Annotated in this window: 52 protein-coding genes, 1 other RNA gene and 1 riboswitch (2 of these 54 cut by a window edge); of the genes, 26 read left to right on the top strand and 27 right to left on the bottom strand. The window is 69.0% G+C overall.

Annotation, left to right across the window (positions count from 1 at the left end; translation table 11 throughout):
• Nucleotides 1–319 carry the 3' portion of a sulfate adenylyltransferase subunit 1 gene (locus HWX55_RS16645; RefSeq protein ID WP_175976524.1) on the top strand. 998 nt of this gene lie to the left of the window's left edge, so 319 of the gene's 1,317 nt are visible here — the last part of the coding sequence; the start codon falls outside the window, past its left edge; it ends in the stop codon at nt 317–319.
• A gap of 60 nt (nt 320–379) precedes the next feature.
• Nucleotides 380–1,129: a uroporphyrinogen-III C-methyltransferase gene (gene cobA, locus HWX55_RS16640; RefSeq protein ID WP_175976523.1), complete on the top strand. Its 750-nt coding sequence runs from the start codon at nt 380–382 to the stop codon at nt 1,127–1,129.
• Between the two features lie 84 nt (nt 1,130–1,213).
• Here cobA and HWX55_RS16635 read toward each other — a convergent pair whose 3' ends face one another.
• The 3 genes from HWX55_RS16635 to lptF are packed head-to-tail and all read right to left on the bottom strand — an operon-like array spanning nt 1,214 to nt 3,868.
• The gene (locus HWX55_RS16635) at nt 1,214–1,594 is read right to left on the bottom strand and encodes a CbiX/SirB N-terminal domain-containing protein (RefSeq protein ID WP_175976522.1); all 381 of its coding nucleotides are present in this window, start codon (nt 1,592–1,594) and stop codon (nt 1,214–1,216) included.
• 27 nt (nt 1,595–1,621) lie between these two features.
• The gene (lptG, locus tag HWX55_RS16630) at nt 1,622–2,770 is read right to left on the bottom strand and encodes an LPS export ABC transporter permease LptG (RefSeq protein WP_124651354.1); all 1,149 of its coding nucleotides are present in this window, start codon (nt 2,768–2,770) and stop codon (nt 1,622–1,624) included.
• Nucleotides 2,771–2,773: 3 nt separating this feature from the next.
• Nucleotides 2,774–3,868 (bottom strand): LPS export ABC transporter permease LptF, encoded by a 1,095-nt coding sequence (gene lptF, locus HWX55_RS16625; protein WP_050012072.1) that lies wholly within the window; start codon nt 3,866–3,868, stop codon nt 2,774–2,776.
• A 122-nt stretch (nt 3,869–3,990) separates the two neighbouring features.
• Between lptF and HWX55_RS16620 the strand changes: the two genes are divergently transcribed.
• Genes HWX55_RS16620 through HWX55_RS16610 form a run of 3 tightly spaced genes read left to right on the top strand, consistent with a single transcriptional unit; the run spans nt 3,991 to nt 6,734 of the window.
• Nucleotides 3,991–5,502, top strand: a complete 1,512-nt coding sequence (locus HWX55_RS16620) for a leucyl aminopeptidase (RefSeq protein ID WP_050012071.1) — start codon at nt 3,991–3,993, stop codon at nt 5,500–5,502.
• A gap of 34 nt (nt 5,503–5,536) precedes the next feature.
• The gene (locus HWX55_RS16615) at nt 5,537–5,953 is read left to right on the top strand and encodes a DNA polymerase III subunit chi (RefSeq protein WP_175976521.1); all 417 of its coding nucleotides are present in this window, start codon (nt 5,537–5,539) and stop codon (nt 5,951–5,953) included.
• 25 nt (nt 5,954–5,978) lie between these two features.
• A complete protein-coding gene (locus HWX55_RS16610) occupies nt 5,979–6,734 on the top strand; it encodes a DUF2486 family protein (RefSeq protein WP_175976520.1) in 756 nt (251 codons plus the stop codon).
• 145 nt (nt 6,735–6,879) lie between these two features.
• Here HWX55_RS16610 and HWX55_RS16605 read toward each other — a convergent pair whose 3' ends face one another.
• Both HWX55_RS16605 and ilvD read right to left on the bottom strand, forming a co-directional pair.
• Nucleotides 6,880–7,206 (bottom strand): c-type cytochrome, encoded by a 327-nt coding sequence (locus tag HWX55_RS16605; protein WP_175976519.1) that lies wholly within the window; start codon nt 7,204–7,206, stop codon nt 6,880–6,882.
• Nucleotides 7,207–7,331: 125 nt separating this feature from the next.
• On the bottom strand, nt 7,332–9,005 hold the full coding sequence (ilvD, locus tag HWX55_RS16600) for a dihydroxy-acid dehydratase (RefSeq protein WP_175976518.1): 1,674 nt from the start codon (nt 9,003–9,005) through the stop codon (nt 7,332–7,334).
• Between the two features lie 136 nt (nt 9,006–9,141).
• Here ilvD and HWX55_RS16595 point away from each other — a divergent pair, with 136 nt between their 5' ends.
• A complete protein-coding gene (locus HWX55_RS16595; RefSeq protein ID WP_175976517.1) occupies nt 9,142–10,107 on the top strand; it encodes a LysR substrate-binding domain-containing protein in 966 nt (321 codons plus the stop codon).
• Between the two features lie 89 nt (nt 10,108–10,196).
• Nucleotides 10,197–11,093, top strand: a complete 897-nt coding sequence (lgt, locus tag HWX55_RS16590; RefSeq protein ID WP_175976516.1) for a prolipoprotein diacylglyceryl transferase — start codon at nt 10,197–10,199, stop codon at nt 11,091–11,093.
• Between the two features lie 136 nt (nt 11,094–11,229).
• Here the strand turns inward: lgt and HWX55_RS16585 are convergent, their stop codons facing one another.
• The 5 genes from HWX55_RS16585 to HWX55_RS16565 all read right to left on the bottom strand — a co-directional run bounded on the left by HWX55_RS16585 (nt 11,230) and on the right by HWX55_RS16565 (nt 13,607).
• The gene (locus tag HWX55_RS16585; protein WP_050012064.1) at nt 11,230–11,970 is read right to left on the bottom strand and encodes an SIMPL domain-containing protein; all 741 of its coding nucleotides are present in this window, start codon (nt 11,968–11,970) and stop codon (nt 11,230–11,232) included.
• Nucleotides 11,971–12,151: 181 nt separating this feature from the next.
• The gene (locus HWX55_RS16580) at nt 12,152–12,613 is read right to left on the bottom strand and encodes an EVE domain-containing protein (protein ID WP_006478090.1); all 462 of its coding nucleotides are present in this window, start codon (nt 12,611–12,613) and stop codon (nt 12,152–12,154) included.
• Between the two features lie 69 nt (nt 12,614–12,682).
• Nucleotides 12,683–12,864: non-coding RNA, 6S RNA (gene ssrS, locus HWX55_RS16575), on the bottom strand.
• A gap of 81 nt (nt 12,865–12,945) precedes the next feature.
• Nucleotides 12,946–13,260: a cell division protein ZapA gene (locus tag HWX55_RS16570; RefSeq protein WP_006478091.1), complete on the bottom strand. Its 315-nt coding sequence runs from the start codon at nt 13,258–13,260 to the stop codon at nt 12,946–12,948.
• Nucleotides 13,257–13,607 (bottom strand): ATPase, encoded by a 351-nt coding sequence (locus HWX55_RS16565; RefSeq protein ID WP_006478092.1) that lies wholly within the window; start codon nt 13,605–13,607, stop codon nt 13,257–13,259. Before HWX55_RS16565 ends, HWX55_RS16570 begins: the two co-directional genes overlap by 4 nt.
• Before the next feature lie 155 nt (nt 13,608–13,762).
• A riboswitch (cobalamin riboswitch) is annotated at nt 13,763–14,012 on the top strand.
• A gap of 158 nt (nt 14,013–14,170) precedes the next feature.
• Here HWX55_RS16565 and HWX55_RS16560 point away from each other — a divergent pair.
• The 5 genes from HWX55_RS16560 (at nt 14,171) to cobC (ending at nt 18,436) form a co-directional block, all read left to right on the top strand.
• On the top strand, nt 14,171–15,169 hold the full coding sequence (locus HWX55_RS16560) for an iron ABC transporter permease (protein ID WP_244140590.1): 999 nt from the start codon (nt 14,171–14,173) through the stop codon (nt 15,167–15,169).
• The gene (locus HWX55_RS16555; RefSeq protein ID WP_175976515.1) at nt 15,166–15,984 is read left to right on the top strand and encodes an ABC transporter ATP-binding protein; all 819 of its coding nucleotides are present in this window, start codon (nt 15,166–15,168) and stop codon (nt 15,982–15,984) included. Before HWX55_RS16560 ends, HWX55_RS16555 begins: the two co-directional genes overlap by 4 nt.
• A 61-nt stretch (nt 15,985–16,045) precedes the next feature.
• Entirely contained in the window at nt 16,046–17,101 is a 1,056-nt protein-coding gene (cobT, locus tag HWX55_RS16550) for a nicotinate-nucleotide--dimethylbenzimidazole phosphoribosyltransferase (RefSeq protein ID WP_050012061.1), read from the top strand.
• A gap of 13 nt (nt 17,102–17,114) precedes the next feature.
• The gene (locus HWX55_RS16545; protein ID WP_050012060.1) at nt 17,115–17,867 is read left to right on the top strand and encodes an adenosylcobinamide-GDP ribazoletransferase; all 753 of its coding nucleotides are present in this window, start codon (nt 17,115–17,117) and stop codon (nt 17,865–17,867) included.
• Nucleotides 17,852–18,436, top strand: a complete 585-nt coding sequence (cobC, locus tag HWX55_RS16540) for an alpha-ribazole phosphatase (protein WP_175976514.1) — start codon at nt 17,852–17,854, stop codon at nt 18,434–18,436. Before HWX55_RS16545 ends, cobC begins: the two co-directional genes overlap by 16 nt.
• Nucleotides 18,437–18,539: 103 nt before the next feature.
• Here cobC and HWX55_RS16535 read toward each other — a convergent pair whose 3' ends face one another.
• The 4 genes from HWX55_RS16535 to cobU are packed head-to-tail and all read right to left on the bottom strand — an operon-like array spanning nt 18,540 to nt 21,958.
• Nucleotides 18,540–19,457 carry a cobalamin-binding protein gene (locus HWX55_RS16535; protein ID WP_175976513.1) on the bottom strand — a complete coding sequence of 306 codons (918 nt, stop codon included), beginning with the start codon at nt 19,455–19,457 and terminating at the stop codon, nt 18,540–18,542.
• Nucleotides 19,454–20,473 carry a threonine-phosphate decarboxylase CobD gene (gene cobD / locus HWX55_RS16530; protein ID WP_175976512.1) on the bottom strand — a complete coding sequence of 340 codons (1,020 nt, stop codon included), beginning with the start codon at nt 20,471–20,473 and terminating at the stop codon, nt 19,454–19,456. Before cobD ends, HWX55_RS16535 begins: the two co-directional genes overlap by 4 nt.
• Nucleotides 20,466–21,410 carry an adenosylcobinamide-phosphate synthase CbiB gene (gene cbiB, locus HWX55_RS16525; protein WP_175976511.1) on the bottom strand — a complete coding sequence of 315 codons (945 nt, stop codon included), beginning with the start codon at nt 21,408–21,410 and terminating at the stop codon, nt 20,466–20,468. The genes cobD and cbiB overlap by 8 nt, the downstream gene beginning before the upstream one ends.
• A complete protein-coding gene (gene cobU / locus HWX55_RS16520; protein WP_175976510.1) occupies nt 21,404–21,958 on the bottom strand; it encodes a bifunctional adenosylcobinamide kinase/adenosylcobinamide-phosphate guanylyltransferase in 555 nt (184 codons plus the stop codon). Before cobU ends, cbiB begins: the two co-directional genes overlap by 7 nt.
• A gap of 74 nt (nt 21,959–22,032) precedes the next feature.
• On the opposite strand from cobU, the gene HWX55_RS16515 reads away from it, so the two are divergent.
• The 4 genes from HWX55_RS16515 to HWX55_RS16500 all read left to right on the top strand — a co-directional run bounded on the left by HWX55_RS16515 (nt 22,033) and on the right by HWX55_RS16500 (nt 25,126).
• On the top strand, nt 22,033–23,535 hold the full coding sequence (locus tag HWX55_RS16515; RefSeq protein WP_175976509.1) for a cobyric acid synthase: 1,503 nt from the start codon (nt 22,033–22,035) through the stop codon (nt 23,533–23,535).
• An 82-nt stretch (nt 23,536–23,617) separates the two neighbouring features.
• Entirely contained in the window at nt 23,618–23,755 is a 138-nt protein-coding gene (locus HWX55_RS16510) for a hypothetical protein (protein WP_162838115.1), read from the top strand.
• Nucleotides 23,756–23,906: 151 nt separating this feature from the next.
• Entirely contained in the window at nt 23,907–24,320 is a 414-nt protein-coding gene (locus HWX55_RS16505) for a DoxX family protein (protein WP_175976508.1), read from the top strand.
• Between the two features lie 146 nt (nt 24,321–24,466).
• Nucleotides 24,467–25,126: a ParA family protein gene (locus HWX55_RS16500; protein ID WP_175976507.1), complete on the top strand. Its 660-nt coding sequence runs from the start codon at nt 24,467–24,469 to the stop codon at nt 25,124–25,126.
• Between the two features lie 132 nt (nt 25,127–25,258).
• Here HWX55_RS16500 and panD read toward each other — a convergent pair whose 3' ends face one another.
• From panD to HWX55_RS16480, 4 genes are all read right to left on the bottom strand, one after another.
• Entirely contained in the window at nt 25,259–25,645 is a 387-nt protein-coding gene (gene panD, locus HWX55_RS16495; protein WP_011545962.1) for an aspartate 1-decarboxylase, read from the bottom strand.
• A 43-nt stretch (nt 25,646–25,688) separates the two neighbouring features.
• Nucleotides 25,689–26,528, bottom strand: a complete 840-nt coding sequence (gene panC, locus HWX55_RS16490; RefSeq protein ID WP_175976506.1) for a pantoate--beta-alanine ligase — start codon at nt 26,526–26,528, stop codon at nt 25,689–25,691.
• A 261-nt stretch (nt 26,529–26,789) separates the two neighbouring features.
• Nucleotides 26,790–27,662 (bottom strand): ScpA family protein, encoded by an 873-nt coding sequence (locus HWX55_RS16485; RefSeq protein ID WP_012329011.1) that lies wholly within the window; start codon nt 27,660–27,662, stop codon nt 26,790–26,792.
• A gap of 4 nt (nt 27,663–27,666) precedes the next feature.
• Complete coding sequence (locus tag HWX55_RS16480; RefSeq protein ID WP_006478107.1) at nt 27,667–27,855, bottom strand: DUF3460 family protein; 189 nt, start codon at nt 27,853–27,855, stop codon at nt 27,667–27,669.
• Between the two features lie 249 nt (nt 27,856–28,104).
• On the opposite strand from HWX55_RS16480, the gene HWX55_RS16475 reads away from it, so the two are divergent.
• Entirely contained in the window at nt 28,105–29,919 is a 1,815-nt protein-coding gene (locus HWX55_RS16475; RefSeq protein ID WP_175976505.1) for an autotransporter assembly complex family protein, read from the top strand.
• A 40-nt stretch (nt 29,920–29,959) separates the two neighbouring features.
• Nucleotides 29,960–34,000 (top strand): translocation/assembly module TamB domain-containing protein, encoded by a 4,041-nt coding sequence (locus tag HWX55_RS16470; protein WP_175976504.1) that lies wholly within the window; start codon nt 29,960–29,962, stop codon nt 33,998–34,000.
• 91 nt (nt 34,001–34,091) lie between these two features.
• Here the strand turns inward: HWX55_RS16470 and metG are convergent, their stop codons facing one another.
• Nucleotides 34,092–36,248 (bottom strand): methionine--tRNA ligase, encoded by a 2,157-nt coding sequence (gene metG / locus HWX55_RS16465; protein ID WP_175976503.1) that lies wholly within the window; start codon nt 36,246–36,248, stop codon nt 34,092–34,094.
• A 379-nt stretch (nt 36,249–36,627) separates the two neighbouring features.
• Nucleotides 36,628–37,275: an OmpA family protein gene (locus HWX55_RS16460; protein ID WP_050012048.1), complete on the bottom strand. Its 648-nt coding sequence runs from the start codon at nt 37,273–37,275 to the stop codon at nt 36,628–36,630.
• Nucleotides 37,276–37,628: 353 nt separating this feature from the next.
• Here HWX55_RS16460 and apbC point away from each other — a divergent pair, with 353 nt between their 5' ends.
• The 5 genes from apbC to HWX55_RS16435 all read left to right on the top strand — a co-directional run bounded on the left by apbC (nt 37,629) and on the right by HWX55_RS16435 (nt 43,251).
• Complete coding sequence (gene apbC, locus HWX55_RS16455; RefSeq protein WP_050012047.1) at nt 37,629–38,720, top strand: iron-sulfur cluster carrier protein ApbC; 1,092 nt, start codon at nt 37,629–37,631, stop codon at nt 38,718–38,720.
• 133 nt (nt 38,721–38,853) lie between these two features.
• Nucleotides 38,854–39,390 carry a superoxide dismutase [Cu-Zn] gene (gene sodC / locus HWX55_RS16450; protein ID WP_050012046.1) on the top strand — a complete coding sequence of 179 codons (537 nt, stop codon included), beginning with the start codon at nt 38,854–38,856 and terminating at the stop codon, nt 39,388–39,390.
• Between the two features lie 112 nt (nt 39,391–39,502).
• The gene (gene dcd / locus HWX55_RS16445) at nt 39,503–40,072 is read left to right on the top strand and encodes a dCTP deaminase (RefSeq protein ID WP_006398615.1); all 570 of its coding nucleotides are present in this window, start codon (nt 39,503–39,505) and stop codon (nt 40,070–40,072) included.
• Nucleotides 40,073–40,153: 81 nt separating this feature from the next.
• Nucleotides 40,154–42,433 (top strand): arginine/lysine/ornithine decarboxylase, encoded by a 2,280-nt coding sequence (locus HWX55_RS16440; protein ID WP_006497175.1) that lies wholly within the window; start codon nt 40,154–40,156, stop codon nt 42,431–42,433.
• Nucleotides 42,433–43,251 carry a lysozyme inhibitor LprI family protein gene (locus tag HWX55_RS16435; protein ID WP_175976502.1) on the top strand — a complete coding sequence of 273 codons (819 nt, stop codon included), beginning with the start codon at nt 42,433–42,435 and terminating at the stop codon, nt 43,249–43,251. The genes HWX55_RS16440 and HWX55_RS16435 overlap by 1 nt, the downstream gene beginning before the upstream one ends.
• Nucleotides 43,252–43,330: 79 nt before the next feature.
• Here HWX55_RS16435 and HWX55_RS16430 read toward each other — a convergent pair whose 3' ends face one another.
• The 5 genes from HWX55_RS16430 to HWX55_RS16410 all read right to left on the bottom strand — a co-directional run bounded on the left by HWX55_RS16430 (nt 43,331) and on the right by HWX55_RS16410 (nt 49,283).
• A complete protein-coding gene (locus HWX55_RS16430) occupies nt 43,331–44,014 on the bottom strand; it encodes an HAD family phosphatase (protein WP_050012043.1) in 684 nt (227 codons plus the stop codon).
• Nucleotides 44,015–44,117: 103 nt separating this feature from the next.
• Nucleotides 44,118–45,527, bottom strand: coding sequence for an argininosuccinate lyase (argH, locus tag HWX55_RS16425; protein ID WP_175976501.1), 1,410 nt, complete (start codon nt 45,525–45,527; stop codon nt 44,118–44,120).
• A gap of 89 nt (nt 45,528–45,616) precedes the next feature.
• The gene (locus tag HWX55_RS16420; protein WP_175976500.1) at nt 45,617–47,959 is read right to left on the bottom strand and encodes a fimbria/pilus outer membrane usher protein; all 2,343 of its coding nucleotides are present in this window, start codon (nt 47,957–47,959) and stop codon (nt 45,617–45,619) included.
• A gap of 70 nt (nt 47,960–48,029) precedes the next feature.
• A complete protein-coding gene (locus HWX55_RS16415; RefSeq protein ID WP_175976499.1) occupies nt 48,030–48,740 on the bottom strand; it encodes a molecular chaperone in 711 nt (236 codons plus the stop codon).
• A gap of 6 nt (nt 48,741–48,746) precedes the next feature.
• The gene (locus HWX55_RS16410) at nt 48,747–49,283 is read right to left on the bottom strand and encodes a spore coat U domain-containing protein (RefSeq protein WP_175976498.1); all 537 of its coding nucleotides are present in this window, start codon (nt 49,281–49,283) and stop codon (nt 48,747–48,749) included.
• Between the two features lie 296 nt (nt 49,284–49,579).
• Here HWX55_RS16410 and HWX55_RS16405 point away from each other — a divergent pair, with 296 nt between their 5' ends.
• A complete protein-coding gene (locus tag HWX55_RS16405) occupies nt 49,580–50,575 on the top strand; it encodes a spore coat protein U domain-containing protein (protein WP_175976497.1) in 996 nt (331 codons plus the stop codon).
• Between the two features lie 7 nt (nt 50,576–50,582).
• Here HWX55_RS16405 and HWX55_RS16400 read toward each other — a convergent pair whose 3' ends face one another.
• Nucleotides 50,583–51,392: a helix-turn-helix transcriptional regulator gene (locus tag HWX55_RS16400; protein ID WP_175976496.1), complete on the bottom strand. Its 810-nt coding sequence runs from the start codon at nt 51,390–51,392 to the stop codon at nt 50,583–50,585.
• Between the two features lie 226 nt (nt 51,393–51,618).
• On the opposite strand from HWX55_RS16400, the gene HWX55_RS16395 reads away from it, so the two are divergent.
• Nucleotides 51,619–52,371 carry a class I SAM-dependent methyltransferase gene (locus HWX55_RS16395; RefSeq protein ID WP_175976495.1) on the top strand — a complete coding sequence of 251 codons (753 nt, stop codon included), beginning with the start codon at nt 51,619–51,621 and terminating at the stop codon, nt 52,369–52,371.
• A 133-nt stretch (nt 52,372–52,504) separates the two neighbouring features.
• Here HWX55_RS16395 and ppc read toward each other — a convergent pair whose 3' ends face one another.
• On the bottom strand, nt 52,505–55,534 hold the full coding sequence (ppc, locus tag HWX55_RS16390; RefSeq protein WP_175976494.1) for a phosphoenolpyruvate carboxylase: 3,030 nt from the start codon (nt 55,532–55,534) through the stop codon (nt 52,505–52,507).
• A gap of 208 nt (nt 55,535–55,742) precedes the next feature.
• Here ppc and hemC point away from each other — a divergent pair, with 208 nt between their 5' ends.
• Nucleotides 55,743–56,228 carry the 5' end (the start) of a hydroxymethylbilane synthase gene (gene hemC, locus HWX55_RS16385; RefSeq protein WP_175976493.1) on the top strand. It continues 519 nt past the right edge of the window, so 486 of the gene's 1,005 nt are visible here — the first part of the coding sequence; the start codon lies at nt 55,743–55,745; its stop codon lies beyond the right edge, outside the window.

The following is a 56,228-nucleotide window of genomic DNA, read 5'->3' as shown; positions in this document are numbered from 1 at the left end:
GAAGCTCGAGGCCGACCTGTGCTGGTTCGACGACGCGCCGCTGTCGCAGCAGCGCAAGTACCTGCTGAAGCAGACCACCAGCACGGTGTTCGCGAAGATCGGCGCGGTCAAGCAGGTGCTCGACGTGCATACGCTGTCGCACGCGACCGACCGTCAGGAACTGAAGATGAACGACATCGGCCGCGTGGCGCTGACGCTGCAGAAGCCGATCGTCTGCGACACCTACGATGCGCACCCCGGTACGGGCGCGTTCGTGCTGATCGACGAGGCGACGCATCACACGGTCGCCGCGGGCATGATCCGCGCGTTCTCGGCGTAATCGTCAATCTGCGCGGCGGCGAACCGGCCGCCGCGGCAGGACCCTAGCGAAGCGACAAACATGGGCAAGGTATATCTGATCGGAGCAGGGCCGGGCGCCGCGGATCTCATCACGGTGCGCGGCATGCGGTTGCTCGCGCAGGCCGACGTCGTGCTGCACGACGCGCTCGTCGAGCCGGCGATGCTCGACTATGCGCCGAGCGCGCGCAAGATCGCGGTCGGCAAGCGCTGCGGGCAGCGTTCGACCGCGCAGCATTTCATCAACAAGCAGATCGTCGATGCGGCGCGCGAGCATGCATGCGTCGTGCGGCTGAAGGGTGGTGATCCGATGCTGTTCGGCCGAGCCGAAGAGGAAATGCGGGCGCTCGAAGCGGCCGGCATCGACTACGAGGTCGTGCCGGGCATCACCGCAGCGCTGGCCGGCGCGGCGACGCTGAAGCGTTCGCTGACGTTGCGCGGCGTGTCGCGCAGCGTCGCGTTCGCGACGCACAGCCGCGCACCGGGCAGCGACGCGATCCGCGAAGCCGCACGCGCCGATTCGATCGTCTACTACATGGGCCGCGACAGCGCGCCCGGCATCGCGCAGGAGCTGATCGACGCCGGCCGTGCGCCGGCGACGCCGGTGGCGATCGTCGAGGCCTGCAGCACCGCGCGCGAACGCACGCTGACGCTCACGCTCGCGCAGATGGCGGCCGGCGACGCGCAGGCGTGGCTCGATCCCGCGGAGCCGAGCCTGCTGATGATCGGCGATGCGTTCGCCGAACGCGCCCGGCACGCGCAGGCGGGCAATCCAATCCGCAATGCCGCCTGAGCGCGGCTCGAACGCAGTCCCAAACGAAAAAAGCGCTGGCAGATGCCGGCGCTTTTTCGTTGGGTACGACGAATGCGCCGGCTGCTACGCGTCGTCGCCGACTTGCTCGATGCAATAGCGCGCGACCGCGTCGAGCACGCCGTCGTCTTCACCGACCGCCGTCGCGCAGCGGATCTCGACGCCCGGATGCGCGGCGCGGCATGCGTCGACGAGCTGCGGCAGGTCGCGGCGGACATGGCCGCCCTGGCCGAAGAATACGGGCACCACGGTGATGCGCGTGCAGCCGGCCGCGACTTGCGCGGCCACGGCGTCACCGAGCGACGGCGTCATCAGTTCGAGGAACGCGAGCGACACCTGCGCGGCCGGGGAGGCGCTGCGCAGCCGCGCGGCGAGCCGCTCGAACGGCTCGGCCCAGCGCGGGTCGCGGGCGCCGTGGCCGAACAGGACGATACCGTGCGAATGCATGTCGAAGCCTCCGTCGCGACGCGGCGCTCAGTGCCGGTCGACCCATTTGAGCGCGAACAGGCCGAGCGCGAGATAGATGAGGCCCGGCGTCGCGGCGGTGAGCGGCGCGGGCCACGTGTTCAGCGTGCCGATGTGCGAGAACAGCGTGTTGAGCAGCTGGAAGCTCATGCCGAGCATGATGCCGCCGAACACCTTCACGCCGACCACGCCGGCCCGCGTGTGCAGATACGCGAACGGCAGCGACAGCACGAGCATCACGAACACCGCGAACGGATACAGCAGCTTGCGCCACAGCGCGATGTCGTAGCGCTGCGTGTCCTGCTGGTTCTCGCGCAAGTGCTGGATGTAGCGGAACAGGTTGATGATCGACATCCGCTCCGGCGACACGAGCAGCACCGACAGGATCTGCGGCGTCAGGTCGGACCGCAGCCGGTATTCGGGCAGCGACACCTGCTGCGACCGGTACACGGGGTTCAGCGCATCGGCCGGCTGGCCGCTGATCGGCTTGATCGGCGTCAGCTCCGTTTCGGTGACGCCCGTCAGCAGCCAGTGGCCGGGCGGCTCGTAGCGGCCGGTCTGCGCGATCCGCACGTTCTGCAGCTGGAATTTCGAGTCGAATTCGTAGATGCGCACGTTGCTGATCGTCGAGTCGGGCGACAGGCTGCCGACGTTGACGAAGCGCGTGACCTGCTCGCCGTTCTCGCGGGCCGCGAGCGTGTCCTTCACCCACACGCCCGACTGGAAGTTCGACGACACCGATGCGCCGAGCGCCTGCAGCCGCACGCGTTCGGACAACTGATCGGCGTACGGGCCGACGAATTCGCCGATCAGGTAGGTGAGGATCACGAGCGGCACGCCGATCTTCAGCAGCGAGCGCAGCGCCTGGTTGGTCGCGAGGCCCGACACGCGGAAGATCGTGAATTCCGAGTTCGCGGCCATCTGCGCGAACACGTAGATCGCGCTGATCAGCGCGGCGACCGGGATGATCTCGTAGAAGCGCGACGGCGTCTGCAGCGCGACGCGCAGCACCGCGTAGCCGAACTTGTAGTTGCCGTGCCCGACCGAATTCAGTTCGCTGATCAGGTCGAAGAAGAAGAACAGACCGGAGAACGCGAACAGGATGAAGATGAACGTGACGTAGATCTGCCGCGCGAAGTACTTTTCATAGAGCCGCATCGATCATGCTCCCGAGCGGCCGAACAGCGCGCGTGTCAACAACGGACGATTGCGCACGCGCAACCAGAAAATGAACGCGACGATCGCCGCGACGAGCACGTGCAGCCCGACCAGACCGACGCCGAACGACATCTTGCCCTGCTCGATCTGCGCCTGCACGACGTTCAGCAGGTTCGAGTACGTGAGGTAGATCAGCACGGCCATCACGAGGTTGATCGTGCGGCTGCGGCGCGGGTTCTGGTACGAGAGCGGGATGCCGAGCACCATCAGGTTGATCGCGATCAGCGGCAGCCCCGCGCGCCACGCGAATTCCGCGAGGTTGTCGCGCGTCGGGTTGCGCAGCAGGTCGGGCGTGGGCGTGCTGTTGGTGGTCTGCACGTTGACGACCGGCTTGCTCGTGATCTTCACGCCGTAGCGCTCGAACTCCATGATCTTGAAGTTCGGCTGGCCGGGCGTGCCGTCGTAGCGGCGGCCGTCCTCGAGGACGACGAAGCGATCGCCGTCCTTCGAGGTTTCCGTATGGCCGGTTTGCGACACGACCACGTTGAGCTTGCCGTTTTCCGTCGACGTGACGAAGACGTTCTGCACCTTGCTCTGGTCGGGCGACATCTTCTCGATGAAGAACACGCGATGGTTCGCGGCCGATTCGCGGAACTGGCCGGGCGCGAGCAGCGAGATTTCGTCGCGCTGCTGGAAGCGCGCCTTGATCAGCTTGCTCTGCTGGTTCGACCACGGCCAGCCGACGAACGCGAAGAACGTGATCAGCAGGATGATCGGCGCGGCGAACACGCCGATCGGCTTGATGAGGCGCGTGAGGCTCACGCCCGACGCGAGCCACACGACCATTTCGGAGTCCCGGTACCACCGGGTCAGCACGAACAGGATCGACACGAACAGCGTGACGACCAGCATCACGGCGAGATAGCCGATCACGGTCAGGCCGATCAGCACGAGCACGTCCCGCGGATCGATTTCGCCGGACGCGGCGTAGCCGACGATGCGAATCATCATCGTCGTGAGCATGATCGTGAGCAGCACCATGAACACGGCGCCAGCCGTATACGCAAGCTCGCGCTGGAGGGAGCGTTCGAAGATCATTCTTGATGAGAAGAGGGCGGGAGGCTGCGCACGCGTGGTGGGGCGCTCGCGCCGCCACGGGAAAAATAGCGGATAATTGCGGCTTTCATCCTTAGCCCAGATTTTATCCGAGGACAAGCGCGATGGACTTTAGCATAAAAGGCTGTGATTGGAGCAAAGGCGAAGCCAAGGGGTTCCTGACCGGGAAGTCCGACTGCATCGTGCTCGGCATCTTCGAGGCGCAGACGCTGTCGGGCGCGGCGCTCGACATCGACACGGCCACCAAGGGGCTGATCTCGCGCGTGGTGAAGGCCGGCGACATGGACGGCAAGCGCGGCAAGACGCTGTTCCTGCACGAAGTATCGGGCATCGGCGCGTCGCGCGTGCTGCTCGTCGGGCTCGGCAAGCAGGATGCTTTCAATCAGAAAGCCTATAACGATGCGGTGACGGCCGCGTGGCGCGCGCTGCTGGCGACCAAGGTCGTCCAGGTCACGTTCTCGCTCGCGCAACTGCCGGTCGACGAGCGCAGCTCCGACTGGGGCGTGCGCGCCGCGATCCTCGCGCTGCGCAACGAGACGTACCGCTTCACGCAGATGAAGAGCAAGCCGGAACCGGCGTCGCACACGCTCAAGCGCGTCGTGTTCAGCGTCGATCCGGCCGACGAAAAGGCCGCGAAGGTCGCGATCAAGCAGGCCGTCGCGCTCGCGAACGGGATGGATCTGACCCGCGACCTCGGCAACCTGCCGGGCAACGTCTGCACGCCGACCTACCTGGGCAACACCGCGAAGCAGATCGCGAAGGATTGGGGCCTGAAGGCCGAAGTGCTCGGGCTCAAGCAGATCCAGGCGCTGAAGATGGGGTCGTTCCTGTCGGTCGCGCGCGCATCGGTCGAGCCGCCGCAGTTCATCGTGCTGCACTACCAGGGCGGCGCCGCGAAGGCCGCGCCGGTCGTGCTGGTCGGCAAGGGCATCACGTTCGATACGGGCGGCATCTCGCTGAAGCCGGGCGAAGGCATGGACGAGATGAAGTACGACATGTGCGGCGCGGGCTCGGTGCTCGGCACGATCCGCGCGGTCGCCGAGATGGGCCTGAAGATCAACGTCGTCGCGATCGTGCCGACCTGCGAGAACATGCCGGGCGGCAACGCGACGAAGCCGGGCGACATCGTCACCAGCATGAAGGGGCTGACGATCGAGGTGCTGAACACCGACGCCGAAGGCCGCCTGATCCTGTGCGACGCACTCACGTATGCCGAGCGCTTCAAGCCGGCGGCCGTGATCGACGTCGCGACGCTGACGGGCGCGTGCGTGATCGCGCTGGGCGGCCACAACAGCGGGCTGTTCTCGACCAACGACGCGCTCGCGGGCGAACTGCTCGACGCATCGCGCGAGGCGAACGACCCGGCATGGCGCATGCCGCTCGACGACGAATACCAGGATCAGCTTAAGTCGAATTTCGCGGATCTCGCGAACATCGGCGGGCGTCCGGCCGGCGCCGTGACGGCCGCGTGCTTCTTGTCGCGCTTCACCGACAGCTATCCGTGGGCCCACCTCGACATCGCGGGCACCGCATGGAAGGGCGGTGCCGCGAAGGGCGCGACGGGCCGTCCGGTGCCGCTGCTCGCGCAGTTCCTGATCGACCGCGCCGGCCAGTGATGGCGGGGCTGACGACGCTGCGGGTGCGCGGGCAATGACGCGGATCGATTTCCACTCGAACGTCGGCGATTCGCTCGCGTACGCGTGCCGGCTGCTGCGCAAGGCCTATCTGGCCGGGCAGCCGGTCGTCGTGCTCGCCGAGCCCGCGCGCCTGCGCGCGCTCGACGAGCGGCTCTGGACGTTCTCGCCGCTCGATTTCATCCCGCATTGCGGCGTCGACAGCGAGCACGCAGCCGGTACGCCGATCGTGCTGGCCGCCGATCTCGACCGCGCGCCGCATCATCACGTGCTGCTGAACCTCGTCGCGACCGTGCCCGCGCAGTTCGCCCGCTTCGAGCGCCTGCTCGAAGTGGTCGGCAACGCGCCGGACGAGCTGGCCGCGGGCCGCGACCGCTACCGGTTCTACCGCGACCGCGGCTACGCGCTGAACAACTACAAGCAGGGCGGCTAGCCGCAACCGTCGACGGAGTGTTCCCGTGACAGAAGCCGATTCATCCTCGATCCCGACGCTGACCGACGTGCTGGTGCCCGGCAAGCCGGCGCCGGCGCGTTCGCCCGCGTCTGCCGCACCCGGGCCGCACGAAAGCGCGGCGATTCCGGTGCTCACCGACGTGATCGCACCGGGCGCCGCCGCGGCCGCGCCGGCCGAATCCCGTCAAACCGAAGCCGACCCCGATTCCGTCGTGGTCGAACCCGTGCCGACGCCGCACGTGCCGGCCGTCGAGTTGCCGGGCGACGGGGAGACAGCCGCCGCCGCGGGCGACACCGATGCGCCGGCCGAACCCGGCGCCGCGGAGCACGTGGTCTCCGAGGACGCGGTGGCGATGACGGCGCCGCTGCGCTCGTCGCTGGTCGATGACGACCTGGCGCAGCCCACGTTCGCCGCGATTGCGCAGGAAGTGGCCGGGCACGCGCCCGACGCGGCAATGCCGGAGGCGGTCCTGCCGAGCGCAGCGCCGCAACCGGAAGCACCGGCCGCCGCCGCACTGACGCCGGAAGATGCGCAGCACATCGCCGAACGGCTTCGCCATCGCCTGACGAACTATCTGACCGGGCCGGGGCGCGAGGCCATCGAAGCGCGTTGTCGCGATGCGCTGCACGAGCATTCGGCCTGGCTCGTTGGCCAGGTCACTCGCGAAGTCGCCCTCGCGCTGGAAACCGAGGTGATGGACTGGGTACGCGATGCGGTCGATGAAGAGATCGCCCGCCGTCGTGCCAGTCATTCCGGCTGAACGGCAGGCGTTTGCGGCGGTGAAAAGGGGGCGGTCCAGTAAGGGCCTACGAAGCCGGCGGTGATGCGCCGCCGGTCGGGCGGTACGCGGTTGCCTGCCTGCCACGCCCTGCACGCCGCGTCGGTGTGTCGCGCGGGCGCCCGATTCAGCGAACCGACAGCACCCACTGGGCGAGCGTGCGCGCTTCGGTGCTCGTCAGTTGCGTATTGGCGGGCATCGGCACGCTACCCCATACGCCGACGCTGCCTTTCACGATCGATTGCGCCAGATAATCGGCCGCGTCGCCGCGCGCCGCGTACTTGCCGGCGATGTCGTGGAACGACGGACCCATCAGCGGCTTGCCGATCGCATGGCAGGCCATGCAGTTCTTGCGCTGCGCGAGCGCGAGCCCGTCGGCCTGGTCGGCGCGTGCCGCCGCCGCGCCGCCGGTCAGCAGCGTCGCGAGCAGCACGCGCAATATCGTCTGTTTCATGCGGTTCTCCGCCGGCGGGGACGGCCGGCTTCATGGTCCGCGCATTATAGAAGCAAAGGGGAAGCACGTTTTGCGCGTTCCCCGGCGGCCCGTTTATCGGGGTCGCATGCCCTGGTGCCGCTGCATCAACCGGTGACCGCCCCCTGGTTGGCCGGCCGCGCGAGCGCCGCGAATTTCGCGAGCACGCCGCGCGTATAGCGCGGCGCCGGCTGCCGCCACGCGGCGCGGCGGCGCGCGAGTTCCGCATCGTCGACGTTCAGTTGCAGCAGCAGCCGGTGCGCGTCGATCGTGATCGAATCGCCTTCCTGCACCAGTGCGATCGTGCCGCCGACGAACGCCTCCGGCGCGACGTGGCCGACCACCATGCCCCAGGTGCCGCCCGAGAAGCGGCCGTCCGTGATGAAGCCGACCGACTCGCCAAGCCCCTTGCCGATGATCGCGGAAGTCGGTGCGAGCATTTCCGGCATGCCCGGGCCGCCCTGCGGGCCGAGGTAGCGCAGCACGAGGATGTCGCCCGCGCGGATCCGGTCGCCGAGGATCGCGTCCATCGCGCTCTGCTCGTCGTCGAACACGCGCGCCGGGCCCGTGATCACGGGGTTCTTCAGGCCGGTGATCTTCGCGACCGCGCCGTCTTCCGCCAGATTGCCCTTCAGGATCGCCAGATGGCCTTCCTTGTACAGCGCGCGGTCGATCGGGAAAATTACGTGCTGATCCGCGCGCGGCACGGCCGGCACGTCCTTCAGCTCGTCGGCGATCGTGCGGCCCGTGATCGTCATGCAGTCGCCGTGCAGCAGCCCCGCGTCGAGCAGGATCTTCAGCACCTGCGGAATCCCGCCGGCCCGATGCAGGTCGGTCGCGACGTACTGTCCCGACGGCTTCAGGTCGCAGATCACCGGCACGCGCTTGCGGATGCGTTCGAAGTCGTCGATCGTCCAGTCGACCTCGGCCGCGTGCGCGATCGCGAGATAGTGCAGCACCGCATTGGTCGAGCCGCCGGTGGCCATGATCACCGACACCGCGTTCTCGATCGACTCCTTCGTGATGATGTCGCGCGGCTTCAGGTCGCGCTTCACGGCCTCGACCAGCACGCGCGCCGATTCGGCGGCCGAATCGACTTTCTCCTGGTCGGGATTCGCCATCGTCGACGAATACAGCAGCGACATCCCGAGCGCCTCGAACGACGAGCTCATCGTGTTCGCGGTGTACATCCCGCCGCACGAACCCGACGTCGGGCACGCGTTCTTCTCGACACCTTCGAAATCCTCCTGCGACATCCGGCCCGCGGTGAATTCGCCGACGGCCTCGAACGACGACACGATCGTCAGGTCGCGGCCCTTCCAGTTGCCGGGGCGGATCGTGCCGCCGTACACGTAGATGCCCGGCACGTTCAGGCGCGCGAGCGCGATCATGCCGCCCGGCATGTTCTTGTCGCAGCCGCCGACGACCACCACGCCGTCCATCCACTGGCCCTGCACGCAGGTTTCGATGCAGTCGGCGATCACTTCGCGCGACACGAGCGAGTACTTCATCCCTTCGGTGCCCATCGACATGCCGTCCGAAATCGTCGGCGTGCCGAAGATCTGCGGGTTCGCGCCGGCCGCCTTCACGGCGTCGACCGCCGCGTCCGACAGCCGCTGCAGGCCGGAATTGCACGGCGTGATCGTCGAATGGCCGTTCGCGATGCCGATCATCGGCTTGTCGAAATCGTCCTTCTGGTAGCCGAGCGCGTAGTACATCGAGCGGTTCGGCGAACGGGCCACGCCTTGCGTGATGTTTTTAGAGCGGCGGTTGTACGACATGGGGAGCTCCATCGTTGTTTTGGCGACGCCGGCGCGAACGATGCGCCGGGTGGGTCGATCAAGCATGGAGTTTCCGTTCTGGGATGTCCAATATATTATTTGTCGACTATTAAGTCGTTTTGCGAATGAGTCGAGCATGGCCGATCCGATCCCCGACCTGCGCCAGTGGCGCTATTTCGCGACCGTCGCCGACGAGCGCCATTTCGGCCGCGCGGCCGAGCGGCTGTCGATGACGCAGCCGCCGTTGTCGCAGGCGATCCGCGCGCTCGAGGACGCGCTCGGCGTCGCGCTGTTCGTGCGCACCAAGCGCTCGGTCGCGCTGACGGCGGTCGGCGTCGCGCTGTTCGTGCGCACCAAGCGCTCGGTCGCGCTGACGGCGGTCGGCGCGGCGCTGCTGCCGGAGGTGCGCCGGCTGCTGGCATCGGCCGATGCGCTGCCGCCGCTCGCGCGTCGGCTCGCGCGCGGCGAGGCCGGCTCGCTGTCGCTCGCGTTCGTGTCGACCGCCGATTACGGGCTGCTGCCGTCGTTGCTGCGTGCGTTCGGCGTGCGCTATCCGCAGGTGCGGCTGCAACTCATGGAGGCGACGAGCGACGTGCAGATCGACGAACTCGTCGCCGGGCGCATCGACGCCGGGCTCGTCATTCCGCCCGTGCCGCCGCGCCACGCGGCCGGGCTGTCGTACCTGCCCGTCGTGCGCGAGCCGCTGGTGGTCGCGATGCCGGCCGGGGCGTCCGACGCGCCCGAGGACGAGCCCGTGCAGCTCGCCGACGTCGCCGCGTTGCCGCTCGTGATCTTTCCGCGCCGTTTGGCGCCCGGCTTTTATGACATCATTACGGGCTGCTACGGCGCGGCGGGGGAAACTCCGCGCATCGGCCAGGAGGCGATCCAGATGCAGACGATCGTCAGCCTCGTGTCGGCCGGCATGGGCGTCGCACTGGTGCCGCAATCGCTGCGTAACCTGCGGCGCACCGGCGTGGTCTACCGGCCGCTCGCCGGTCACGCGCCGGTCGTCGAGACGGGCCTCGTGTGGCGCACCGGCGACGTCAGCCCCGTGCTCGCCGGCTTCATCGACGTCGTGCGCGCGCACGGTCCGGCCGCGTGACGTGAACGATGGCGCGCGGGCGCCGTCCAACGCGCGGTCCTGCACGTGTGCGACGGCCGTACCGTATTCGAAAACTTCTTCGCTAACCCATGATCATTCACCCGAATTTCGACCCCGTTGCGATCCATCTCGGGCCGCTGGCCGTGCGCTGGTATGGCCTCATGTATCTCGTCGGCTTCATCGCGGCGATCGTCGTCGGCCGGATCCGCCTGAAGCTGCCGTATGTCGCCGCGCAGGGCTGGACCGCGAAGGACATCGACGACATGATGTTCTACGGCGTGCTCGGCACCGTGCTCGGCGGCCGGCTTGGCTACGTGCTGTTCTACAAGGCCGATTTCTACTTCTCGCATCCGCTCGACGTGTTCAAGGTGTGGGAAGGCGGCATGTCGTTTCACGGCGGCTTCCTCGGCGTGACGCTCGCGATGGTGCTGTTCGCGTGGCAGCGCAAGCGGCACTGGCTGCAGGTCACCGATTTCGTCGCGCCGATGGTGCCGTTGGGGCTGGCAGCGGGGCGGCTCGGCAATTTCATCAACGGCGAGCTGTGGGGCCGCGTGACCGATCCGACGGCGCCGTGGGCGATGCTGTTCCCGGGGGCGATGCGCGACGACGCGGCATGGCTGCCGAAACATCCGGCACTCGTCGAGAAGTGGCATCTCGCCGACGTGTTCATGCAATACCAGATGCTGCCGCGCCATCCTTCGCAGCTCTATGAAATCGCGCTCGAGGGCATCGCGCTGTTCTTCGTGCTGTTCCTGTTCGCGCGCAAGCCGCGGCCGATGGGCGCGATATCCGCGCTGTTCCTGATCGGTTATGGCCTTGCTCGTTTCACGGTCGAATTCGCGCGCGAGCCGGACGACTTCCTCGGCCTGCTCGCGCTCGGCCTGTCGATGGGGCAGTGGCTGTCGCTGCCGATGATCCTCGCGGGTATCGCGATGATGGTCTGGGCGTATCGCCGTCGCGCGGCGAACGCGAATGCGGCCGCTTGAAGTGGCTGCATGAGGTCGCTGCATGACGCGGTATCGATGTACGCGCGATCGGCGCGTGCATCGGCTGCCCGGATGCACATGAAAAACGCCGGCCCTCGGGCCGGCGTTTTCGTTTCCGACAACGGCGCGATGCGCGTTACTTCATCTGCACCGAGCCGTTGACGGTGACCGACACGGTGGCCTTGCCGCCTTCGACCGCGATCGGCGCGCTCATCTTCGCGCTGTCCATCGGCGCCGCGGCCATCGCCATCATGCGCGGGTACGGCTGCACGTTGCGGCCGCTGCCGACGTTCACGTCGCGGATCGTGTAGCTGTTGTAGCCGAACGCCTTCGCGGCTTCGTCCGCGCGGGCGCGGAACGACTTGATCGCTTCGGTCGTGAGCTTCTGCTCGGCCGTGCGCTGCGCTTCCGGCGACAGCGAGAACTCGACGTTCGCAACCTGCATCAGGTTCGACAACTGGCCTGCCAGCTTCGACGCCGCGGCGAAATCGCGCGATTCGAGCGCGACCTCGGTGCGGCCGCGCCATGCGGAGATCTTGCCGTCGCGATCGGTGCTCGGATACACGGAGAACGCGCCCGTGTGCGCGGTGACGCCCGACACGCCCTTCGCCTGCGACAGGGCCGCATCCGCGCGCTGGTTCAACTGCGCGGTGAGGCTGCCCGGGTCCTTGGCCTGCTGCTCGTAGAACAGCGTGATGTGGATGATGTCCTGCGGCACGTCGGCGCTGGCCTGCGACGAAAGCGACAGCACGCCGGCCGGCTCCGGAAAGTGCGGGTTCGCCGTCTGGGCGTGCGCGGCGGGCGACGCGAGCGTCAGCGCGACCGGAACGGCGGCGGCGAGAGCGAGCGACAGCGCGAGTGCGGATTTCTTGGTCATTGTTGGACTCCTTGTGCGAGGGCGCGCATGCGGATCACGCGTGCGCGACGCGGGCGTACCGCGCGACGAAAAAAACGACGGCCGGCCGATCGGCCGACAGCGGTTGCTTAGGCTGCGCGAAAGCGCCGCGAGTTCCGTTGCGGCAGTGCGTACTGACCAGATTTGACCTTTTGGCCGGCGCCTACTTCATCAACTTTTCGGTGATGAACCGCCATTCCGCGCGCGTGACGGGCGTGATCGACAGCCGGTTGCCACGGGCGAGCACGCGCATGTCGGCGAGCTCGTCGTGCTCGCGCAGCGCGGCGAGCGGCACGAGCGGCGACTTCTTCACGAAGCGCACGTCGACGAGCAGCCAGCGTGGCGCTTCCTGCGTCGATTTCGGGTCGTAATAGGGGCTTTTCGGATCGAATTGCGTGGGATCGGGGTAGGGCGTGGACGATACTTCGGCGAGGCCCGCGATGCCCGGCTCGGGGCAGCTCGAGTGATAGAACAGCACGCCGTCGCCGATCTTCATCGTGTCGCGCATGAAATTACGCGCTTGATAATTGCGCACGCCGGTCCACGGCAGCGAGCGCTGCGGTGCGTTGGCGAGATCGTCGATGCTTGCTTCGTCCGGTTCGGACTTCATCAGCCAGTATTGCATGGATCGTAATCGACGCAGAAGGGGCTGCTGCAAAAGGAAACGGCATCGGGAGTTCCCGATGCCGTTGGATAGGCCCCCGCCTTGGCCGCTAGGCCGGCATCCTGAACCTGAGGTTCAGAATTGGTCGCAGTTAGCAGCACTTCGGGTACATCAGACAGAGTGACGCGCGCGCCCGTGCTACAAATTTCCGCAACCGTGCACATGGCATTGGTTCAAGGAATATATGACCTTGGCGAACCAGGCAGGGAAGCTGACTGAACTGTGTTTCGATGCGCCAATTTGACCACCGTTGACCGTCGAGATCAAGCGGAATCGACGCATCGTTTGAAACGTTACTGCGTCTCGTGCTGTGCGAGCACCGCGCCGAGCTGTTCGTTCATCTGGTGCATTGTACGACGGATTTCTTCCGCCGGAAATGCTTCACCGTGCCGCACGCTCGTTTGCAACCGCAGCAATTCCGACGCAAGCGACAGCGCCGCCATCACCGCGATGCGATCGGTGCCGCGCACCGAGCTGTTCGAGCGGATTTTCGACATTTCGGCATCGACGCGCGCGACCGCTTCGAGCAGCGCCGCTTCGGTCTCGGCCGAACAGGCGAGCCGATAGGGCTGACCGAGAATCGAGACTTCGATCTGCTTGGTGCTCATGCATGTTCTCCGTGGCTGGCCGCGTCATCGCCATCCGTGCGCGCCTGCGCATCGAGCAGGTCGAGCTGGTTGTCGGCTTGCTCCGCGCTCTTCGAGCGCGGCAGCTTTTCGAGAATCGCGTTCAGTTTCACCTGGGCGTCGTCGATCTTCGCCGACAGCGTGTCGCGCTCGGCCGCGAGCGCATTGCGTTCGTCGCGCAGCTGCGCGAGTTCCGCGCGGACCGTATCCGCTTCCGCGCGCAATTGCGCGACCTGCTCCTCGAGCGCGAGCCGTTCCGAGTGATAGCGCTTGTTCAGCGAAATCAGACGGCCAATATTTTGAGACAGGGTTTCGAGTTCGTTGAGCATTTGCTGCGTCCTCTAAAGACCCAGCATTTTAGCGCGGAATACCGTGCAATCCGACATCTGTAACGTTTCCAGTCGTAACACCCCTGCTTCTTGCCGCGAATGGACGCGTCCCGCGCGGCTCCGGACGCTTCCTTGACGCTCGCGCGGCCGACTCCTAAACTGGGCGCCGCCTCGGTGCTCGCGCGCAGGACGCGCGGTTAAACGGGAAGCAGGGTGCGGGCTCCACGAGCGCGCCAACCTGCGCTGCCCCCGCAACGGTAAGCGGCCGCGTCGCATGATGCAGGCCGGCTCGGGCGCGTTTCGCGTGCAGGTCGCATGCGGACGCGGGCCACTGCGCGTCATGGCGCGGGAAGGCGAGCCGGACCGCCGCCAGCCCGGATACCGGCCGAGACGGGGAGCCCGCACGGGCTCCATGACGCGCGGCCTGCGGGGAAGCGGGGCGTGCACTGTTTCACGGAACGTTCTTCGATGCCGACCCCAATCGTCCGCCACGTGCCACTGTCGCGCTCGGCTGGCCCCCGCAAGCGGATGCGCCGCGCGTCGTGCGTGCGGTCGTGCGCGGCATGAGCGCGGCACGCGCCGCCGCGATCTGGGCTGCGCTGGCCGTCATGGTCGCGCTGCTGTTCGTCGCGTCGCTGTCGATCGGCAGCGTGCCGATGTCGCCGTGGCAGGCGCTCGCGTCGCTCGTGCCGCACGGCGGCGATACCCTGTTTGCCGATATCGTCCGGACGCTGCGCCTGCCGCGCGCGCTCGCGGGTTTCGCGTGCGGCGCGCTGCTCGCGCTGGCCGGCGCGTTGTTGCAGGTGTTGCTGCGCAATCCGCTCGCGGAGCCGTATGTACTGGGCGTGTCCGGCGGCGCGGCCGGCTTCGCGCTCGTCGCGATGATCGCGGGCGGCGCGTGGTGGCTCGTCGACGCATCCGCGTTCGCCGGTTCGCTCGTCTCGGTCGCGCTCGTGCTCGGTCTCGCGAGGCGCGAGCTGTGGCGCGGCGAATCGCGCGACGCGTCGCCGCGGCTGCTGCTCACGGGCGTCGTGATCGCGGCGGGGTGGGGCGCGCTCGTCACGCTGCTGCTGTCGCTTGCGCCCGACGCGCGGCTGCGCGGCATCATCTTCTGGCTGACGGGCGACCTGAACGGCGCGACGGCGCCTTGGTTCGCGTGGGGCGCGCTGCTGTTGAGCGCAGGCGTCGCGTTGCCGGCCGCGCCGCAACTGAACGTGCTGCTGCGCGGCGACGCGACTGCGCTCGCGCTCGGCGTGCCGGTCGCGCGCCTGCGCGTGCGGATCTATCTCGTCGCGTCGCTGGCCGCCGCGGCCGCGGTGACGACGGCCGGTACGATCGGCTTCGTCGGGCTCGTCGTGCCGCACGCGTTGCGGCTCGCGTTCGGCAACGACCAGCGGATGCTGCTGCCGGCCGCGATGCTCGCGGGCGGTGGCGGCGTGATGGCGGCCGACCTGCTCGCGCGCACCGCGATCGCGCCCGCACAATTGCCGGTCGGCGTGATGACCGCGTTGATCGGCGTGCCCGTGTTCCTGTGGATGTTGCTGAGGAGGCCGATGCGATGACAGGCACCGCAGCACTGAACGCCGCTGCCGGCGACGTGCGCTACACGGCCGTCGACCTGACGCTGAAGGCCGGCGCGCGCACGCTGCTCGACCGCTTCACGCACGCGTTCCGCCCCGGCGAGATCTGGTGCGTCGCGGGGCCGAACGGCGCGGGCAAGACGACGCTGCTCGCCACGCTCGCGGGATTGCAGCCGCCCGCCGCGGGACACGTCGAGATCGACGGCCGGCCGCTGGCCGCGTGGCGCCCCGAACGACTCGCGCAGCGCCGCGCGCTGATGCCGCAGCAATGGCACGATGCGTTCAGCGCGACCGTGTTCGACACGGTGCTGCTCAACCGCTTTCCGTATCTCGGCGGCTGGGGGTGGGAGCGCGACGGCGACCGCGCGGCCGCGCGCGATGCGCTTGCGACGTTCGACCTGAGCCCGCTCGCGTCGCGCGACGTGATGTCGCTGTCGGGCGGCGAGCGGCAGCGGGTCGCGCTGGCCGCGACGCTGTGCCAGGATGCGCCGCTGATGCTGCTCGACGAACCGCTCGCGCATCTCGACCTGCATCACCAGATCGACTGCCTGACCGCGCTGGCCGCCTGGCTCGCGGCGGGCCCGCGCACGGTGATGTTTTCATGTCACGACCTGAATCTCGCGCGGCGTTTCGCGACGCATGCGTTGTTGCTCGACGGCCGCGGCCATGCGTGGGCCGGCCGCGTGCACGACGTGCTGACGCCGGAGCGCGCGAGCGACGCGTTCGGCTATCCGCTCGTGCTGATCCGCGAGAACGGCCGCGATGCGCTGTTGCCGGCGTGGCCCGCGCGACAATGATCTTTCTCGTTTCGAATTTTCCGATGCGCGGCGCATGCCGCGCCCACCACACGGCTCCTCGATGACCACTTCGACCCAATTCCCGCCCGCGATCGCGCCGCTAGACGACGCGCTGCGCACGCGCCTGCAGCATGTGATCGACCACAAGACCAAGCCGCCCGGCAGCCTCGGCCAGCTCGAGGCGCTCGCGCTGCAGATCGGCCTGATCCAGCGCACCGAGCGGCCGGTCGTGCAGCGTCCCGTGACGATCGTGTTCGCGGGCGACCACGGGATCGCGGCCGAGGGCGTCAGCCCTTATCCGCAGGCGGTGACCGCGCAGATGGTCGCGAATTTCCTCGCCGGCGGCGCGGCGATCAACGCGTTTTCGGGCGTCGCGCAGAGCACGCTCGAGATCGTCGATGCGGGCGTCGCGTCGCCGCTGCCGCTGTCGGACCGGCTGGTGTCGGTTCCGGTCGCGCGCGGCACGCGCAACTTCGCGGCGGAACCGGCGATGACGCGTGAAGAAGCGATGACGGCGCTGGCCGCGGGCGCGGCGCGCGTGCGCCTGCACGCGTCGCTCGGCACGAACGTGATCGGCTTCGGCGAGATGGGGATCGCGAATACGTCGTCGGCCGCGTGCCTGATGAGCCGCCTGCTCGACGTGCCGATCGACGCCTGCGTCGGCCGCGGCACGGGCCTCGACGATCAGGGCCTCGCGCACAAGCGTGCGGTGCTCGGTCGCGCGCTCGTCAAGCACTCGCATGCGATCGCGCCGCTCGACGTGCTCGCGACGTTCGGCGGCTTCGAGATCGCGATGATGACCGGCGCGTACCTCGCGGCCGCGAGCGAGCGGATGACGATCCTCGTCGACGGCTTCATCGCGACCGCCGCGCTGCTCGTCGCCGAGCGCATCGCGCCCGGCGTGCGCGACTACTGCGTGTTCTCGCATACGTCGCACGAGGCCGGCCACCGGCGCATGCTCGAGCATTTCGGCGCGAAGCCGCTGCTCGCGCTCGACCTGCGGCTCGGCGAAGGCACGGGCGCCGCGCTCGCGCTGCCGCTGGTGCGCGCGGCGGCCGCGTTCCTCAGCGAGATGGCGAGCTTCGAATCCGCCGGCGTCGACGATCGTGACGCCTGAGCGCGTGCGCGGCATGCGCGCCGAGCTGCGCTACTTCTTCGTCGCGCTCGGCTATTTCACGCGCGTACCCGTGCCGCGCTCGATCGGCTACGCGGCCGGCGATCTCGACCAGGCCGCGCGCTATTTCCCGCTCGTCGGCGCGTGCGTCGGCGCGTGGGGCGCGCTCGTCTATCTCGTCGCGCTGCGCGTGCTGCCGCCGTCGATCGCGGTCGGGCTGTCGATGGCCGCGACGCTGCTCGCGACCGGCGCGTTCCACGAAGACGGCCTCGCCGACAGCTGCGATGCGTTCGGCGGCGGTTACACGCGCGACGACGTGCTGCGCATCATGCACGATTCGCGGATCGGCACGTTCGGCGCGGTCGCGCTCGTGATCGCGCTCGGCCTGAAATGGCAGGCGCTGGCGTCGATGCTGCCGCTGCGTGCCGCCTGGACGATGATCGCCGCGCACGCGGCGAGCCGCGCGATGGCCGTGAGCCTGCTGATGACGCTCGACTACGTGCGGCCCGAAGGCAAGGCGAAGCCGGTCGCGCAACGAATGGACGCACGTGCGGCGTGCGTCGCGGCGGTGTTCGGACTGCCGTGGCTGTTCTGGCCGGACTGGCGCATGGGCGTTGCCGCCTGCGTGGCGCTCGTGCTCGTGCGCGCATGGGCGGCCCGCTATTTCGTGAAGCGGATCGGCGGTTATACGGGCGACTGTCTCGGCTTCGCGCAGCAACTGGGCGAACTGGCGATCTATCTGGTGGTGCTCGGATGGACGTCGTCCTGATCCGTCATCCGGCCGTCGGCATCGAGCCGGGCGTCTGCTACGGGCGCAGCGACGTGCCGCTCGCTGAATCGGCCGATGGCGGCGCGCTGGCCGTGCGCACGCATCTGGCGGAGCTAGGTGCGCTGTTTCCCGAACAGGTGTGGACGAGCCCGCTGACGCGCTGTGCGTCGGTTGCCGAACGGCTCGCGCGGGCATTCGACGTACCGCTGCTGGGCGATGACGACTGGCAGGAAATGGATTTCGGCGCGTGGGAAATGCAGCGCTGGGACGATATCGACCGCGCGGCGCTCGATGCGTGGGCGGCCGACCTGATGCATGCGTGCGCGCATGGCGGAGAGAGCGTCGCGCGATTCGTCGCGCGGGTGGCGCGGCAGGCCGAGGCGCTTGCGGCGTTCGACGGGCCGCAATGGGTCGTCACGCATGCGGGCGTGATCCGCGCATTCGCGTCGCATGTGTTGCGCGTGCCGCTCGATACGCTGCTGTCGCGGCCGGTGCCGACGGGCGGGGTGGTGTGGCTGCGCAGGGAGGGCGCCGCGCGAACGTGGGAAGTCGTGCACTGGGATGCATAGGCGCATTGCGTCTGCAGGTGAACTGCGCTGCGCACGGCGCGATCTGTTTCGAGCACCGCACGCATCCGGCATCGGTGCACGATGCACCGCAACCCGCCGGAAATTAGCGCGCCGGTCGCCGCGCACGGGCGGCCTCCAGATCCTCGCACAGCGCGGCCGCACCCTGCGCGATCCGCGGCGCCGGCCGCGTCAGCAGATCGCCATCGATTGCGAACAGGTTGTTGCGCGCCACGGCCGTCAGCGCGGGCCACGCGCGCCAGCGCGCGAGGCTCGGCAGCAGTTCGTTCGAACGGGTCGCGCCGCTACCCGTCGTCACGATCGCTTCCGGATTCGCCGCGAGCACGGCCTCGTCGGTCACGGTCGGCGCGAGCGGCTTGAGCGACGCGAACACGTTGCGGCCGCCGCAGAGTTCGAATACTTCGTTGATCAGGTGCGTGCCGTTGAGCGTCGTCAGCGGGCGGTCCCACACCTGGAAGAACAGCGTGACGGGCGGGCGTGCCGCGTAGCGTGCGCGCAGTGTCGCGATGTCCCGCGTAAAGGCGGCCGCGGCGGCATCGGCGGCCGGTTGCGTGCCGAGCAGCGTGCCGAGCCGGCGCAACGACGACGACACGTCGTCGAGATGCTTCGGTTCGCTGAAGAACAGCGGGATGTGCAGCGCGCGCAGCGCGTCGGTCTGCCGCTCGGCGTTGCCGTGCCGCCAGACGACGATCAGGTCGGGCTTCAGCGCGGCGATGCGTTCGAGATCGAGCGCCTTGTTGTCGCCGACGCGCGGCACCGCTTGCGCGGCCGCCGGATAGTCGCTGTACGTGACGGTGCCGACGAGCTTCGCACCGCCGCCGGCCGCATAGACGAGCTCGGTCGCGTGCGGCGCGAGGCTGATCACGCGCTGCGCGGGCGCGGGTAGCGTGACCGTATTGCCGGCGTCGTCGCGCGTCGTCACGTCGGCGTGGACGAGCGGCGCGTGAGCGAGCGCGACCAGCAGCGCGGCCGGTGTCAGCCGACGGAACACGCGTGAACTCATGCGGTGGCCCGCTGCAGCAGCGGCACGCAATGCGCGAGCGCATCGCCGAGGCGCCGCCACTCGGCTTCGCTGCCTGGCAGGCCGATGCGCACGCTCGACGGCGTCGGGAAGTACCGCGTCCAGATCCCATGTGCCGCGAGCGCCGGATGCAGCGCCGCGGCGCGCGGATCGTCGGTCCAGCTGAACAGCGGCGTCGCGCGCACCGCGAAGCCGTGCGCGCGCAGCAACGCGGCCAGTCTTTCGCCGTCGGCCGCGAGCCGCTCGCGCGCGGCAGCTTGCCATGCGCGGTCGGCGAATGCCGCGGCGACCGCGTGGCGTGCGGGGCCGCTGACGGTCCACGCGCCGAGCACGTCGCGCAGCGCGGCGATCAGCAAGGGATCTGCGAGCACGAAGCCCGCGCGGATCCCGGCCAGCCCGAAGAACTTGCCGACCGAGCGCAGCACGACGAGCCCTGGACGATCGACCTGTGGCGCGAGCGATGGCGTCGCGCCCGTATCGGCGAACGCTTCGTCGACGATCAACGTACCGCCGCGTGCCGCCAGTTGCGCGTGCCAGCCGAGCAGGCGCGCGGTCGGCACGAACTCGGCGGTCGGATTATTCGGATTCCCGACGATGACGTGGCGCAGCGTTGCGGGCAGCGTATCCGCGCGGATGTCGAGCGTGACGACGCGATGGCCGTGGCGCGCGAACGCGGGCGCGTATTCGCCGTACGCGAGCGCCGCGACGCCTGCGTCACCGGCTGGCAGCAATGCCGGCAACGCACGGATCGCGGCCTGGCTGCCGGCAACCGGTAGTACGTGCGCGGCGTCGGACGCGTGGTAGTACCGCGCGGCGCAGGCCGCGAGGCCGTCGCCGTCGTCGGGCAGCCGGCGCCACGCGTCGGCCGGCACGGGCGGAACCGGGTAGCCGACCGGATTGATGCCGGTCGACAGGTCGAGCCACGCGTCGTACGGAATGCCGTGGCGGCGGGCGGCTTCGTGCAGGTTGCCGCCGTGCGCGATGGATGAATCAGACATGATGGGAGGCCATGACGAGTGCGCCGCTCGCGACCAGCAGCGCGAGCCACAGCGCGAGCGTGCGCGTGACGAGCGACAGCGCGGCGACGATGTGAAGGGCGGTGGCCGTGGCGCCGGTGCCGAGCACCGGCCGATCCTCGATCTCGCCGTGATAGACGGCCGGGCCGCCGAGCTGCACGTTCAGGCTGCCGGCGCCCGCGGCCATCACGGGGCCCGCGTTCGGGCTGTCCCAGTGGCGCGCCTGCGTGCGCCAGCAGCGCCACGCGGCGACCGTGTCGCCGAGCAGCGCGTAGCTCGCGGCGGTGAGGCGCGCGGGCATCCAGTTCAGCGCATCGTCGAGGCGCGCGGCGGCCCAGCCGAAGGTCAGGAAGCGCGGCGTGCGGTAGCCCCACATCGCGTCGAGCGTGTTCGCGAGCCGGAACAGCAACGCGCCGGGGCCGCCCGCGACGACGAACCAGAAGAGCGCGCCGAAGATCGCGTCGTTGCCGTTTTCGAGCGCCGATTCGACGGCCGCGCGCGACAGCGCACCTTCGTCCGCGTTGCTCGTGTCCCGCGACACGATGCGCGCGGTCAGCGTGCGCGCCGCGTCGAGGTCGTGCCGCAGCAGCGCGGCGGCGATCGGCGCGACGTGGTCGGCGAGGCTCTTCGCGCCGAGCGCGAACCACAGCAGCGCGATGTGCAGCGCCGCCGCGAACGGCCAGGGCAGCACGGCGACGAGCCATGCCGCGACGGCCACCGGCGGCACGACCGCCGCGAGCCACGCGGCGACGCCGACCACGCGGCCGCGCCGGCCCGTGTTCAGCGCGGCTTCGATGCGCGCGGCGACGCGGCCGAACGCGACGAGCGGATGCCAGCCGGCCGGCTCGCCGATGGCGCGGTCGACGATCGCGGCCGCGACCGCGAGCATCGCGACGACGGGCAGTGACAGCATCAGCATGACGGCGCGCCCGCCTTGAGGTCGAGCGGCAGCCCGGCAACCAGCAGCGTGACGCGCGTCGCGAGCGCGGCGACGCGCTGGTTCAGGCGGCCGAGCTCGTCGACGTAGCGGCGCGTGACCGACCCGAGCGGCACGACGCCGAGCCCGATCTCGTTGCTGACGACGATCACCTTCGCGCGCGCGCCGAGCAGCGCGTGCTCGAGCCGCTCGACCTGGGCCGCGTACTGCGCGTCGTCGAGCGGTTCGCCGTCGGCCGGGCACAGCAGGTTCGTGAGCCACAGCGTCAGGCAGTCGACGAGCAGGCACGCGTGCGGATCGTCGAGCCGCGCGAGCGTGCCGGCGAGATCGACGCTCGCGTCGGCGAACCCCCAGTCGGCCGGCCGGCGCGCGCGGTGATGCGCGATGCGCTGCGCGAATTCGGGATCGGCGGCGGTCGCGGTCGCGATGTAGGTGACGGGGCGGCCGCTGTCGGCGGCGAGCCGCTCGGCATGCGCGCTCTTGCCCGAGCGCGCGCCGCCGAGGACGAAGGTGAGGTCGTGCGGAATCATCGCGTGATTGTAACGGCGCGGGCGACCCGCCGCGGGCGATAATGCCGCCTTTGCTTCGCGACACCTTTCACACGATGAATGCACCCGAGCCGCGGCCGCGCGGCACGCTGATGATCCAGGGCACGACATCCGACGCGGGCAAGAGCACGCTCGTCGCGGGCCTGTGCCGCCTCGCACGCCGCGGCGGCGCGCGCGTGGCGCCGTTCAAGCCGCAGAACATGGCGCTCAACAGCGCGGTGACGGTCGACGGCGGCGAGATCGGCCGCGCGCAAGCGTTGCAGGCGCTGGCCGCCGGCGTCGCGCCACATACGGATTTCAATCCGGTGCTGCTGAAGCCGACGAGCGACCGCGGCGCGCAGGTGATCATTCACGGCAAGGCGCGCATGAACCTCGACGCGCGGGCGTATCACGACTACAAGCCGGTCGCGTTCGATGCGGTGCTCGAATCGTATGCGCGCCTGCGCGCCGGTTACGACACGGTGATCGTCGAAGGCGCCGGCAGCCCGGCCGAGATCAACCTGCGCGACGGCGACATCGCGAACATGGGCTTTGCCGAGCGCGTCGACTGCCCGGTCGTGCTCGTCGCCGACATCGATCGCGGCGGCGTGTTCGCGCATCTGGTCGGCACGCTCGCCTGCCTGTCGGACAGCGAGCGTGCGCGGGTGCGCGGCTTCGTGATCAACCGCTTCCGCGGCGACCTCAAGCTGCTCGAACCGGGGCTCGACTGGCTGCGCGCGCAGACCGGCAAGCCGGTGTTCGGCGTGCTGCCGTATCTGCACGGGCTGCTGCTCGACGCCGAGGACATGCTGCCCGCGCAGGCGCGCAGCGCCGCCGCTCGTAGCGATGCCGGCGTGTTGCGCATCGTCGTGCCCGCGCTGCCGCGCATCAGCAACCACACCGATTTCGATCCGCTGCGCGCGCATCCGCAGGTCGAATTCACGTACTGGAAGAGCGGCCCCGTGCCCGACGCCGACCTGCTGATCCTGCCCGGCTCGAAGAGCGTGCAGCGCGATCTCGCGTGGCTGCGCGATGCGGGCTGGGACGCGCTGATCCGGCGCCATCTGCGCTACGGCGGCAAGGTGATCGGCATCTGCGGCGGCATGCAGATGCTCGGCCGCACGCTCGACGATCCGCTCGGCCTCGAAGGCGCACCCGGCAGCGTGCCGGGGCTCGGGCTGCTCGAGTTCGACACGACGCTGCAGCCCGACAAGACGCTGAAGAACGTGACCGGTCGACTCGCGCTGCCGGGCACGGCGGCCGTGCGCGGCTACGAGATCCACATGGGCGACACGCGCGGGCCGGCGCTCGCGACGCCCGCGCTGACGCTGACCGCCGATGCCGGGCGGGACGGCGTGCGTCCCGACGGCGCGATCTCGGCCGACGGCCAGATCCTCGCGACCTACGTGCACGGGCTGTTCGACGCGCCCGACGCCTGCGCGGCGCTGCTCGCGTGGGCGGGGCTCGACGGCGCGGCCCGCATCGACTACCCGGCGCTGCGCGAGGCGTCGCTTGAGCGGCTGGCCGACACGTTCGCCGAGCACCTCGACCTCGACGCGCTGTACGCCGAGTTTCGTTGAAACCGCGCCGGTCGGCTCTCGCTTTTTCCGCGCGATCGCGTACAACAGAGGAGGGCGGAAGTCCGCCCGAAGGAGGGCGACGATGAGGGCTCGATGGTGGTGGAGCGTGCTGCTTGCGGCGCTGCTGGGCGCGTCCGCGGCCGCGCATGCCTGCGATTCGTATGCGCCGGGCGGCGGCCAGTCCGGCGGTGACGCCACGCAAGGCAAGAGCGGTTACTGAGCAGGAAGGATGCAGGGCATGATCGGTCATGCCCTTTTTTTGCGTCGATTCGTTCCTGAGTGGAGGTAATTTAAGCGGGCTGGCGCGTTTATCGGCCGAATGGATTCGAATAGAGTGCGATCCATTCCATCCACTCACTAAGGAATCCGTCATGAACGCCAACCGCCTGAACGATTTCGCCGCGACGCTGCTGCGCGTCGCCCTCGGCGTGCTGTACCTCGCGCACGTCGCACAGAAAGTATTCGTCTTCACGCTGCCGGGCACCGCGCGGTTTTTCACGTCGATCGGCCTACCGGGCTGGCTCGCGTACCTGACCACGTTCGTCGAACTGGCGGGCGGCCTGGCGCTGCTCGCGGGCTTCCGCGTGCGCATCGCCGCGCTGGTGCTGCTGCCGTTCATGCTCGGCGCGGTCGCCGCGCATCTGCCGAACGGCTGGGGCTTCTCGTCGCCGCACGGCGGCTGGGAATATCCGGCGTTCTGGGCCGTCACGCTGGCCGTGCAGGCCCTGCTGGGCGGCGGCGCGTTCGCGCTCGGCGCGCGGGAGGCCGCGGTCCAGCGCGCGTGACGTGAAGGAAAGCAGACGAAAGGGGCACAGGTTCGGTGCGACCGGTTCCGGTGACCCCCCGTTTGCCGATATCATCGCTCCCTGTATCCGCAATCGAGCGGCGCCTGCCATGCGGCCGGCGCCGCGCGGCTTTTTCGGGGGAATTCATGACGGTCATCGTGGTGGCGAATCCGAAGGGCGGCGTGGGCAAGAGCACGCTGTCCACCAATCTAGCCGGCTATTTCGCGGCGCAGGGCGCATGGGTCGCGCTGGCCGACCTGGACCGGCAGCAGTCCGCGCATGCGTGGCTCGACCTGCGGCCGGCCGGCTTGCCGGCGATCGAGGCGTGGGCGCTCGATCCGGAGGCGCCGTCGAAGCCGCCGCGCGGCCTCGAATACGCGGTGATCGATACGCCGGCCGGCCTGCACGGCACGCGGCTCAACGTCGCGCTGCAACTGGCCGACAAGGTGATCGTGCCGCTGCAGCCGTCGATGTTCGATATCCTCGCGACCCAGCAGTTTCTGGAACGCCTTGCCGGCGAGAAGGCCGTGCGCAAGGGCAGCGTCGAGGTCGGGATCGTCGGGATGCGGGTCGACGCGCGCACGCGCTCGTCCGACCAGCTGCACCGGTTCGTCGAAGGGCTCGGCCTGCCGGTGCTCGGCTACGTGCGCGACACGCAGAACTACGTGCAGATCGCCGCGCACGGCCTGACGCTGTGGGATGTCGCGAAAAGCCGCGTCGAGAAGGATCTCGAACAGTGGCGGCCGATCGTCGAATGGGCCGAGCGCCGCGCGCCGAAGGCCGAGAAGGCCGTCAAGGCGTCCTGAGCGGCCGTCCGGCCGCTGCAACCTCTCAGACCCAATGAGAAAGGGCCGGACCGTGGCTGACGGCATCCGGCCCTTCTGCGGCAGGCGGCATCGCCGCACCCCGCGCGACGGCACGCGGGCGTGCGGCTCGGCTTACGTCCAGTTCTGCGTCGGCACGTGATCGCGATGGCCCTTGATCTTGTTGCCGTCGTCGATGAACACGAGCTTCGGCTTCCAGCCGGCCTGCAGTTCCGCTTCGTCGACCATCGCGAACGCCGCGATGATCACGAGGTCGCCGAGCTGCGCGCGGCGCGCGGCCGAGCCGTTCAGCGAGATCATCCCGCTGCCGCGCTCGCCCTTGATCGCGTAGGTCGAGAAGCGCTCGCCGTTGTTGATGTTCCAGATGTCGATCCGTTCGTTTTCGATGAGGCCCGCCGCTTCGAGCAGGTCTTCGTCGATCGCGCACGAACCTTCGTAGTGCAGTTCGCAGTGCGTGACCGCCGCACGGTGGATCTTCGATTTGAGCATGTGGCGCTGCATGGTGTCTCCGTGATGCGTCGTGAGAGGCGCGGCGGGCCGCGCGTCAGATTTCCAGGTTGTCGATGAGGCGCGTCGCGCCGAGCTTCGCGGCCGCGAGCACGACGAGCGGCTCGCCGGCTTCGAGTTCGGCGGCGCTCGGTGCGATCAGGTTCGCGCGGCGGCGGATCGCGATGTAGTCGGGCACCCAGCCGCGTTCGGCCAGGTGCGCGTGCGCGTGCTGCTCGAGCTTGCCGAGATCGCGTTCGCCGCCGAGCACGCTGTCGCGCACGCGCTGCAGCGTTTTCGCCAGTTCGGGCGCTTCGTTGCGCTCGTCGGTCGTCAGGTAGCGGTTGCGCGACGACAGCGCGAGGCCGTCCTCGTCGCGCACGGTTTCGGCCGCGATGATGTCGACCGGCAGCGCGAGCTGCTGGCACATCCGGCGCACGATCATCAACTGCTGGTAGTCCTTCTTGCCGAACACGGCGACGCGCGGCTGCACGCACGACATCAGCTTCGTGACGACCGTGCACACGCCGGCGAAGAAGCCGGGCCGGAACTCGCCTTCGAGAATCCCGCCGAGGTCGTCCGGCGGCAGCACGCGGTACTCCTGCGGCTCAGGGTACATGTCGCGCTCGGTCGGCGCGAACAGCACGTACACGTTGTCCCGCTGCAGCTTCTCGATATCGTCCTGGAGCGTGCGCGGGTACTTGTCGAAATCCTCGTTCGGGCCGAATTGCAGCCGGTTGACGAAGATGCTCGCCACGACCGGGTCGCCGTGCTGGCGCGCGAGGCGCATCAACGACAGGTGCCCTTCGTGCAGGTTGCCCATCGTCGGCACGAACGCCGTGCGGTTCTGTCCGCGCAGCTGGTCGCGCAGTTCCTGGATCGAGCTGATGACTTTCATGATCGGGTAGCGGGTTCCTCGCGCAGGCGCGCGTTGACGCCGCGGCAGCGGCATCGGGGTCGAAGCGGAGAACGCCGGCGCGCGGGCGGCGCATCGGGCGTCGGCGGATTGTAGAGGATTTGGCCGCGCGACGCATCGATAAAAGAACGATCGTTCACTTTATAGTGGGACGTGCCGGATACCCGCCGGACGGCCATTCGCCGCGGCGAAGCGGCGAGCGTCGGGATGCACCGGGGAACGGGAAGCGGCGGGCGGCGGCCCTTACGCGGGCAGGTACGCGAGACGCACGTAGATCGGCGCGAACGGTTCGGCCTGCGTGATCTCGAGCAGCGATTCGCGCGCGAGTTCGAGCATCGCGATGAAGTTCACGACGACGACCGGCACGCCGCGCGACGTGTCGAACAGGTCGGCGAATTCCATGAAGCGCGCGTTCTGCAGCCGGCGCAGGATCAGGCTCATGTGTTCGCGCACCGACAGCTCCTCGCGGGAGATCTTGTGGTGCTGGACGAGCTTCGCGCGCTTGAGCACGTCGGCCCACGCGGCGCGCAGGTCGTCCGAATTCACGTCGGGGAAGCGCGGCGTGACGCTCTGCTCGATGTATACCTCGGCGCGCAGGAAATCGCGGCCGAGCTGCGGCAACTGGTCGAGCCGCTGCGCGGCGAGCTTCATCTGCTCGTATTCGAGCAGCCGGCGCACGAGTTCGGCGCGCGGATCCTCGGCTTCCTCGCCGGTGTCGGCCTTCTTGACCGGCAGCAGCATCCGCGACTTGATCTCGATCAGCATCGCGGCCATCAGCAGGTACTCGGCCGCGAGCTCGAGGTTCGACGTGCGGATCTGGTCGACGTAGCCCAGATATTGCGCGGTGACCTGCGCCATCGGGATGTCGAGCACGTTGAAGTTCTGCTTGCGGATCAGGTACAGCAGCAGGTCGAGCGGGCCTTCGAACGTCTCGAGGAACACCTCGAGCGCGTCGGGCGGGATGTACAGATCCTGCGGCAGCTTGAACAGCGGCTCGCCGTACAGGCGAGCGAACGCCGCGACGCCGTCGACCGTGTCGGGCGTCGAATCGGCGCCCGCGGGCGCGGCGATCGCGTCGTCCTGCCGGGCGGCGCTGGCCTCGTCGGCGGCGCTCACGTCGTCAGAAGTTCTGGTAGTAGACGTACGACGTTTGCTTCACGCGCGATTCCTGCTGCTCGGCGCGCTCTTCGAGATCGATCGGCTGCTTGTCCCACAGCAGGGAACGGCCCTTGCGTTGCTCTTCCTCGAGCGTCGGCTTCTGCTGCTTGAGCTGGTTCAGGAACTGCGTGACGTCGGACTGGTACGGCATGGCTGGATCTTCCGTTTCGGGCGGCGCACGGTGCGCCGGATTCTCGATGGCGGGATTTTACCGCATCGCGGGGAACAGCCGGCGCCAATCGCGCGTCGAATCCGCGGGCCGGCGCTGGCGGGCACCGTGCGGCGGCCCTGCCGCGGCCTTGGCACTCTTTCACAATCGTTTGGCTGTGACGTCGGCACCCTGTGGTCAAATACAGGGTTTTCCACGAAACCGTAACACTCCAGGACGGCGAGGTCATATTTGGCGGGGCAGTCGAACCAGCAAGCACACACGGCGCATCACGCGGGCCGGCGCGCGGCACGCGATCGCGCCGACGCCGCGGCCCGCGTCGCGCGGGCGGCCCTCGCGGGTTGCCTGGCCGCGTGCTTCGCGCTGCCGGCCCACGCGAAGTACGACGTCGACATCGACGCGCCGCGCTCGATCCGCAAGCTCCTGAAGACGCATCTCGACATCGCCCGCTTCGCGAAGCGCGACGACATCAGCGACGACCAGTTCGACTTCCTCGTGACCGCCACGCCGCAGCAGGTGCGCGACCTGGCCGCGACGGCCGGCTATTTCTCGCCGGTCGTGCGCACCGACGTGCGCACCCGCGACGGCAAGCGCGACGTGCGCATCGCGGTCGATCCGGGCAAGCAGACCGTCGTGTCGACGGTCGACCTGACGTTCAAGGGGCCGGTCGAAACCGAGGATCCGAAGCAGGAGACCGCGACCCGGTTCGCGTTCTCGATGAAGCCGGGCGATCCGTTCACGCAGTCCGACTGGGACGACGCGAAGGGCGCGGCGCTTCGGCAACTGCAGTCGCGCCGCTATCTCGGCGCGAAGATCGCGTCGTCCGAGGCGCGCATCGATCCGCGCACGCAGCGCGCGACGCTCGCGGTCGCGTTCGACAGCGGTCCGACGTTCACGATCGGCAAGGTCGACGTCGACGGCGTGCGCCGTTATCCGGAAAGGATCGTCACGAACGTCAATCCGCTGTCGGAAGGCGAGATCTACGACGTGCGGCGGATCACCGAACTGCAGCGGCAGCTGCAGAACACGCCGTACTACGCGAGCGTCGCGATCGACGTCGGCGACGATACGTCGAAGCCCGATCGCACGCCCGTGCACGTGAAGGTCAGCGAGTTCCCGTACAACAACATCCGCGGCGGCGTCGGCTTCGCGACCGACACCGGGCCGCACGTGCAGGGTTCCTATACGTATCTCGACACGTTCGGCGCCGCGTGGCCACTGACCGTGTCGGGCCGGGTCGACCAGATTCAGCAGTACGGGCAGGTCCAGTTGTCGATGCCGCCGGGCGAGAAGGGCTGGACCAACAGCGTGCTCGCGTCGTACACGAACACCAACGTGTCGGATACGCGCATCTACAGCGCGCGAATCGGCGCGCAGCGCACGCGCACCGGCCAGTTCATCGATTATGCGTATTCGCTGATGTACTACCAGGACCGGCTCGACCAGAACGGCGCGGGGCCGACCACGAGCCGCGCGCTGGTGCCGCAGTGGGCGTGGACCCGCCGCAACGTCGACGATCCGCTGTTTCCGCGCTCGGGCAACCTGATTCACGCGGAGGCCGGCTTCGCGGTCAAGCACGTGCTGGCCGACGAAACCTTCATCCGCGGCTACGCGCGCGGGCAGCAGTATTTGCCGATCGGCAAGCGCGACCTGTTCGTGTTCCGCGCGGAGCTCGGCGGCGTGTTCACGAGCGGCAGCTCGACCGGCGTGCCGGCGTCGCTGCTGTTCCGCGCCGGCGGCTCGAACTCGGTGCGCGGTTACGGCTACCAGAGCATCGGCAACAGCGTCGCCGGCTCCGTCTTGCCGACCAAGTACCTGATGACGGGCACGGCCGAATACCAGCACTGGTTCAACCGCGACTGGGGCGCCGCGACGTTCTTCGACATCGGCACCGCGACCGATGCGTGGGGCGAGCGCGTGTTCTACCCGGGCGTGGGCGTCGGTGCGCGCTGGCGCAGCCCGGTCGGCCCGATCAACGTCGACGTCGCGTACGGGTTGCGCAACCACAGCGTGCGCCCGTACCTGACGCTCGGCATCGCTTTCTGAACCTGCCGTCCTATTGACGACGACCCGCACGACGAACCGCATGACGAAGGACCCGAACGACACGCCGCCGCCTCACGATCCGGATTCGCCCGACGGCGCGCCCGGCACGCCGCCGCGCGCGCCGCGCCGCGGCCGCGCGTGGCGCGTCGTCGCGTGGACGCTCGCGACGGTCGTGCTGCTCGTCGTGCTGGCGGCGGGGCTCGTGTTGGGCGCGGTGACGACCGAGCGCGGCACGCGGCTCGCGTGGCAGGTGGCCGGCAAGGTGCTCGGCACGCGGCTCGCGGGCACGCTCGAAGGCGGCTCGCTCGCGACCGGCGTGCGGCTGCGCGGGTTCGCGTGGACCAGCCCCGACGGCACCGGCACCGAGATCCGCATCGACCGGCTCGACGGCCGCTGGGCACTGACGCGCGCGCCGTGGCGGCTGTCCGTCGCCTATCTGCGCGCCGGCACGATCGACGTGCGGATCGTGCCGGGGCCGTCGACGCCGAGTACGACGCCGCAGAATCTGAGCCTGCCGCTGCAGGTGTGGATCGACGACCTGCGCGTCGCTCGCCTCGCCATTCACGAAGGTACGTCGACGACGCAGCTCGACCATCTCGCGCTGAACGGCCGCAGCGACGGCCGCCACCATGAACTCGTGCTCGACGGCGTCGATACGCCGTACGGCGCGCTGACCGCGCGCGCGAAGCTCGACGGCGTGAAGCCGTTCGCGCTGACGGGCGACGCCACCTACGTGGGCAAGCTCGCCGATGAACCGGTCAACGCGAGCGCGAACGTGTCGGGGTCGCTCGAAGCGCTCGTCGCCGACGTCTCCGCGAGCGGGATGAAGCTGAACGGGCGCGCGCACGTCGAGGCCGCGCCGTTCGGCACGGTGCCGCTCACGCGTGCGTCGCTCGCGTTCGACCACGTGAATCCGCAGGCGCTGTCGCCCGGCGCGCTCGCGGCCGATCTGGCGGTGCGCGCCGAACTCGCACCGGTGAGCGCGCCGGCCGGCTCGGCGCCCGCGAAGGGATTCGCGGTGACGGGGCCCGTGTCGATCGTCAACGCGAAACCCGGCACGCTCGGCGACCATCTGCTGCCGGTGATCGACGCGCACGCGACCGTGCATCTCGACGCGCACGCGCAGCGCATCGACGGTCTCGCGCTGAAACTGATCCGCGACGGCAGCGTGACCGGCGGCGGCACGCTCGCGGGCGGCAAGGGCCGCTTCGACCTGAAGGTCGCGAACCTCGACCTGAACGCGTTCGTCGCCGAGCTGCGGCCGATGCGCCTCGGCGGCCCGCTCGGCGTCACGCTCGCGGGCGACGTGACGACCGTCGATTTCAACCTGAACGACCCGAAGCTCGCGCTCGGCGCGCGGGCCAAGGTCGCGCTGACGCAGCAGCAGACCGTGCTGACCGATACGCGCGTGACGGCGGGCAAGGGGCGCATCGATCTGACGGGCGTATTCCGCCACGACGCGCATTCGAGCTATGACGCGAAGGCGACACTGACCGCGTTCGATCCGCTGCTGCTCGCCGCGATGAGCACGCCGAAGGCGAGCGGCAAGGCGCCTGCGAAAGCGGCCAAGGCGCCGGCCAAGCGCGGCGAGACGCGCGTGTCCGGCACGCTGACCGCGTCGGGCGCGTTCGCGCCGCAGGTGTCGACGAAGGCGACCTTCAAGCTCGCCGACAGCCTGTACGACGGCGTGCCGCTGACCGGCGCCGGCGTCGTGCAGCTCGCCGGCTCGCGGATTCTGCCGAGCAACGCGAACCTGTCGATCGCCGGCAACCACGTCGACCTGCGCGGCAGCTTCGGCGCACCCGGCGACCGGCTGCGCTTCGTCGTCGACGCGCCGCAGCTCGACCGGCTCGGCTTCGGCGTCGAAGGGCTCGTGCAGGCGCAGGGCGACCTGACCGGCAGCTTCGCGCATCCGAACGTGACGGCCACCTACAAGGCCGAGCACGTCGTCGTCGGGTCGAACCGGATCGGCGCCGCCCAGGGCCGCGCGGACATCCGCGATGGCGCGCACGGCGCGCTCGTGTTCACGGCCGACGCGGCCGACATCGCGCTCGGCTCGTTCAAGCTGAAGTCGTTGCGCGCGAACCTCGACGGCACGCGCGCGAAGCACACGCTCGACGCGTCGGCGCTCGGAATGGCCGGCGGCCGCGTGATCGACCTGACGCTGGCGGCGAACGGCGGCGTGGTCGAGAACCGCGACGGCATGCGCTGGGACGGCACCGTCACGCGGCTCGCGAATCGCGGCACGCCGGCGCTCGCGCTGCAGGCGCCGCTGACGATATCGGCCGGCGCCGGCCGCGTGACGCTCGGCGCGACGCGGCTCACGCTCGAAGGCGCGGCGATCGACCTGAAATCGTTCGTGTTCGATCGCGGCCAGATGCGCTCGGCCGGTTCGGTGACCGGCGCATCGGTCGCGCGTTTCCTCGAGGTTCGCCAGGTGCTGACCGGCCAGCGGCCGCCGGTGCGCACCGACGTCGTGCTCGATGCCGACTGGGATTTCTCGCTCGGCGCGAACGCGACGGGCTACGTGCAGGTGAAGCGCCGTGGCGGCGACGTGACGATCGAGACCGGCCGCGGCATCGCGTCGCTCGGCCTGACCGACCTGTCCGCCCGCGCGAGCTTCGCGCCCGGCAACCGGCTCAACGTGACCGCGCTCGCGAAGGCGAGCCGGATCGGCACGCTGGACGCGAACGTCACGGTGCCGTTCGCGCTGCGCGACGGCGTGTTCGGCATCGTCGACGACGGTCCGCTGGCGGGCCGCATCGATGCCGACATCCCGGCGCTGAAGACCACCGGCAACCTGTTCGGGCCGAGCTACCTGCTCGGCGGGCGCGCGGCGCTGAAGCTGACGGTCGCCGGCACGCCGGCGAAACCGAACCTGTCGGGGACGCTGACCGGCGACGAGCTGTCCGCGACGCTGATCGACCAGGGCGTGCAGCTGAAGGACGGCATCGTGCGCGTGAAGCTGTCGGACAACCTCGTCGAATTCCAGCAGGTCGAGTTTCACGGCGGCGACGGCACGCTGCGCGCGCTCGGCCGCGTGCGCCTCGACGGCGAGGCGCCGGACCTGACCGCCAGCATCGTCGCGGACAAGCTCGAGCTGTTCGCGGCGCCGGACCGCAAGCTGTCGGTGTCGGGCAAGGCCACCGTCGCGAACGACGGGCCGCGCGGCGCGCTGGTGATCGACGGCAAGTTCGTCGTCGATCGCGCGCTGTTCGACCTGCCCGAGCAAGGGGCGCCGCACCTGTCGGACGACGTCGTGATCGTGCAGCCGGACGGCACGGTGCGCGGCGAGACGCCGACCGGCACCGCGGCCGCGAAGCCGAAGCCGGTCGAAAACAAGCCGGCGCCGTCGCTGGCGCCGCGCGCGAACATCGACGTCGGGCTCGGCAACAACTTCCGCTTCAAGGGCCACGGCGCGGATCTCGGGCTGCGCGGCACGATCACCGTGATGAGCGCGCCGGGCGTGCCGCTGCGCGCGATCGGCAACGTGCGCGTGACCGAAGGCTCGACGTACACCGCGTTCGGCCGCAAGCTCGCGGTCGAGAACGGCTTCTTCACGTTCAATGGCCCGGTGTCGAACCCGGGCGTCAACATCCTCGCGATGCGGCGCAACCAGGAGGTCGAGGCCGGCGTGCAGGTGATAGGCACGATCCAGTCGCCGACGGTCAAGCTGGTGTCGGAGCCGAACGTCACGGACAACGAAAAGCTGTCGTGGCTGCTGTTCGGGCACGGCACCGACCAGGGCAACAACGTCGGCCAGCAGGGGGCGATGACGGCGGCGCTCGGGCTGCTCGGCAGCGTGACCGGCAAGCGGGTCGCGCAGACCTTCGGTCTCGACGAGGTGTCGGTCGGCCGCAGCGAAGTCGGACTGACCGATCCGCAGGTCGTGCTGGTGTCGAAGGCGATCAACGAGCGGTTCGTGCTCGGCTTCGAGCAGGGGCTGCAATCGGCGAGCAACGCGTTCAAGGCGACGATCAACCTGACGCGCTTCTGGTCGGTATCCGCGTACGGCGGCACGTTCCAGGGCGTCGACCTGAATTACACGCGGCGCTTCGACCGGTGGTTCGGGCAGCGGTGACGAAGGGCGTGGCGTACCCGGCAGCGATAAAAAAGCCCCGCACGATTCAAACCGTGCGGGGCTTTTTTGCGCCAGCAGCAGCGCGTTTCGCTTACTTCACGCGCATGCCCGGCTTCGCGCCGCTGTGCGGCTCGAGGATGTAGAGACCCGGCTCCGCCTTCTCGTCGGTGGCCGACGCGGCGAGCACCATCCCTTCGGACAGGCCGAACTTCATCTTGCGCGGCGCGAGGTTCGCGACCATCACCGTCAGCTTGCCGACGAGCTGCTCGGGCTGGTACGCGGACTTGATGCCCGAGAACACGTTGCGGGTCTTTTCCTCGCCGACGTCGAGCGTGAGCTGCAGCAGCTTGTCCGAGCCCTCGACGGCCTGGCATGCGACGATCTTCGCGATGCGCAGGTCGATCTTCGCGAAATCGTCGATCGAGATCGGTGCGTCGTCGGCGCCGTTCGCGGCGGCCGGCTTCGCGTTCGCCTTCGCGTTGTTCTTCGCCTCCTTCGCGGCGTTCGCGCTCGCGGCGGCCGCACCCGTCGCTTCGGCCTGCAGCGAATCGCGGTTCGCGGCGAGCAGCGCCTCGATCTGCTTCGCATCGACGCGCGTCATCAGGTGCTGGTACGCCTTGATCGGCTGCGCCGACGACAGCGGCTTCGCGGCATCGGCCCACGCGAGCGGCGCGATCCCGAAGAACGCCTCGACCGCTTCGGCCACGCGCGGCAGCACCGGCTTCAGCGCGAGCGACAGCAGGCGGAACGCCTCGAGGCTCACGCTGCAGGTTTCGTGCAGCGCGACCGCGTTGGCCGGATCCTTCGCGAGATCCCACGGCTTCGCGCCGTCGACGTACGCGTTCACTTCGTCCGCGAGCTCCATCGTGTGGCGCAGCGCGCGGCCGTATTCGCGTGCTTCGTAGCTCGCGGCGATCTGGGCAATCGCCTCGCGCAGCTTCGCGACGAGCGGATGATTCATCGCGCTGTCCTGCACGCGGCCGTCGAAACGCTTGATCAGGAAGCCGGCCGCGCGGCTCGCGATGTTCACGTACTTGCCGACGAGATCGCTGTTCACGCGCGCCTGGAAGTCGTCGAGGTTCAGGTCGATGTCTTCCATCGTCGCGTTCAGCTTCGCGGCGTAGTAATAGCGCAGCCACTCGGGGTTCAGGCCCGTGTCGATGTAGCTCTGCGCGGTGATGAACGTACCGCGCGACTTCGACATCTTCGCGCCGTCGACGGTCAGGAAGCCGTGCGCGAACACGTTGGTCGGCGTGCGGTGGCCCGAGAACTCGAGCATCGCGGGCCAGAACAGCGTGTGGAAGTACAGGATGTCCTTGCCGATGAAGTGATACTGCTCGGCCGTCGAGCCCGGGCGGATCCACGCATCGAAATCGATGCCGTTACGGTCGCACAGGTTCTTGAAGCTCGCGTAGTAGCCGACCGGCGCGTCGAGCCACACGTAGAAATACTTGCCGGGCGCGCCCGGGATCTCGAAGCCGAAGTACGGCGCGTCGCGCGAGATGTCCCAGTCGGCGAGCTTGGCTTCGCCGGCGTCGCCGAGCCATTCGCGCATCTTGTTGGTCGCTTCCGGCTGCGCGAGGCCGCTCACCCATTCGCGCAGGAACGATTCGCAGCGCGGGTCGGACAGGCGGAAGAAGTAGTGCTTCGAGGTCTTGCGCACCGGCGTCGCGCCCGACACGACCGAATACGGGTTCAGCAGTTCGGTCGGCAGGTACGTCGAGCCGCACACTTCGCAGCTGTCGCCGTACTGGTCCTTCGCGTGACACTTCGGGCACTCGCCCTTGATGAAGCGGTCCGGCAGGAACATTTCCTTGACCGGATCGTACGCCTGCTCGATTTCGCGTTCGGCGATCAGGCCGGCTTCCTGCAGCGCGAGATAAATCTTCTCGCTCAGCACGCGGTTCTCGTCCGAATCGGTCGAGTAGAAGTTGTCGAACGACACGCCGAAGCTGTCGAAGTCGCGCTTGTGCTCGGTCCACACGCGGTCGATCAGTTGCTTCGGCGTCACGCCTTCCTTCTCCGCGCGCAGCATGACCGGCGTGCCGTGCGTATCGTCGGCGCCGATGTAGTAGACCTCATGGCCATGCATTCGCAGCGCCCGCACCCAGATGTCGGTCTGGATGTACTCGACCAGGTGGCCGATGTGGATCTGCCCGTTGGCATAGGGCAGTGCGGACGTAACGAGGATCTGGCGGCTGCCTTGCGGCGCCGCAGCCTGCACGGAGGTGGGGTCGGATGCGGACATAGTGTCTGGAGAAGAACAGCGGGAAAAACGACGGGAAACCGCGATTCTAGCAGGGGCGCGGGCCAGCGCGGCGGGCGGGCGCCGCGGACCGGGTGCCGGAACGGGCAGGGGCGCCCGCGCGGCGTGCCCGGGGGTGTTGTGCTGCAGCGCAGCACGAATTCTGCGGGCAAAAAAAACCGGGGCGGATACGGCCCCGGAGCAACAACGACAAGAGGAGAATGGTGACGCGCCGGCAACACCAGCCGCGTACCGTAAATACTGACCACGGCCTGCGACAGAAGTTCGAAAATTTTTTCGATTTGTTACCGGCCCCGCCCAAAGCCTTGTCAGGCGGGGCTGTGCGGGCGCGGCGCCCGCACGTTTCCTCTCGTGGTCGCGCTTATTGATGCTGTTGCGGCGCGCGCAGGTAGATCTCGACGCGGCGGTTCTGCGCGCGGCCGGCTTCGGTCGCGTTGTCCGCGATCGGGTTCGACGGGCCCATGCCTTGCGCCGACAGACGGCCGCCGTTCACGCCGCGCTGCACGAGCGCGTTCACGACGCTTTGCGCGCGGTTCTGCGACAGCGTCTGGTTCAGCTGCGCCGAGCCCGTGCTGTCCGTGTAGCCGACGATCGACGCCGTCACTTGCGGGTTCTGGTTCAGCGTCGTGGCCAGGTCGTTCAGCAGCGGCGTGAACGCCGGCGTGATCGCGTACTGGTTCGTCGCGAACGTGACCGAGCTCGGCACGTTCAGCTTCAGCGAGCCGTCCGGCTGCTCGGTGACCTGCGTGCCCGTCTGCGCTGCCGACGGCGCGAGCTTGTTCTTGATCGCTTGCCAGTTGTAACCCGTCACGCCGCCGACCAGTGCGCCGACGCCCGCGCCGATCGCCGCGCCCTTGCCGCCACCGGCCAGTGCACCGATGCCCGCGCCCAGCGCCGCACCCGTGCCGGTACCGACGGCCGTGTTGTTACCTTGCTGCGTGGCGCAGCCTGCCAGCAGCGCGCCGGCGAGTGCGAAGACGGACAGGCGAGTCGCGATTTTCATGTTCATCTTGGATTCCTCTCTTGGTTGAACGAGTCGACAACGACGACAAACAACAGTCATGGCTCCCTGCGCGGGCCGTCCGAAAAAGGAAGGCCGGCCGGCGCTCGCGGCAGCCGCCGAGGCGCTCGCATGCCCTGTCCGTCAGCGGGGCTGTTCGGGCAGTGCGACGCGTCAGCCTCTACAATATAGGCGGTGAGTGGCCGATTTGGCCCTATAGCATGCCGCACGCGAAGAGTGCGCCGGGTCGCGCGTTCGCGCAATGGCGTGCAACAGATTCTTTCACTTTTCCCGAATTTCGCCGCGGAATTTGATATTTTTTGACGTTTTGCGCGCGAGAAAAACGTTTTCACGGAGTTTCGATGAGCATTGACCGGGCCCAAGTCGACGCCGCGCTGGCGGCAGTCGTCGACCCCAATACCGGCCGCCCGTACGCGGCGAACAAGGGCGTGCGCAACGTCGCGATCGACGGCGATGTCGTGGCGCTCGACGTGGTGCTCGGTTATCCGGCGCGCAGCCAGCACGACGACGTGCGCGCGCGCGTCGCCGCGGCGCTCCAGGCCGTGCCGGGCGTGCGCGACGCGCGCGTCGCCGTGTCGCAGGAGATCGTCGCGCACACGGTGCAGCGCGGCGTGAAGCTGTTGCCGAATGTGAAGAACATCGTCGCGGTCGCGTCGGGCAAGGGCGGGGTCGGCAAGAGTACGACGGCCGTGAACCTCGCGCTCGCGCTCGCCGCGGAAGGCGCGTCGGTCGGCATTCTCGACGCCGACATCTACGGCCCGTCGCTGCCCACGATGCTCGGCATCCACGGCCAGCGCCCCGAGTCGCCGGACAACCAGTCGATGAACCCGCTGGTCGGCCACGGGCTGCAGGCGAACTCGATCGGCTTCCTGATCGAGGAAGACAACCCGATGGTGTGGCGCGGCCCGATGGCCACGTCCGCGCTCGAGCAGCTGCTGCGCCAGACCAACTGGCGCGAGCTCGACTACCTGATCGTCGACATGCCGCCGGGCACGGGCGACATTCAGCTCACGCTCGCGCAGCGCGTGCCCGTCACCGGCGCGGTGATCGTCACGACGCCGCAGGACATCGCGCTGCTGGACGCGAAGAAGGGGCTGAAGATGTTCGAGAAGGTCGGGATCCCGATCCTCGGCATCGTCGAGAACATGAGCATCCACGTCTGCTCGAACTGCGGCCACGAGGAGCACATCTTCGGCGCCGGCGGGGCGGAGCGGATGGCGAAGGATTACGACGTGACCGTGCTCGGCAGCCTGCCGCTCGACATCGCGATCCGCGAGCGCGCCGACAGCGGCACGCCGACGGTCGCGGCCGATCCCGAAGGCGCGCTCGCGCGTCGTTACCGCGACATCGCGCGTGGGGTCGCGCTGGCGATTGCCGAGCGATCGCGCGACATGACGTCGAAGTTCCCGTCGATCGTTGTTCAAAATACGTAAAACCCTTGCGGGGCGGGGCCTCACGCTGTTTGCTGCGCCGCGAGGCGCGGTATCATGGCGACTTTTCCCGGGTCCCTTTACCCGCCCGGCGCGGCCGTCGTCTCGAACGACCGCCAGCCGGCATGAGGATCGAATGAAACAACGACATCACGGCGTGCGCGCCGGCCGCGCGCGGCGCGCGCTGCTGGCCGCCGCCGCGCTGGGCCTCCTGGCCGGCTGTACCTCCTTTTCCTCGTCGCACGAAAAACGGGCCGACGCGCAACTGCAGCCGACGGTCGGCTCGCAGGCGCGCGGCGCGGTGACGTTCGTCGAGCGCCCGGACGGCGTGCAGGTCACCTACAACCTGGTCGGCCTGCCGCCGAACAGCGATCACGCGCTGCAGGTGCACGAACGCGGCGACTGCAACGCGGGCGACGGCTCGAGCGCCGGCCAGGTGTTCGCGCCGGCTGCCGACCGGCTGCGCGCGGGCGCGCGCGTCGCCGGCGATCTCGGCAACATCCACGCGGATGCGAACGGCGTCGCGGCCGGCTTCATCGTCGCGCCCGATCTGGCCCTCGATGGCGTGCGCTCGGCGATGAACCGCGCGGCGCTGGTGCACCGCGACGCGAGCGACCCCGCGTTTTCGCAGCATGGCGCGGGGCCTGCGCTGGCCTGCGGCGTGATCCGTTGACGGCCGCCGCGTGCGTGGGCCGATGATCGCGTAAAATGTCCGCCTTTCCCGGCCGCCGCTTGGCGCGAGCGGCCCTCCCTGATTGTCACGCAGCGTTTCCAGGCGCCCAGATATGAGCATCAAGTCCGACAAATGGATTCGGCGCATGGCCGAAGAGCACAAGATGATCGAGCCGTTCGTGCCCGATCAGGTCCGCGCGTCCGAGGACGGCCGCCGGATCGTCAGCTACGGCACGTCGAGCTACGGCTACGACATCCGCTGCGCGGACGAATTCAAGATCTTCACGAACATCAACTCGACGATCGTCGATCCGAAGAACTTCGACGAGGGTTCGTTTGTCGATTTCAAGGGCGACGTGTGCATCATCCCGCCGAATTCGTTCGCGCTGGCCCGCACCGTCGAATATTTCCGCATCCCGCGCACCGTGCTGACCGTCTGCCTCGGCAAGTCGACCTATGCGCGCTGCGGGATCATCGTCAACGTGACGCCGTTCGAACCCGAATGGGAAGGCTACGTCACGCTGGAATTCTCGAACACCACGCCGTTGCCCGCGAAGATCTACGCGAACGAAGGCGTCGCGCAGGTGCTCTTCTTCGAAAGCGACGAGGTGTGCGACGTGTCGTACGCCGATCGCGGCGGCAAGTATCAGGGGCAGCGCGGTGTCACGCTGCCGAAAACCTGATCTGGTTGCATAACGTCTCACCAGTTTCCGGGTGACCGCTGCGCGTGACGCGCCGCGGTCGTTCTTTTTGGAGAATCGCCCATGAAGTTTCGTTTCCCCGTCGTCATCATCGACGAAGATTTCCGCTCCGAGAACATCTCGGGCTCCGGCATCCGGGCGTTGGCCGAAGCGATCGAGAAGGAGGGCGTCGAAGTCCTCGGCCTCACGAGCTACGGCGATCTGACGTCGTTCGCGCAGCAATCGAGCCGCGCGTCGTGCTTCATCCTGTCGATCGACGACGACGAACTCATGCTCGGCGAAACCGGCCCGGACGGCGAGCTGCCGGAGCTCGCGACCGCGATCATCGAGCTGCGCGCGTTCGTCACCGAAGTGCGCCGCCGCAACGCGGACATCCCGATCTTCCTGTACGGCGAGACGCGCACGTCGCGCCATCTGCCGAACGACATCCTGCGCGAACTGCACGGCTTCATCCACATGTTCGAGGACACGCCGGAGTTCGTCGCGCGCCACATCATCCGCGAGGCGAAGGTCTATCTCGATTCGCTCGCGCCGCCGTTCTTCAAGGAACTGGTGAAGTACGCGGACGAAGGCTCGTACTCGTGGCACTGCCCCGGGCACTCGGGCGGCGTCGCGTTCCTGAAGAACCCGCTCGGCCAGATGTTCCACCAGTTCTTCGGCGAGAACATGCTGCGCGCGGACGTCTGCAACGCGGTGGACGAACTCGGCCAGCTGCTCGATCACACCGGCCCGGTCGCGGCGTCCGAGCGCAACGCGGCGCGCATCTTCAGCGCGGATCACCTGTTCTTCGTGACCAACGGCACGTCGACGTCGAACAAGATCGTCTGGCACGCGACGGTCGCACCGGGCGACATCGTGCTGGTCGACCGCAACTGCCACAAGTCGATCCTGCACGCGATCACGATGACGGGCGCGATCCCCGTGTTCCTCACGCCGACGCGCAACCATTTCGGCATCATCGGGCCGATCCCGCGCGACGAATTCAAGCCGGAGAACATCCGCAAGAAGATCGAGGCGAACCCGTTCGCGCGCGAGGCGCTGCGCGAGAACCCGGACATGAAGCCGCGGATCCTGACGATCACGCAGAGCACGTACGACGGCGTCGTCTACAACGTCGAGATGATCAAGGACCTGCTCGGCGATCTGCTCGACACGCTGCACTTCGACGAAGCGTGGCTGCCGCACGCGACGTTCCACGATTTCTACCGCGACATGCACGCGATCGGCGACGGCCGTCCGCGCACCGGCGCGCTCGTGTTCGCGACGCACTCGACGCACAAGCTGCTCGCCGGCATCTCGCAGGCATCGCAGATCGTCGTGCAGGATTCGGAGAACCGCACGTTCGACAAGCACCGCTTCAACGAGGCGTACCTGATGCACACGTCGACGAGCCCGCAGTACGCGATCATCGCGTCGTGCGACGTCGCGGCCGCGATGATGGAGCCGCCGGGCGGCACTGCGCTCGTCGAGGAATCGATCGCCGAGGCGATCGACTTCCGCCGCGCGATGCGCAAGGTCGACGCCGAATACGGCGACGACTGGTTCTTCAGCGTGTGGGGGCCGGACAACCTGTCCGAGGAAGGTATCGGGTCGCGCGAAGACTGGATGCTGAAGCCGAACGACCACTGGCACGGCTTCGGCCCGCTCGCGGAAGGCTTCAACATGCTCGACCCGATCAAGGCGACGATCATCACGCCGGGGCTCGACGTCGACGGCGAATTCGGCGAGACCGGCATTCCGGCCGCGATCGTCACGAAGTACCTGGCCGAGCACGGGATCATCGTCGAGAAGACCGGCCTGTACTCGTTCTTCATCATGTTCACGATCGGCATCACGAAGGGTCGCTGGAACTCGATGGTGACCGAGCTGCAGCAGTTCAAGGACGACTACGACAACAACCAGCCGCTGTGGCGCGTGCTGCCGGAATTCGTCGCGCAGCATCCGCGCTACGAGCGCGTCGGCCTGCGCGACCTGTGCACGCAGATCCACGACGTGTACCGCGCGAACGACATCGCCCGGCTGACGACCGAGATGTACCTGTCGGACATGGAGCCGGCGATGAAGCCGTCGGACGCGTTCGCGAAGCTCGCGCACCGCAAGATCGACCGCGTGCCGCTCGACGAGCTCGAGGGCCGCGTGACGAGCATCCTGCTGACGCCGTACCCGCCGGGCATTCCGCTCTTGATCCCGGGCGAGCGCTTCAACAAGACGATCGTGAACTACCTGCGGTTCGCGCGCGACTTCAACGAGCGCTTCCCGGGCTTCCACACCGACATCCACGGCCTCGTCGCGGAAGAGGTGAACGGCCGCGTCGAGTACTTCGTCGACTGCGTGCGCGACTGATGGCGGCGCACGGACGAATCCGGACGATGCGCGCGGCGCTGGCCGCGCTCGTCGTCTGGGCGGCAGGATTGGCGGCGCTCGCGGGCGCGAGTGTCGCCCATGCGGAAGTCGCGGCGGCCGACCCGATCGACGTCGCGATGCGGCAATGCCTCGCGCGGCGCGACCGGTCGTCGCCGGCCGGGCAGATCCAGTGCATGGGCGAAGCGCAGCAGCAGTGGCAGGCCGTGATGGACGGCGCGTACCAGCGCCTGTTGAAGGATGCGCCGGCCGACGCGAAGCGCGGCTGGCAGGACAGCCAGCGCCGCTGGCTCACGTGGCGCAAGGACGAAGTGCTGCTGCTGAAGGCCGTGTACGACACGACGCGCGGCACCGCGTATGCGATGTCGAGCGCCGACCTGCAACTGCAGCCGGTGCGCGATCGCGCGCTGGCGCTGCGCGGGGCGGCCGATCGCTATGCGCCGCCGCCCGCCGCCGTGCCGGTCGCGGCGACGAGCGGGGCGCAGGGCGGTGCCGGTGGGGTCGCGCCGGCCAGCGCCAGGCCGGCGAACGCGCCGCGCGATCCGGCGATCCGCCGCGTGCGGCCGTGCGTGCAGGACGCCGCGTGCGAACACGCGTTGTTCGACCTGAACCGCTATTACCAGAAGCTGCACCGCAAGATGCCCGCGCATTCGGCCGCGACGCTCGTGCGCGCGCAACGCGCGTGGGTGGCGTTCCGCGATGCGACGGCGCCGCTCGTCGGCGAGGACGGACGCGTCGACCTGATCGGCGCGCGCATCGCGACGATGAAGCGGCTGTCGGAGACGGCCGGCAATCGGTAAAGGCGCGCCGCTTTTGACTGCGGCGACATGATGAAACGGGCACCCTCGGGTGCCCGTTTTGCGTTGGAGCGTGTATCGCCTACGCGGGCTGCGACATGCCCTGCAGCCCGAACCACGACGGCACGAGCGCGACCGCGTCGTCGAGCGACGCGAGCACGTGCAGGCTCAGCGCGACGATGTCGGGCGTCGGCGCTTTCAGGTCGGGCACGGTGACGACCGCGGCGCCGGCGCCGGCGGCCGACTGCGCGCCGAAGTCGCTGTCCTCGAACGCGACGCACGCGTGCGCCGGCACGCCGAGACGCTCGGCCGCGAGCCGGTAGACGGCCGGGTCGGGCTTGCCGCGCGCGACTTCGTCGCCGCCCGCGATCGCGCGGAAGAACGGCAGCACGCCGACCGCGTCGAGCCGCGCACGGATCACGTCGCGCGCGGACGACGACGCGACTGCGCACGGAATGCCGGCCTGCGCGAGCGTTTCGAGCAGCGCAAGCGCGCCCGACTTCAGCGGAAACTTCGGATGGGGTTCGGGTGCGGCGAGTTGCTCGCGCACGCGGATGCGCACCGCGTCGAACGTGTCGGCGTCGCCGATCAGCCGCGCGAGGATCACCTGGCCTTCGGCGAACGAGCGGCCGACGATCTGCAGGTAATCGATCTCGGTCAGCACGACGCCGTGCGCGTTCGACACGTCGATCCACGTGTTCATGATGGTCCGCTCGGAATCGACGAGCAGGCCATCCATGTCGAAGAGCGCGGCGGAAAAGGTCATCGTGGGCGTCCGTGAAGCGGTGAGGCGGGGAAGGCGACGGGCGGCGCGACGGCCGCCCGAATGAAAAACGGACGCCGAAGGCGTCCGTCCGGAACGGCAGCGGTTACTTGCCGAGCGCGGCGCGGGCAGCCTTGACGGCCGCGCGCACCTGGTCGGGCGCGGTGCCGCCCGGATGGTTGCGGCTCGCGACCGACCCTTCGAGCGTCAGGTAGCCGAACACGTCGTCGCCGATCAGGTGCGCGACGTTCGGCAGTTCCTGCTTCATTTCGTCGAGCGTCAGGTCGGCGAGGTCGATCCCGCGGTCGTCGCAGATCTTCACCGCGTGCGCGACGGCTTCGTGCGCGTCGCGGAACGGCAGGCCGCGCTTGACCAGGTAGTCGGCGAGGTCGGTGGCCGTCGAGAAGCCCTGCAGCGCGGCCGCGCGCATCGCGTCCGGCTTCACGGTGATGCCGGCGACCATCTCGGCGAAGATTCGCAGCGTGTCGGCGACGGTGTCGACCGTGTCGAACAGCGGCTCCTTGTCTTCCTGGTTGTCCTTGTTGTACGCGAGCGGCTGGCCCTTCATCAGCGTGAGCAGCGCCATCAGGTGGCCGTTCACGCGGCCGGTCTTGCCGCGCGCGAGCTCGGGCACGTCCGGGTTCTTCTTCTGCGGCATGATCGAGCTGCCGGTGCAGAAGCGGTCGGCGATGTCGATGAAGCCGACGCGCGGGCTCATCCACAGCACGAGTTCCTCGGAGAAGCGCGACACGTGCGTCATCACGAGCGCCGACGCCGCGGTGAATTCGATCGCGAAGTCGCGATCGGACACCGCGTCGAGCGAGTTCGCGCAGATGCCGTCGAAGCCGAGCGTCTTCGCCACTGCATGACGGTCGATCGGGTAGCTGGTGCCCGCGAGCGCGGCCGCGCCGAGCGGCAGGCGGTTCACGCGGGTCCGGCAGTCGCGCATGCGTTCCGCGTCGCGCGAGAACATCTCGACGTACGCGAGCAGGTGGTGGCCGAACGTGACCGGCTGCGCGACCTGCAGGTGCGTGAAGCCCGGCATGATCGTGTCGGCGTTCTGTTTCGCGAGATCGATCAGCGCGCCGCGCAGGTCGTTCAGCAGGCCGCCGATGCGGTCGATCTCGCCGCGCAGCCACAGGCGGATGTCGGTTGCGACCTGGTCGTTGCGCGAGCGGCCCGTGTGCAGGCGCTTGCCGGCATCGCCGATCAGCGCGGTCAGGCGCGCCTCGATGTTCAGGTGGACGTCTTCCAGGTCGAGCTGCCATTCGAATTCGCCACGCTCGATCTCGCCCTTGATCTGCGCCATCCCGCGTTCGATCGCGGCCAGGTCGTCGGCGCTGATGATCTTCTGCGCGGCGAGCATGTTCGCGTGCGCGAGCGAGCCGGCGATGTCGACGAGCGCGAGGCGCTTGTCGAAAAACACCGACGACGTGTAGCGCTTGACCAGCTCCGACATCGGTTCCGAGAAGCGGGCCGACCAGGCCTCGCCCTTTTTGTGCAGTTGGGACGTCATGGCGATTCTTCGAAGGGGAGTTGGGCGGCTGGGCGCCGCCGAGGGAATCCCGCGATTCTAACATTCGCGCGGCGGGCGGCCGGCGCGCGCTACCGCGGGCTGCAGGTCAGCGGGCCGATGCGCGGCAGCGTGCCGTCGTCCGGCCGCCGGTACGCGAATTCGACGGTGCAGTCGCGGCCGCCGCCGGAGATCTCCAGGTGGTTGGTCTCGACGAGGCCGTCGACGAAGGTCAGGCCGTCGTAGCCGACGATCGTGCGCTGGCCGCTTTCGACGTGGCGGACCTCGAGCCCCGGCGGAAGCGGCGTGCCGTCGGATGCGTGCAGCGCGATCGACGCGGCGCTGTAGCGCGTGATGGCGAAGTGCGCGAGCACGCCGGAGCGGGCCTGCGGCACGACGTCGAGCGTCGTGTCGGCGATCCGCGCGTCGGCCGGCAGCGCGCTGCCGTCGATCGCGACGCGATTGTTCTGGTACGCATTCAGGTCGGGCACCAGCAGGTAGCCGGCCCGGTCCGTCGCGCCGATCGGCCGGTTCTGGTGCAGCACGGGCACGCGCCCCGTGTCGGTCGAGACGAGCGCGAAGCCGTCGTCGACGCGGCGCGCCGTCATCACCCGGCCGTCCATCAGCACGAATGCGCCCGTGACGTCGGCCGCCGCGTTGCCGCGCCCGTCGAACGATTGCGCGAGCAGCGTGAGCTGGCCGGCGCGGCCGAGATACTGCAGCTGGCCCTGCCCGTAGCGCGTGCCCGCGTTGGCGCCGGCCTGCACGTTCCAGCCGAAGCCGCCGCCGTAGTCGGGTGGCCGCGATGCGTTGAGCGTGTAGGTCGATTCGCCGTTCTGCCGCCCGGCGTTCGCGGAGACGGACGTGTTGCCGCCGAGCCCGATGCTCAGGCTCACGAAGAAGCCGCGCGCGTCGCGTTGCCGGAAGTCCTGGAAGCCGCTGAACGTGATCGAGGTCAGGCCGCCGAGGTTGACGAGGTAAGCGAGCGAGCCGATCCGCGACGCGGCGACGCCCGGATACTTGAGGGCCAGATAGCTGAACGACAGGGTTTGCGCGCGCAGGAACGGGAACGACACCGTCACGCGATCGGTGGCGCGCGAGACCGGCACGCCTTCGCGGCTGCCCAGGTCGACGTAGTCGCCGAATGCGCGCAGCGTCTGTGCGTCGATCGAGAAGCGCGACGTCACGTACTGGTAGCCGATGCCGGCCTGCACGCCGGTCCTGCCCGGCGCGCTGAGCGCCAGCGACGCGTTCGCCACGCCGCGCTCGCCGAGGCGCGCGAGCACGCCGGCGCCGGCGTTGTAGACGCCGGCCGTCGCTTCCCCGTGCGCTTCGACGGTCAGCCGCTCGCTGATCCCGTAGCGCAGCGAGGCGCTCGCCGCCGGCGTGCGCGCGTAGTCGAACGAATCGGTGCCGTACGCGCGGCGCAGGAAACCGGCTTCGACCGAATAGCTGGCGAGGCCGGGCGCGAGCAGGCGCGTATCGACGTACAGCGGAATCGACGTCGCGATCGCGCGGCCGAGCGCGTCGCGCGTGACGACCGTCGCGTTGCCCGCGCCGGTGATGCCCGGCACGCTGTTGATCACGAACGGCCCGCTCGGCACGTTGCCGCTGAACTGGCGCACGTTGTTCACGTACAGGTCGACCGACGTCGGCACGACCGCGCTGCCGGACAGTGCCGGCACCGGAAACGTGACGAGGTCGGGGCGCAGGCCGAAATTGCTGCGCCACTGCACGCCGCCCAGGCGCAGCGAGCGCGTCCACGACAGCGACGACGAAATCGTGTCGCCGACCTGGGTCGTCGTGAGCGTGCCGGGATTCGAGCGGGTCCAGGACGTGTCGTAGCGCACGTAGCGCCGGCGATCGTCGTACAGGTACGCGATGCCGGTGCTGCTGAATACGCCGGCCGGATCGAAATAGCGCGCCTCGCTCCAGACCGCGAGCGGTGCGTGCGCGACGGTTTGCGCGTACGCATCGTAGTTCAGCACGAAGCCGCGGCCGGACGTGGCCGGCGGCGCGGCGGCGAGCGCGCGCGTATCGAACGTGTGCGGAATGCGCAGTGCATCGGGCACGCGCAGGTCGAGCGTCTGCCGGCCGGCGTCGTAGTCGTAGTGCAGCCCCGCGAGCGTATCGAGCGCGACGAGCGTGTTCGACGGCGCGTTCGCGGGGCCGCCGGTCGCGATGCCCAGGTCGTTCAGGTCGGCGGACGCCGCATACAGCCGCCCGTCGATCTGCCGGAACCCGGCGATCCGGTGCGTCGGTTCGCCATTGAGCGACACGTCGAGATACAGCCCGTCGGCTTGCGCCGCGGCTTCGGACGCGGCGGCGGGCGGCACCGGCGCCGGCTGCGCGCATACGGCGAGCGCGCGCAGCGCCAGTGTCAGCGCCAGCGCCAGCGGCGCGGCGGTGGGCCGGCCGGGCCCGGCGTGTCGCACGGGGCAGTCGGGCCGGAGGGTCTTGCTCGGCGTCGGCACGGGCACCGTCGTGCGATCCTGCTCGGGTGGCTCAGGGCGCCGTCAGCCGGGCTTCGACCGGCTGCGCGTTGACGGTCGCCTGGATCTTGACGAACGGCGCGCCGGCGTCGAGCTTGAGCGGCCAGCGTCGCGTACTGCCCGCGAGCGCATAGCCGAGCAGCCCGCGCGTGACCTCGTGGACGCCGCCTCGCGCATCGACCAGCCGGACCGCGGAAATCTGCGCCCGCCGGCCGCCGCGATTGTCGACCGCGAGCCGCATGGCGGTCCCGTCGGGTTCGACGCGCCAGTCGAGGCGCGGGGACGCTGGCGCGGCATCGGGTTCGACGAATACGGGCACGGAATAGCGCAGCCGGATCGTCACGCCGTTGTCGACCGGCGTGCCCGGCGCGGGCAGTTCGTCGATCAGCACGCGATAGCTCTCCTCGGCGGCCGGTGCGCCGCGGCGCGTGCGCACGAGCCGGATCAACTGCTCGGCGTTCGCGTCGATCTGCAGCAGCGGCGGCGACGCGGCGAGCGCGTCGGTCGGCGTCATCACGTCGGCGCCGTTTTCCTGCGTCCAGCGATAGGTGCGGACCTGGCCGTAGATCGGCCGTCCGCCCGGGTTGCTGAGCGTCATGCTCGCGGCGGCCGCCGATGGCGGCAGCTCGATCGTCACGGGCGTGATCTGCAGCGTGGCGGCATGCGAGACCGCCGCCGCCAACCCGACGCACAGCGCGGCCAACGCGCGCGGGAACAATCGCACGCTCCGTCAGAAATAGACGGTGGCGGTGACCGAGGCCTGGTAGGTGTCGGGCTTCGGCGTCGCCTGCGCGGGCACCTGGCCGTACACGTTCAGCACCTGCGCGGAACCGGTGCCGGTGCCGCCCACCGTGTCGGTGCCTTGCGTATTGCCCCAGATCGTCGAGTGGCCCGAGTCCTGATAGAGCTGATAGCCGACCGTCGTGCCGGTATTGCCGGTCGTGGTGCCGCCCATCAACCGGCTGGCGACGGTCGAGCCGGTTACCCCGCCGGCGTCGAGCCCGACGTTGTAGGGCGTCGAGTTCGTGCAGGTGACGGAGACCGTCGTCTGCTGGTTGAGCGTCGACGCGAGCACGCCGGTCGTGCCGAATGCAAGCGGGTTCGCGGCGATCGTGCAGTTCGCCTGGATCGTGAGCGTGACGTTGAATTGCGCGGTGGCCGTGCCGTTCGAATAGACTGCGGCAACGGTGACGGGCTGCAGCACCGGCACGAATGCGAACGTGGCTGCGAGCATGGCTGAAAAAACACGACGTCGGGAATCTATCATTATGATTGTCTCCTGCCGTTCAAGGGGTCGCCCGGCCGCGGAGTGCCTGCCGCGTGGTCTGTTGCCGGTCGCCGTTACCGCTCTGTCGTTGGAGGAAGACTACTCCACCGGTTCGGTCGCGCGCAATGGAGAAAACGCCGACCTGGCGTGCATTGTCCGGGGGGGCGGACGGATTCCATCGGCCTATTGATATGGATCAAGTAACGGTGCGAACGATCGATGCGCGGACCGATACGATGACGGCGCGACCCGGTCCGCGAACCCGATCGGGCGGACGGTTTTTTTCGGGGAGATGCATGGCGGATGACGGCTTCGACCTGGCGCGCCGCTGGATGCGCGCGCTCGCGTACCTGCTGCTGGCCGCGCTGCTCGGCATGCCCTGGATGCCGGCGCGTGCGGATACGTGCACGGTGACGCCGCCGGCGCCGAGCTTCGGCTCGGTCAGCCCGATCACGCAACAGGCGTACACGACGACCGCCACGATGACCGTGAACTGCACGTGGGACGCGCTGAGCCTGAACACCGGCGTGCTCGTGTGCGTGAACCTCGGCGGCACGAGTCCGCGCTACCTGAGCAACGGGACGAACCAGATGCAGTACGACCTGTATCAGGACGCGGGCTATTCGCAGGCCTGGGGCGCCGTGAGCAGCGGCACGACGCCGATCTCGCTGACGTTGACGAAACCGGCGCTCGGCACGTCCGCGAGTGCGAACGTGACCATCTACGGCCGCATCGCGCCGAACCAGCCGACCGTGCCGACCGTGAACAACGACAGCACCGTCTATACGCAGAGTTTCAGCGGCAACCAGGCCGCCTACAGCTACAGTTTTTCGCTGCTCGGCGTGCTGCCGACACCGTGCGTGTCGCAGTCGACGGCCGGCACGATGACGGTTACGACGACCGCCACCGTCGTCAACAACTGCATCATCAGCGCGACCGGCGTCGCGTTTCCGCCGGCAGGCGTGCTGGCGTCCGCGCTGACCGCGAGCGGCTCGATCAGCGCGCGCTGCACGAACGGCGACGCATTCCGGATCGCGCTGAACGGCGGCGGCAGCGGCAACGTCGCCGCCCGCACGATGCAGCGCGCGGGCGGCGGGTCGGTCAGCTACCAGCTCTATCAGGACAGCGGCTTCACGCAGCCATGGGGCGACGGCACCGCCGGCACGTCGATGGCGACCGGCACCGGCAGCGGGTTCGCGCAGGCGATCACCGTGTACGGCCGCGTGCCCGCGCAGGCGACGCCGGCGCCCGGCAACTACAGCGATACGATTACCGCGACGATCAGCTTCTGAGCCACGCTCAGTCGCGCACCAGCACGACGAGCTTGAGATCTTCTCGATGCGCGGGCTTCAGCGTGATCTGCTGATACACGACGCGGCCGTCGGCCGGATGGTCGAATTCGCGCAGCCCGCCTTCGCGCTCGAACACGTCCTGCGACGCCCAGTACTGCGCGAACGCGTCGCTGCCGGCCGTCAGCGCGTCGATCAGCGCGCGCGTCGGCGCATCGGTCAGGTGGCGGATCGCATCGGCGCGGAATTCGGCGGCGAGCCGCCGCGCGCGGGTCTCCCAGTCGACGATCAGCGTGCGCGCGGCCGGCGACATGAACGTGAAGCGCAGCAGGTTGCGGTCGTGCTCGCCGTCGAGCCAGCCGGAAAAGAGCGCGGCAGCCGGCGCATTCCACGCGAGCGCGTTCCATTGGCGGTCGAGCACGTAGGCGGGCGTCGCGATCGCCGCGACGGTCGCGGCGAGCGTCGGCGGCAGGTCGCCGCCCGCGACGTCGGGCTCGGCCGGGTCGCGCTGCGCGGCGAGCTCGAACAGATACGCGCGCTCGGCCTTCGACAGCTGCAACGCGACGGCGATCCGGGCCAGCGCGTCGGCCGAGGCCGACACGGGCCGGCCCTGTTCGATCCACGTGTACCAGGTCGGGCTGACGCCGCACAGTTGCGCGACTTCCTCGCGCCGCAGCCCCGGCGTGCGGCGGCGCGGGCCGGGCGGCAGGCCGACGGCCTGCGGCGACAGCCGCTCGCGGTGGGCGCGGATGAATTCGCCGAGCGCGCGGGCGGGCGTGGCGTCGAGCGGCGGGACGGGGACGGAAGAGAGCTGGCTCATGCGGAAACGGCAAAGTGGAAGCGAAAACGCGGCAACGATCAAACGATCAGACAGGTGGATCGAATACCAGAATAACTGCTTAACTTGTACTGGTACAAACGCAGGCCTATTGTAGCGGCTCGTGCGCTGGCAGGGCAGCGCGCGTCCCCCACAATACGGTGCACGGGGCCGGATCGCGCGCTGAAGCGCCCGGTTCGGCCCGCTGCATCCAGGAAAGGAGCGAACGATGAAACACCACGACCAGGTCGCCGACGCATTCGGCACGACGGCCGCCGCCTATCTGACCAGCACGGTTCATGCGACGGGCGCCGACCTGCAGACGCTCGCCGACGCGGTGCGTGCGACGCCCGATGCGGCGGTGCTCGACCTCGGTTGCGGCGCCGGTCACGCGAGCTTCGCGGTCGCGCCGCACGTGCGCGACGTGGTCGCGTACGACCTCGCCGCGCCGATGCTCGCGACCGTCGACGCGGCCGCGCGCGAGCGCGGGCTCGCGAACATCCGCACGCAGCAGGGTCCGGCCGAGCGGCTGCCGTTCGACACCGCGACGTTCGACTGGGTCGTGAGCCGGATGAGCGCGCATCACTGGCATGACATGCGCGCGGCGCTCGCCGAGGTGCGCCGCGTGCTGAAGCCGGGCGGCCGCGTGTTGATGATCGACATCGCAGGCAACGACCATCCGCTGCTCGATACGTATCTGCAGGCCGCGGAAGTGCTGCGCGACGCGTCGCACGTGCGCGACTACCGCGCGGACGAATGGCTCGCGATGTTCCGCGCAGCCGGTTTCGACGCGCAGGTGCACAGCCGCTGGCGGCTGCCGATCGATTTCGACACGTGGGTCGCGCGCATCCGCACGCCGGCCGACAGCGTCGCCGGCATTCGCGCGCTGTGGGCGCATGCGCCGGACGAGGTGCGCGGCTATTACGCGGTGCAGGCCAACGGTTCGTTCGAGCACGATGCGCTGCTGATCGACGCGCACTGAGCGTGCGGCGCGCGTTGCGCCGTTGCGCCGTTTCGTCGCAGCATGACAAAAGCCGCGATACGCACGGACGCGTATCGCGGCTTTCGTTATCCCGGCCGGCGCCGAACACGTCCGGCGCCGCGCGGCCCGCGGATCAGCCGGTGTTGCGCAGGCCGGCCGCGATCCCGTTGATCGTCAGGTGAATCCCGCGGCGCAGCCGCGCGTTCGTGTCGCCCGCGCGGTGACGCTTGATCAGTTCGACCTGCAGGTGGTTCAGCGGATCGAGATACGGGAAGCGGTTCTTGATCGAGCGCGCGAGCAGCGGATTGGTCGCGAGGCGGCCTTCCTGCCCGGTGATTTCCGCGAGCGCCTGCGACGTGCGCTCCCATTCCGCGACGATCCGCTCGAACACGTGCTTGCGCAGCTTGCGGTCGGACACGAGCTGCGCATAGCGCGACGCGACCGCGAGATCGGTCTTCGCGAGCACCATGTCCATGTTCGACAGCAGGTTCGCGAAGAACGGCCAGGTCTTGTTCATCTTCTTCAGCAGCGTCACGCGTTTCGCGCGTTCGGCGTCGTCCTGCGCGCCGTCGAGATACGCGCTCACCGCGCTGCCGAAGCCGTACCAGCCGGTCAGCAGCAGCCGGCACTGGCCCCACGAGAAGCCCCACGGAATCGCGCGCAGATCCTCGATCTTGCGCTGCTTCGGATCCTGCAGCTTGCGCGACGCCGGGCGGCTGCCGATGTTCAGCTCGGCGATCTCGGTGATCGGCGTCGACGAGAAGAAGTAGTCGGTGAAGCCCGGGGTTTCGTAGACGAGCGCGCGGTACGCGGCCATCGCCGAATCGGACAGCGTCTGCATCGCGGCCTCGAACGCGGGCAACTGTGCCGGCGCGTTCGACTGCGGCAGCAGCGACGCCTCGAGCGTCGCGGCGACGACCGTCTCGAGGTTTCGCCGGCCGATCGACGGGTTCGCGAACTTGCTCGCGATCACCTCGCCCTGTTCGGTCAGGCGGATCTGGCCGTTCACCGTGCCCGGCGGCTGCGACAGGATCGCCTGGTAGGTCGGGCCGCCTCCGCGGCCGACCGTGCCGCCTCGGCCATGGAACAGCCGCAGCGTGATCTTGCGTTCGCGGAACAGGTCGACGAGCGCGAGTTCCGCACGATACAGCTCCCAGTTCGACGTGAGGAAGCCGCCGTCCTTGTTGCTGTCCGAATAGCCGAGCATCACTTCCTGCTCGGCGCCCTGGTGCGCGATCAGCGCGTCGATGCCCGGCAGCGCGAAGTATTCGCGCATGATGCGCGACGCGTCGCGCAGGTCGGGAATCGTCTCGAACAGCGGGATCACCATCAGGCTGTTGCGCGCGTCGCTGCCCGGCACGCCGAGCGTGCCTTCGAGCAGGCCCGTCTCCTTCTGCAGCAGCAGTACCTCGACGAGGTCGCTGACGGTTTCCGTATGCGAAATGATGTAGTTGCGCACCGCACGCGCACCGAATTGCGCGCGGACCTCGCGCGCCTTCTCGAACACACCGAGCTCGCTCTGCGCGAGCGCCGAGTAGTCGAGGTACGGTGAGCGCAGCGGGCGCGGATCGGCGAGCGCGGCGAGCAGCACGCGCAGCTTGTCTTCCTCGGCGAGCGCCGCATAGTCGGCCTCGACGCCCGCGCGCGCGAACAGCTCGGCGACCACCGCCTCGTGGATGTCGGAACTCTGGCGCAGGTCGATGCTCGCCAGATGGAAGCCGAACACTTCGGCCGCGCGCACGAGCGGCGCGAGGCGCGGCGCGGCGAGCGACGCGCCGTGGTGCTCGTCGAGCGACGCGGTCAGCACCTTCAGATCGGCGACGAATGCTTCGGAATCCTCGTACGGAATCGCGCGCACCGGCGGCGCGCCGCGGCCCGCGCTGCGCACGGGCACCGTGCCTTCGCCGACACGCACGCGCGCGCTCGCGGCGAGCCGCGTGTAGATGCCGATCAGCGCGCGGCGATACGGTTCGTCGACGCGATGCGGCGACTGGTCGGGCGATGCTGCCGCGAGGGCCTTCACTGCGTCGTTCGCGCCGACCAGCAGGTTCGACACCGACAGCTCGGCGCCGAGCTTGTGCACTTGTTCCAGGTAATGCTCGAGGATCACCGCGGCCTGGCGGTTGATCGCCTCGTCGAGCGTCGCGGCCGTCACGTTCGGGTTGCCGTCGCGATCGCCGCCGATCCAGCTGCCCATCTGGAAGAACGCGGGTACGCGGGCCGACAGCCCGTGCTCGGCGAGCGCGGCCTCGATGTCGCCGTACAGCGCGGGCAGCTCGTCGAGGAACGTCGCGCGGTAGTACGACAGCGCGTTCTCGATCTCGTCGCCGACCGTCAGGCGCGAGTCGCGCAGCATGCGCGTCTGCCACAGCGCGGTCACGCGCGCGCGCAGCATCGCTTCGTTGTACTGGCGCTCGCGCGCGGTCAGCTCCTGGTCGCGCTCGGCGAGCAGGCGCGCGATGTCGTGCTGCGCGTCGAGAATGCTCTTGCGCTGCACTTCGGTCGGGTGCGCGGTCAGCACCGGCACGATCAGCGCATCGTCGAAGAAGCGCTGCAGCAGGCGCTTCGACGCGTTGCCGGTGGTTTTCAGCTGGTCGAGCGCATACGCGACCGTGCCGGGCTGCGGCGCGGAGCCGGCCAGCGCGTGGATGCGGCGGCGGCGGTTGTGGTGGCGGTCTTCCGCGATGTTCGCGAGGTGCGAGAAATAGCTGAACGCGCGCACGACGCTCACCGTCTGCTCCGGCGTCAGCTTGCGCAGCTTCTTCTCGAGCGTCTGCGCGGCTTCGCTGTCGTCCTCGCGGCGGAACTTGACCGCGGTCTGGCGGATCGTCTCGACCACGTCGAATACCGTATCGCCTTCCTGTTCGCGCACGACGTCGCCGAGCAGGCGGCCGAGGAAGCGGATGTCCTCGAACAGCGGGCGGTCCTTGTCGTCGCGCGTGCGGGTGCCGGCCTTCGGCGCGACGGCCTGGCGGGCGGCGGGGCTGGGGGCTTTCGTCGCGCGTTTTGTCTGACGTATCGGGTCTTTCGGTTTCGTTGCCGTAGGTTTCGTTGCCGTTTTCGCACGGCCGTTCGCGGCGGTCGCGAGCGTGGCCGTCGGGGCATCGGGGGAGGGCAAGGCAGCATTGCGGCGCGCCGTACGCGCCGATCCGGAAGACTTCACGATGGGTTTCCTTGGGAAAGCTCGAGTCAAAAGGAACTGCGGAAACTGCGGGAACTGCGGTCAAGCAACCAGCTACGTCCGACACATCCGCACAACGGCGCCGCGACCCGCGCGGAAGCAGGCCGGGCGCAGGCTTCGGGCCCGGGCGGGCCGGGGCGTGCGTGCTACCATTGTTCGATCTTCAATCCCGTCCTTCGATGTTCCAGCAATGAATTCCGAGACCCCCGCGGCCGGGCCGCAGCAGGCACAGCCGCCCGCGACGTTGACGATTGCTTCGCGCGAGAGCCGCCTGGCGATGTGGCAAGCCGAACATGTGCGTGATGCGCTGCGCAAATTATATCCAGCTTGTGACGTGAAAATCCTCGGGATGACGACGCGCGGCGATCAGATTCTCGATCGCACGCTGTCGAAGGTCGGCGGCAAGGGCCTGTTCGTGAAGGAGCTGGAGGCTGCGCTGGCCGACGGCCGCGCCGATCTCGCCGTGCATTCGCTGAAGGACGTGCCGATGGCGCTGCCCGACGGCTTCTCGCTCGCCGCGATCATGGAACGCGAAGACCCGCGCGATGCGTTCGTGTCGAACGACTACGCGTCGCTCGACGCGCTGCCGGCCGGCGCGGTCGTCGGCACGTCGAGCCTGCGTCGCGAGGCGATGCTGCGTTCGCGCTATCCGCATCTCGAGGTCCTGCCGCTGCGC

Origin of the sequence: Burkholderia sp. BCC1047 (assembly GCF_902833155.1) — a bacterium.
In the GTDB taxonomy this organism is placed as follows: Bacteria; Pseudomonadota; Gammaproteobacteria; order Burkholderiales; family Burkholderiaceae; genus Burkholderia; species Burkholderia sola.
This window is presented reverse-complemented; position numbering and strand designations above follow the sequence as displayed.

Coding starts and splice junctions, on each gene's coding strand:
- cobA (WP_175976523.1), top strand. CDS start 380: ATGGGCAAGGTATATCTGATCGGAGCAGGGCCGGGCGCCGCGGATCTC.
- HWX55_RS16635 (WP_175976522.1), bottom strand. CDS start 1,594: ATGCATTCGCACGGTATCGTCCTGTTCGGCCACGGCGCCCGCGACCCG.
- lptG (WP_124651354.1), bottom strand. CDS start 2,770: ATGCGGCTCTATGAAAAGTACTTCGCGCGGCAGATCTACGTCACGTTC.
- lptF (WP_050012072.1), bottom strand. CDS start 3,868: ATGATCTTCGAACGCTCCCTCCAGCGCGAGCTTGCGTATACGGCTGGC.
- HWX55_RS16620 (WP_050012071.1), top strand. CDS start 3,991: ATGGACTTTAGCATAAAAGGCTGTGATTGGAGCAAAGGCGAAGCCAAG.
- HWX55_RS16615 (WP_175976521.1), top strand. CDS start 5,537: ATGACGCGGATCGATTTCCACTCGAACGTCGGCGATTCGCTCGCGTAC.
- HWX55_RS16605 (WP_175976519.1), bottom strand. CDS start 7,206: ATGAAACAGACGATATTGCGCGTGCTGCTCGCGACGCTGCTGACCGGC.
- ilvD (WP_175976518.1), bottom strand. CDS start 9,005: ATGTCGTACAACCGCCGCTCTAAAAACATCACGCAAGGCGTGGCCCGT.
- HWX55_RS16595 (WP_175976517.1), top strand. CDS start 9,142: ATGGCCGATCCGATCCCCGACCTGCGCCAGTGGCGCTATTTCGCGACC.
- lgt (WP_175976516.1), top strand. CDS start 10,197: ATGATCATTCACCCGAATTTCGACCCCGTTGCGATCCATCTCGGGCCG.
- HWX55_RS16585 (WP_050012064.1), bottom strand. CDS start 11,970: ATGACCAAGAAATCCGCACTCGCGCTGTCGCTCGCTCTCGCCGCCGCC.
- HWX55_RS16580 (WP_006478090.1), bottom strand. CDS start 12,613: ATGCAATACTGGCTGATGAAGTCCGAACCGGACGAAGCAAGCATCGAC.
- HWX55_RS16570 (WP_006478091.1), bottom strand. CDS start 13,260: ATGAGCACCAAGCAGATCGAAGTCTCGATTCTCGGTCAGCCCTATCGG.
- HWX55_RS16565 (WP_006478092.1), bottom strand. CDS start 13,607: ATGCTCAACGAACTCGAAACCCTGTCTCAAAATATTGGCCGTCTGATT.
- HWX55_RS16560 (WP_244140590.1), top strand. CDS start 14,171: ATGAGCGCGGCACGCGCCGCCGCGATCTGGGCTGCGCTGGCCGTCATG.
- HWX55_RS16555 (WP_175976515.1), top strand. CDS start 15,166: ATGACAGGCACCGCAGCACTGAACGCCGCTGCCGGCGACGTGCGCTAC.
- cobT (WP_050012061.1), top strand. CDS start 16,046: ATGACCACTTCGACCCAATTCCCGCCCGCGATCGCGCCGCTAGACGAC.
- HWX55_RS16545 (WP_050012060.1), top strand. CDS start 17,115: ATGCGCGCCGAGCTGCGCTACTTCTTCGTCGCGCTCGGCTATTTCACG.
- cobC (WP_175976514.1), top strand. CDS start 17,852: ATGGACGTCGTCCTGATCCGTCATCCGGCCGTCGGCATCGAGCCGGGC.
- HWX55_RS16535 (WP_175976513.1), bottom strand. CDS start 19,457: ATGAGTTCACGCGTGTTCCGTCGGCTGACACCGGCCGCGCTGCTGGTC.
- cobD (WP_175976512.1), bottom strand. CDS start 20,473: ATGTCTGATTCATCCATCGCGCACGGCGGCAACCTGCACGAAGCCGCC.
- cbiB (WP_175976511.1), bottom strand. CDS start 21,410: ATGCTGATGCTGTCACTGCCCGTCGTCGCGATGCTCGCGGTCGCGGCC.
- cobU (WP_175976510.1), bottom strand. CDS start 21,958: ATGATTCCGCACGACCTCACCTTCGTCCTCGGCGGCGCGCGCTCGGGC.
- HWX55_RS16515 (WP_175976509.1), top strand. CDS start 22,033: ATGAATGCACCCGAGCCGCGGCCGCGCGGCACGCTGATGATCCAGGGC.
- HWX55_RS16510 (WP_162838115.1), top strand. CDS start 23,618: ATGAGGGCTCGATGGTGGTGGAGCGTGCTGCTTGCGGCGCTGCTGGGC.
- HWX55_RS16505 (WP_175976508.1), top strand. CDS start 23,907: ATGAACGCCAACCGCCTGAACGATTTCGCCGCGACGCTGCTGCGCGTC.
- HWX55_RS16500 (WP_175976507.1), top strand. CDS start 24,467: ATGACGGTCATCGTGGTGGCGAATCCGAAGGGCGGCGTGGGCAAGAGC.
- panD (WP_011545962.1), bottom strand. CDS start 25,645: ATGCAGCGCCACATGCTCAAATCGAAGATCCACCGTGCGGCGGTCACG.
- panC (WP_175976506.1), bottom strand. CDS start 26,528: ATGAAAGTCATCAGCTCGATCCAGGAACTGCGCGACCAGCTGCGCGGA.
- HWX55_RS16480 (WP_006478107.1), bottom strand. CDS start 27,855: ATGCCGTACCAGTCCGACGTCACGCAGTTCCTGAACCAGCTCAAGCAG.
- HWX55_RS16470 (WP_175976504.1), top strand. CDS start 29,960: ATGACGAAGGACCCGAACGACACGCCGCCGCCTCACGATCCGGATTCG.
- metG (WP_175976503.1), bottom strand. CDS start 36,248: ATGTCCGCATCCGACCCCACCTCCGTGCAGGCTGCGGCGCCGCAAGGC.
- HWX55_RS16460 (WP_050012048.1), bottom strand. CDS start 37,275: ATGAACATGAAAATCGCGACTCGCCTGTCCGTCTTCGCACTCGCCGGC.
- apbC (WP_050012047.1), top strand. CDS start 37,629: ATGAGCATTGACCGGGCCCAAGTCGACGCCGCGCTGGCGGCAGTCGTC.
- sodC (WP_050012046.1), top strand. CDS start 38,854: ATGAAACAACGACATCACGGCGTGCGCGCCGGCCGCGCGCGGCGCGCG.
- dcd (WP_006398615.1), top strand. CDS start 39,503: ATGAGCATCAAGTCCGACAAATGGATTCGGCGCATGGCCGAAGAGCAC.
- HWX55_RS16440 (WP_006497175.1), top strand. CDS start 40,154: ATGAAGTTTCGTTTCCCCGTCGTCATCATCGACGAAGATTTCCGCTCC.
- HWX55_RS16435 (WP_175976502.1), top strand. CDS start 42,433: ATGGCGGCGCACGGACGAATCCGGACGATGCGCGCGGCGCTGGCCGCG.
- HWX55_RS16430 (WP_050012043.1), bottom strand. CDS start 44,014: ATGACCTTTTCCGCCGCGCTCTTCGACATGGATGGCCTGCTCGTCGAT.
- argH (WP_175976501.1), bottom strand. CDS start 45,527: ATGACGTCCCAACTGCACAAAAAGGGCGAGGCCTGGTCGGCCCGCTTC.
- HWX55_RS16410 (WP_175976498.1), bottom strand. CDS start 49,283: ATGATAGATTCCCGACGTCGTGTTTTTTCAGCCATGCTCGCAGCCACG.
- HWX55_RS16405 (WP_175976497.1), top strand. CDS start 49,580: ATGGCGGATGACGGCTTCGACCTGGCGCGCCGCTGGATGCGCGCGCTC.
- HWX55_RS16400 (WP_175976496.1), bottom strand. CDS start 51,392: ATGAGCCAGCTCTCTTCCGTCCCCGTCCCGCCGCTCGACGCCACGCCC.
- HWX55_RS16395 (WP_175976495.1), top strand. CDS start 51,619: ATGAAACACCACGACCAGGTCGCCGACGCATTCGGCACGACGGCCGCC.